At 34.7% G+C, this 57,671-nt stretch carries 50 protein-coding genes, 1 tRNA gene and 5 pseudogenes (1 of these 56 cut by a window edge); 27 read left to right on the top strand and 29 right to left on the bottom strand.

What is annotated here, in order from left to right:
• The 3 genes in view from gpsA to ACGH80_RS06995 are tightly spaced (at most 40 nt apart) and all read right to left on the bottom strand, a layout consistent with a single transcriptional unit that may run on beyond the window.
• Window positions 1-218: the start of an NAD(P)H-dependent glycerol-3-phosphate dehydrogenase gene (gene gpsA / locus ACGH80_RS07005; RefSeq protein ID WP_411578402.1), read on the bottom strand. The gene continues 799 nt to the left of window position 1, outside the view; only the first 218 of its 1,017 coding nucleotides appear in the window; its start codon is at window positions 216-218; its stop codon lies off the left edge, out of view.
• Between the two features lie 40 nt (window positions 219-258).
• Window positions 259-735, bottom strand: coding sequence for a protein-export chaperone SecB (secB, locus tag ACGH80_RS07000; protein ID WP_065561473.1), 477 nt, complete (start codon window positions 733-735; stop codon window positions 259-261).
• Between the two features lie 24 nt (window positions 736-759).
• The gene (locus tag ACGH80_RS06995) at window positions 760-1,200 is read right to left on the bottom strand and encodes a rhodanese-like domain-containing protein (RefSeq protein ID WP_065589391.1); all 441 of its coding nucleotides are present in this window, start codon (window positions 1,198-1,200) and stop codon (window positions 760-762) included.
• Window positions 1,201-1,330: 130 nt separating this feature from the next.
• Between ACGH80_RS06995 and ACGH80_RS06990 the strand changes: the two genes are divergently transcribed.
• From ACGH80_RS06990 to fruA, 13 genes and pseudogenes are all read left to right on the top strand, one after another.
• On the top strand, window positions 1,331-1,534 hold the full coding sequence (locus ACGH80_RS06990; RefSeq protein ID WP_174798695.1) for a hypothetical protein: 204 nt from the start codon (window positions 1,331-1,333) through the stop codon (window positions 1,532-1,534).
• Window positions 1,535-1,710: 176 nt separating this feature from the next.
• Window positions 1,711-1,959, top strand: a pseudogene (locus ACGH80_RS06985) (hypothetical protein); the annotation flags it as partial.
• A gap of 226 nt (window positions 1,960-2,185) precedes the next feature.
• Window positions 2,186-3,595: a glutamate--ammonia ligase gene (gene glnA, locus ACGH80_RS06980; protein WP_174798693.1), complete on the top strand. Its 1,410-nt coding sequence runs from the start codon at window positions 2,186-2,188 to the stop codon at window positions 3,593-3,595.
• Between the two features lie 72 nt (window positions 3,596-3,667).
• Entirely contained in the window at window positions 3,668-4,717 is a 1,050-nt protein-coding gene (glnL, locus tag ACGH80_RS06975) for a nitrogen regulation protein NR(II) (protein ID WP_085164323.1), read from the top strand.
• 10 nt (window positions 4,718-4,727) lie between these two features.
• Window positions 4,728-6,182, top strand: a complete 1,455-nt coding sequence (glnG, locus tag ACGH80_RS06970) for a nitrogen regulation protein NR(I) (RefSeq protein ID WP_411578369.1) — start codon at window positions 4,728-4,730, stop codon at window positions 6,180-6,182.
• A gap of 212 nt (window positions 6,183-6,394) precedes the next feature.
• Entirely contained in the window at window positions 6,395-7,348 is a 954-nt protein-coding gene (locus tag ACGH80_RS06965; RefSeq protein WP_174798691.1) for a siderophore ABC transporter substrate-binding protein, read from the top strand.
• Window positions 7,349-7,359: 11 nt separating this feature from the next.
• The gene (locus tag ACGH80_RS06960) at window positions 7,360-8,316 is read left to right on the top strand and encodes an ABC transporter permease (RefSeq protein ID WP_174798709.1); all 957 of its coding nucleotides are present in this window, start codon (window positions 7,360-7,362) and stop codon (window positions 8,314-8,316) included.
• Window positions 8,306-9,277 (top strand): iron chelate uptake ABC transporter family permease subunit, encoded by a 972-nt coding sequence (locus ACGH80_RS06955; protein ID WP_174798690.1) that lies wholly within the window; start codon window positions 8,306-8,308, stop codon window positions 9,275-9,277. The genes ACGH80_RS06960 and ACGH80_RS06955 overlap by 11 nt, the downstream gene beginning before the upstream one ends.
• Entirely contained in the window at window positions 9,274-10,029 is a 756-nt protein-coding gene (locus tag ACGH80_RS06950; protein ID WP_065589397.1) for an ABC transporter ATP-binding protein, read from the top strand. The genes ACGH80_RS06955 and ACGH80_RS06950 overlap by 4 nt, the downstream gene beginning before the upstream one ends.
• Before the next feature lie 134 nt (window positions 10,030-10,163).
• Window positions 10,164-11,168, top strand: coding sequence for a catabolite repressor/activator (cra, locus tag ACGH80_RS06945; protein WP_174798689.1), 1,005 nt, complete (start codon window positions 10,164-10,166; stop codon window positions 11,166-11,168).
• A 214-nt stretch (window positions 11,169-11,382) separates the two neighbouring features.
• Window positions 11,383-12,588 (top strand): fused PTS fructose transporter subunit IIA/HPr protein, encoded by a 1,206-nt coding sequence (gene fruB, locus ACGH80_RS06940; protein ID WP_085164314.1) that lies wholly within the window; start codon window positions 11,383-11,385, stop codon window positions 12,586-12,588.
• Complete coding sequence (gene fruK / locus ACGH80_RS06935) at window positions 12,588-13,523, top strand: 1-phosphofructokinase (protein WP_411591699.1); 936 nt, start codon at window positions 12,588-12,590, stop codon at window positions 13,521-13,523. Before fruB ends, fruK begins: the two co-directional genes overlap by 1 nt.
• 8 nt (window positions 13,524-13,531) lie before the next feature.
• The gene (fruA, locus tag ACGH80_RS06930; protein WP_174798687.1) at window positions 13,532-15,226 is read left to right on the top strand and encodes a PTS fructose transporter subunit IIBC; all 1,695 of its coding nucleotides are present in this window, start codon (window positions 13,532-13,534) and stop codon (window positions 15,224-15,226) included.
• Window positions 15,227-15,289: 63 nt separating this feature from the next.
• Here fruA and ACGH80_RS06925 read toward each other — a convergent pair whose 3' ends face one another.
• Entirely contained in the window at window positions 15,290-15,865 is a 576-nt protein-coding gene (locus ACGH80_RS06925) for a TIGR00730 family Rossman fold protein (protein ID WP_174798686.1), read from the bottom strand.
• A gap of 148 nt (window positions 15,866-16,013) precedes the next feature.
• Here ACGH80_RS06925 and ACGH80_RS06920 point away from each other — a divergent pair.
• Window positions 16,014-16,089, top strand: a tRNA-Asn gene (locus ACGH80_RS06920).
• Between the two features lie 332 nt (window positions 16,090-16,421).
• Here the strand turns inward: ACGH80_RS06920 and mutT are convergent.
• From mutT to ACGH80_RS06895, 5 genes are all read right to left on the bottom strand, one after another.
• The gene (gene mutT / locus ACGH80_RS06915) at window positions 16,422-16,826 is read right to left on the bottom strand and encodes an 8-oxo-dGTP diphosphatase MutT (RefSeq protein WP_065608733.1); all 405 of its coding nucleotides are present in this window, start codon (window positions 16,824-16,826) and stop codon (window positions 16,422-16,424) included.
• A gap of 117 nt (window positions 16,827-16,943) precedes the next feature.
• Window positions 16,944-19,676, bottom strand: coding sequence for a preprotein translocase subunit SecA (gene secA, locus ACGH80_RS06910; protein WP_174798685.1), 2,733 nt, complete (start codon window positions 19,674-19,676; stop codon window positions 16,944-16,946).
• A 77-nt stretch (window positions 19,677-19,753) separates the two neighbouring features.
• Window positions 19,754-20,098, bottom strand: coding sequence for a hypothetical protein (locus ACGH80_RS06905; protein WP_085164302.1), 345 nt, complete (start codon window positions 20,096-20,098; stop codon window positions 19,754-19,756).
• Between the two features lie 204 nt (window positions 20,099-20,302).
• Complete coding sequence (locus ACGH80_RS06900) at window positions 20,303-21,847, bottom strand: multicopper oxidase family protein (protein ID WP_174798684.1); 1,545 nt, start codon at window positions 21,845-21,847, stop codon at window positions 20,303-20,305.
• 121 nt (window positions 21,848-21,968) lie between these two features.
• Window positions 21,969-22,346 (bottom strand): hypothetical protein, encoded by a 378-nt coding sequence (locus ACGH80_RS06895; RefSeq protein ID WP_174798683.1) that lies wholly within the window; start codon window positions 22,344-22,346, stop codon window positions 21,969-21,971.
• A 219-nt stretch (window positions 22,347-22,565) separates the two neighbouring features.
• Here ACGH80_RS06895 and ACGH80_RS06890 point away from each other — a divergent pair, with 219 nt between their 5' ends.
• Window positions 22,566-23,630 carry an MJ1255/VC2487 family glycosyltransferase gene (locus tag ACGH80_RS06890; RefSeq protein WP_174798682.1) on the top strand — a complete coding sequence of 355 codons (1,065 nt, stop codon included), beginning with the start codon at window positions 22,566-22,568 and terminating at the stop codon, window positions 23,628-23,630.
• 10 nt (window positions 23,631-23,640) lie between these two features.
• Window positions 23,641-24,144 (top strand): type 3 dihydrofolate reductase, encoded by a 504-nt coding sequence (gene folA / locus ACGH80_RS06885; RefSeq protein WP_174798681.1) that lies wholly within the window; start codon window positions 23,641-23,643, stop codon window positions 24,142-24,144.
• A 47-nt stretch (window positions 24,145-24,191) separates the two neighbouring features.
• Here folA and relA read toward each other — a convergent pair whose 3' ends face one another.
• The 11 genes and pseudogenes from relA to trmB all read right to left on the bottom strand — a co-directional run bounded on the left by relA (window position 24,192) and on the right by trmB (window position 37,199).
• Window positions 24,192-26,450, bottom strand: coding sequence for a GTP diphosphokinase (relA, locus tag ACGH80_RS06880; RefSeq protein WP_174798680.1), 2,259 nt, complete (start codon window positions 26,448-26,450; stop codon window positions 24,192-24,194).
• A 3-nt stretch (window positions 26,451-26,453) separates the two neighbouring features.
• Window positions 26,454-27,797, bottom strand: a complete 1,344-nt coding sequence (rlmD, locus tag ACGH80_RS06875) for a 23S rRNA (uracil(1939)-C(5))-methyltransferase RlmD (protein ID WP_174798679.1) — start codon at window positions 27,795-27,797, stop codon at window positions 26,454-26,456.
• Window positions 27,798-27,809: 12 nt separating this feature from the next.
• Window positions 27,810-28,298 (bottom strand): pantetheine-phosphate adenylyltransferase, encoded by a 489-nt coding sequence (gene coaD, locus ACGH80_RS06870; RefSeq protein WP_174798678.1) that lies wholly within the window; start codon window positions 28,296-28,298, stop codon window positions 27,810-27,812.
• A 166-nt stretch (window positions 28,299-28,464) separates the two neighbouring features.
• Window positions 28,465-29,377 (bottom strand): annotated as a pseudogene (galM, locus tag ACGH80_RS06865) (galactose-1-epimerase).
• Window positions 29,378-29,457: 80 nt separating this feature from the next.
• Window positions 29,458-30,612, bottom strand: coding sequence for a galactokinase (galK, locus tag ACGH80_RS06860; RefSeq protein ID WP_174798677.1), 1,155 nt, complete (start codon window positions 30,610-30,612; stop codon window positions 29,458-29,460).
• A pseudogene (galT, locus tag ACGH80_RS06855) lies at window positions 30,613-31,602 on the bottom strand (galactose-1-phosphate uridylyltransferase); the annotation flags it as partial.
• Window positions 31,603-31,705: 103 nt separating this feature from the next.
• On the bottom strand, window positions 31,706-32,719 hold the full coding sequence (gene galE, locus ACGH80_RS06850; protein WP_174798708.1) for a UDP-glucose 4-epimerase GalE: 1,014 nt from the start codon (window positions 32,717-32,719) through the stop codon (window positions 31,706-31,708).
• Between the two features lie 49 nt (window positions 32,720-32,768).
• Window positions 32,769-34,043: pseudogene (locus tag ACGH80_RS06845) on the bottom strand (MFS transporter).
• A 547-nt stretch (window positions 34,044-34,590) separates the two neighbouring features.
• Window positions 34,591-35,754 carry a histidine-type phosphatase gene (locus ACGH80_RS06840; protein ID WP_174798676.1) on the bottom strand — a complete coding sequence of 388 codons (1,164 nt, stop codon included), beginning with the start codon at window positions 35,752-35,754 and terminating at the stop codon, window positions 34,591-34,593.
• Window positions 35,751-36,476: an oxygen-insensitive NADPH nitroreductase gene (nfsA, locus tag ACGH80_RS06835; protein ID WP_065609093.1), complete on the bottom strand. Its 726-nt coding sequence runs from the start codon at window positions 36,474-36,476 to the stop codon at window positions 35,751-35,753. Before nfsA ends, ACGH80_RS06840 begins: the two co-directional genes overlap by 4 nt.
• A gap of 18 nt (window positions 36,477-36,494) precedes the next feature.
• Window positions 36,495-37,199, bottom strand: coding sequence for a tRNA (guanosine(46)-N7)-methyltransferase TrmB (gene trmB / locus ACGH80_RS06830; RefSeq protein ID WP_411630736.1), 705 nt, complete (start codon window positions 37,197-37,199; stop codon window positions 36,495-36,497).
• Between the two features lie 253 nt (window positions 37,200-37,452).
• On the opposite strand from trmB, the gene ACGH80_RS06825 reads away from it, so the two are divergent.
• Both ACGH80_RS06825 and pth read left to right on the top strand, forming a co-directional pair.
• A complete protein-coding gene (locus ACGH80_RS06825; RefSeq protein ID WP_034915766.1) occupies window positions 37,453-38,400 on the top strand; it encodes a ribose-phosphate pyrophosphokinase in 948 nt (315 codons plus the stop codon).
• A 75-nt stretch (window positions 38,401-38,475) separates the two neighbouring features.
• On the top strand, window positions 38,476-39,060 hold the full coding sequence (gene pth, locus ACGH80_RS06820; RefSeq protein ID WP_174798675.1) for an aminoacyl-tRNA hydrolase: 585 nt from the start codon (window positions 38,476-38,478) through the stop codon (window positions 39,058-39,060).
• A 105-nt stretch (window positions 39,061-39,165) separates the two neighbouring features.
• Here the strand turns inward: pth and ACGH80_RS06815 are convergent, their stop codons facing one another.
• Complete coding sequence (locus tag ACGH80_RS06815) at window positions 39,166-39,597, bottom strand: DUF3597 domain-containing protein (protein ID WP_065589418.1); 432 nt, start codon at window positions 39,595-39,597, stop codon at window positions 39,166-39,168.
• Window positions 39,598-40,138: 541 nt separating this feature from the next.
• Between ACGH80_RS06815 and ACGH80_RS06810 the strand changes: the two genes are divergently transcribed.
• The 5 genes from ACGH80_RS06810 to rpmE all read left to right on the top strand — a co-directional run bounded on the left by ACGH80_RS06810 (window position 40,139) and on the right by rpmE (window position 44,041).
• A complete protein-coding gene (locus ACGH80_RS06810) occupies window positions 40,139-40,600 on the top strand; it encodes a DUF721 domain-containing protein (RefSeq protein WP_174798673.1) in 462 nt (153 codons plus the stop codon).
• Between the two features lie 62 nt (window positions 40,601-40,662).
• A complete protein-coding gene (locus ACGH80_RS06805; RefSeq protein WP_411578382.1) occupies window positions 40,663-41,067 on the top strand; it encodes a YhcB family protein in 405 nt (134 codons plus the stop codon).
• Between the two features lie 79 nt (window positions 41,068-41,146).
• Entirely contained in the window at window positions 41,147-42,520 is a 1,374-nt protein-coding gene (locus ACGH80_RS06800) for a Do family serine endopeptidase (RefSeq protein WP_065609090.1), read from the top strand.
• A 112-nt stretch (window positions 42,521-42,632) separates the two neighbouring features.
• On the top strand, window positions 42,633-43,685 hold the full coding sequence (gene degS, locus ACGH80_RS06795) for an outer membrane-stress sensor serine endopeptidase DegS (RefSeq protein WP_174798672.1): 1,053 nt from the start codon (window positions 42,633-42,635) through the stop codon (window positions 43,683-43,685).
• A 140-nt stretch (window positions 43,686-43,825) separates the two neighbouring features.
• A complete protein-coding gene (gene rpmE, locus ACGH80_RS06790; RefSeq protein WP_034914396.1) occupies window positions 43,826-44,041 on the top strand; it encodes a 50S ribosomal protein L31 in 216 nt (71 codons plus the stop codon).
• Between the two features lie 90 nt (window positions 44,042-44,131).
• On the opposite strand, the gene metJ is transcribed toward rpmE, so the two are convergent.
• Entirely contained in the window at window positions 44,132-44,443 is a 312-nt protein-coding gene (gene metJ, locus ACGH80_RS06785) for a met regulon transcriptional regulator MetJ (RefSeq protein WP_034914400.1), read from the bottom strand.
• A gap of 177 nt (window positions 44,444-44,620) precedes the next feature.
• Between metJ and metB the strand changes: the two genes are divergently transcribed.
• The gene (metB, locus tag ACGH80_RS06780) at window positions 44,621-45,787 is read left to right on the top strand and encodes a cystathionine gamma-synthase (protein ID WP_411630734.1); all 1,167 of its coding nucleotides are present in this window, start codon (window positions 44,621-44,623) and stop codon (window positions 45,785-45,787) included.
• A gap of 77 nt (window positions 45,788-45,864) precedes the next feature.
• Here the strand turns inward: metB and citX are convergent, their stop codons facing one another.
• The 7 genes and pseudogenes from citX to ACGH80_RS06745 form a co-directional block, all read right to left on the bottom strand.
• Entirely contained in the window at window positions 45,865-46,416 is a 552-nt protein-coding gene (gene citX / locus ACGH80_RS06775) for a citrate lyase holo-[acyl-carrier protein] synthase (protein ID WP_411591672.1), read from the bottom strand.
• Between the two features lie 76 nt (window positions 46,417-46,492).
• Entirely contained in the window at window positions 46,493-48,022 is a 1,530-nt protein-coding gene (gene citF / locus ACGH80_RS06770; protein WP_065589423.1) for a citrate lyase subunit alpha, read from the bottom strand.
• Between the two features lie 12 nt (window positions 48,023-48,034).
• On the bottom strand, window positions 48,035-48,922 hold the full coding sequence (gene citE / locus ACGH80_RS06765) for a citrate (pro-3S)-lyase subunit beta (RefSeq protein WP_034914409.1): 888 nt from the start codon (window positions 48,920-48,922) through the stop codon (window positions 48,035-48,037).
• Window positions 48,919-49,209 (bottom strand): citrate lyase acyl carrier protein, encoded by a 291-nt coding sequence (gene citD / locus ACGH80_RS06760; RefSeq protein WP_065589424.1) that lies wholly within the window; start codon window positions 49,207-49,209, stop codon window positions 48,919-48,921. Before citD ends, citE begins: the two co-directional genes overlap by 4 nt.
• Window positions 49,210-49,230: 21 nt before the next feature.
• Entirely contained in the window at window positions 49,231-50,265 is a 1,035-nt protein-coding gene (gene citC / locus ACGH80_RS06755) for a [citrate (pro-3S)-lyase] ligase (RefSeq protein ID WP_065589425.1), read from the bottom strand.
• A gap of 10 nt (window positions 50,266-50,275) precedes the next feature.
• Entirely contained in the window at window positions 50,276-51,115 is an 840-nt protein-coding gene (locus ACGH80_RS06750) for a fumarylacetoacetate hydrolase family protein (RefSeq protein ID WP_174798670.1), read from the bottom strand.
• 94 nt (window positions 51,116-51,209) lie between these two features.
• Window positions 51,210-52,496: pseudogene (locus ACGH80_RS06745) on the bottom strand (2-hydroxycarboxylate transporter family protein); the annotation flags it as partial.
• A gap of 277 nt (window positions 52,497-52,773) precedes the next feature.
• Here ACGH80_RS06745 and ACGH80_RS06740 point away from each other — a divergent pair.
• The 3 genes from ACGH80_RS06740 (at window position 52,774) to ACGH80_RS06730 (ending at window position 56,909) form a co-directional block, all read left to right on the top strand.
• Window positions 52,774-54,363, top strand: a complete 1,590-nt coding sequence (locus ACGH80_RS06740) for a sensor histidine kinase (RefSeq protein ID WP_174798669.1) — start codon at window positions 52,774-52,776, stop codon at window positions 54,361-54,363.
• A 15-nt stretch (window positions 54,364-54,378) separates the two neighbouring features.
• Complete coding sequence (locus ACGH80_RS06735) at window positions 54,379-55,080, top strand: response regulator (RefSeq protein WP_034914423.1); 702 nt, start codon at window positions 54,379-54,381, stop codon at window positions 55,078-55,080.
• 911 nt (window positions 55,081-55,991) lie between these two features.
• Window positions 55,992-56,909, top strand: coding sequence for a hypothetical protein (locus ACGH80_RS06730; protein ID WP_411630732.1), 918 nt, complete (start codon window positions 55,992-55,994; stop codon window positions 56,907-56,909).
• The last annotated feature ends 762 nt before the right edge of the window (window positions 56,910-57,671 follow it).

Below are 57,671 nucleotides of genomic sequence, written 5' to 3'. Positions count from 1 at the left end.
ACTGCCGTTTTTAAATCAGTTTCAATTTGTAACAGATTTGGGAAAGGAATATTCGGTAGAAACTGTTTGTTTTGCCTATCATGCTGCAAAATGGTCATTTTATCAGGATTGTGCCCCCATAATAAAGTTGAGTGACCATTTCTTGCCAGCAAAATAGCTAAAGAGGTCCCATAAGATCCAGCGCCAATTACTGTTACTGCAGCATCTTTTTTCATAATAATCTAATAAATTTATTATCAGTTAATTGTAATACAATGACTATTGTAGTGTTTCTTTTGATTCAGCTTCAGCTTGTTGTTGCTGAATATAGTTCATAAATAGTGCTTCAAAATTTACTGGTTCTAAATTCACTTGTGGGAATGTACCTTTATTCACTAAACTTGAAATTACTTCACGAGCATAGGGGAACAAAATATTTGGACAATAAGCACCAACACAATGTTGAATTTGGCCTTCGTCAAATCCGACAAGTGAGAAAATACCCGCTTGAGTAACTTCACAGATATACACAACTTCGTTTTGTTGTTTTACTGTTACAGTGACACGAAGTGCAACTTCATATACATTTTCACTTAAAACTTGCGAAGATGAATTTAATTCAAGATTCAGTTCTGGTTGCCATTGTTTAGTAAAAATTTCTGGAACATTATTAGTTTCAAATGAAACATCTTTAGTATAAATACGTTGAATAGCAAACTGTGTTTCTGGTTGTTGTGTATTGTTTTGTTCTGTCATGATAAAACCTTATTTTTTATAATATTATTTTCTAACTAATGGTAAATTCTCGCCGTTCCATCCAGCAATACCATCTTTTAATACAAAGACATTTGAAAAACCTTGTTTGACAAGTATTTCACCTATACCTGTTGATGATAAACCATTCTCATCAATTAAAATAATGATATTTTCTTTAAACTTTTCAATTGTTTTTGCACTTGCATTTTTAATGTCGATAGGCAAAATGTTATGAGAATCTGTTATATGCCCTTTTTTGAAGCTATCAGCAGAGCGAATATCAATAATAACTGCATCTTGTTTATTTACCATATGGATTGCCTGAGCATTATTGATAACTTTAACTTTAGATAGTTTTCCTTTAATGGTTAGTACAATGATTGCAATAAACAGCACAATCCAACCTAGGGACAGTAAAAAATGATTTTTTACAAAAGGTAGAATTTCGAGTGTTATAAAGTCCATATTTGTATGATTACCTAGTCATTTCAATATAAGGTGAGATTATAACGATATTATGCACTGAAATACAGCACCAATAAGAAAATCTTGCTATTTTATAAAAAATATTTATTTAATTTTAAGGGATAGGTTAATGAGATTGAAACAATTTATCTTTTGGGTTTGTGTTGTATTTTCCATTATTTCTCCGGCGTTTGCTGATGATTCTTCTGAATTTAATAAATTTAATTCTCAAACTATTGAAGACGAACCTTTATTAGCTAATTATTATTTAGAAAATGGTGATTATCATCAAGCTTATGCTGAACATATTTTAATAAACAAATTTCTGAGTTAAAGAGAACAAAACTTCGTAACGTAAAAATCAAACATTCAGAATATTTCCCGCATTATGACTATGATCCCGATTTAATTTGTCGTGATTTTTTGCGTGAATTTGATGCAGATGCGCCCGATTTCTTTAAATATAATGATTGTATACAAAATGATAAAGAACAATGAAAACCTCTTAAAGTTATTTATAAAATTGAGGGTAAATATGCAAAACAAGCACATCAGTATTTAGCTAACACCATGGGAATAGGTGAACTTAAATTAATTTGCTGTTATTGGGGTACGGATGTTTATCCTTCTACATCTTTTGTAAATCCTAAAGATAATATGCTGTATCACGTGGTGTTTAGTTCAGAAGAAACGATTGAGCATGACTGGAATAAAATAACTTTTCATTTGAGCATTGAAGCACTGCGAGAAGATATATAGAGCATAAAAATTGGGTTTAATTTTTTATATGACTATTTTGGTGCATTATTCTGGTGCTTATTGCATTATTTTAGTGCAACTGTAATATTTATGTTACTATAGCTACTTATAAAGCCACCAAAAATAGAGTTAAAAAATTGGCATTATATTTGCATACGTTATAGCAATTTGGTAAGAATACCTTAAAAACTGAATAATTATTATTTGTCCTCAATGGAGAAGATACATGTCTATACTAAAAGTTTTAACACAAATTAAAGAAAATGATGTTAAGTTTGTTGATTTACGTTTTACCGATACAAAAGGTAAGGAGCAACACGTTACAATTCCTGTTAGTCAAATTGATGACAGCTTTTTTGAAGATGGTAAGATGTTTGACGGTTCATCAATTGCAGGTTGGAAAGGTATTAATGAATCAGATATGGTGTTAATGCCAGATACATCAAGTGCTGTTATCGATCCTTTTTTTGAAGATGTGACATTAAATCTCCGTTGTGATGTTTTAGAGCCTGCAACATTACAAGGATATGATCGTGACCCACGTTCAATTGCTAAACGTGCCGAAGAATTTTTAAAATCATCAGGTATTGCTGATACTGTTATTTTCGGCCCTGAACCAGAATTTTTCTTATTTGATGATGTTCGTTTCGGTTCGCCAATGTCAGGTAGCTTTGTACATATTGATGATATTGAAGCGGCCTGGAACTCAGGTACTAAATATGACGAAGGCAATAAAGGCCATCGTCCAGGTGTAAAAGGTGGTTATTTCCCACTTCCTCCGGTTGATTCATCACAAGATATCCGTTCTGAAATGTGCTCAATTATGGAGCAACTTGGCTTAGTGATTGAGGCGCATCATCATGAAGTTGCAACAGCAGGTCAAAATGAAATTGCCTGTCGTTTTAATACGTTAACTAAAAAAGCTGATGAAGTGCAAATTTATAAATATGTTGTACAAAATGTAGCACACGCATATGGTAAAACCGCGACCTTTATGCCAAAACCAATATTTGGTGATAATGGTTCTGGTATGCACTGTCACCAATCATTGGCAAAAGATGGCGTAAATTTATTTGCTGGTGATAAATATGCGGGCCTTTCTGAAATGGCATTATTCTATATTGGCGGTATTATTAAACATGCGAAAGCAATTAATGCATTTACAAACCCTGCAACTAACTCTTATAAACGTCTTGTCCCGGGATATGAAGCACCAGTTATGCTTGCTTACTCGGCCCGTAACCGTTCAGCATCAATCCGTATTCCAGTTGTGACTAGCCCTAAAGCTCGCCGTATTGAAGTTCGCTTCCCAGATCCAGCTGGTAATCCATACTTATCTTTTGCTGCGCAGTTAATGGCTGGTTTAGATGGTATTATCAATAGAATTCACCCTGGTGATGCAATGGATAAAAACTTATATGACTTACCACCAGAAGAGTCTAAATTAATTCCTCAAGTTGCGGGTTCACTTGAAGAAGCACTTAACGCATTAGATGCAGATCGTGAATTTTTAACACGTGGTAATGTATTTACTAACGATGCTATTGATGCATACATTGATTTAAAACGTCAAGATGTTGATCGTGTACGTATGACACCTCACCCAGTTGAGTTTGAAATGTACTATAGTCTATAAGCTATATAGTAATTTAACCTATCAAACCACCGTTAATTTGCGGTGGTTTCTAATCAGGACGGAAAACCAACGATGACATTTGATAATGAATCTGATGCTAATCTTGTTCTCGATTCTATGATTACAAGTATTTTATTACTTGATACTAAGCTTAATATTCTGTATGCCAATATTGCTGCACAGCAATTATTAGCACAAAGTTCAAAAAAATTATTAGAAAGTTATCTTCCTGATTTGCTGGGATACTTTTCTTTGGATATAAATTTAATGCTCAGTACATTAGAGCAAAATCAGGGTTTTACAGATAATGAAGTCAATTTAGTTATTAATAATGAATTACATATTTTAACGTTGACAGCTCAACTATTAGGTAATGGACAGATTTTAATTGAAATGACGCCATTAAATAGCCATAAACGCCTTAGCCAAGAACAATTGCAACAAGCGCAACAGAGTGCAGCTCGTGAATTAGTTCGTGGACTAGCTCATGAAATTAAAAATCCTCTCGGAGGGCTTCGAGGCGCCGCTCAATTATTATCACGTGAACTACCTAAAAATGAATTGCAAGATTACACAAAAATTATTATTGAACAAGCAGATAGATTAAGAAATCTGGTAGATAGGTTATTAGGTCCACAGCAGCGATTACAACAAAAAGAACAAAGTATTCATCAAGCAATAGAACGTATCTATGCTTTGCTGTGTTTGGAAAAACCAATCAATATTAAAATTCTGCGTGATTATGATCCAAGCTTACCTGATTTTATTCATGACTCCGAACAAATAGAGCAGGTAATTTTAAATATTGTTCGCAATGCTTTACAGGCTATCGGATCCAATACTGGCACAATTATTATCAGGACAAGAACTGCTTTTCAGATCACTTTACATGGCCAGCGCTATCGTTTGTGCGCTCGTATTGATATTGAAGATACTGGACCAGGTGTGCCTGTTCATATACAAGATACTTTGTTTTATCCTATGGTGAGCGGGCATGAAGGAGGTACAGGTATTGGACTTTCGATTGCAAATAATATTGTTGATCAACATCATGGTAAAATTGAATTTAATAGTTGGCCTGGGCATACTCAATTTTCTGTCTATTTGCCAATTAGGCAGTGAGGTAAATAAAATGAATGTGTGGATTGTTGATGATGATAGCTCTATTCGATGGGTATTAGAAAAAGCATTAACTAATGCTCATTTTAACTGTGTTAGCTTTGAGAGTGGTAAGCAAGTTATTGATGCATTAGATACATATGTACAAAAACCAGCTGTACTAATTTCTGATATTAAAATGCCAGGACTTGATGGTTTGACATTGCTTCATCATATTAAAGAGCAAATGCCGAATTTGCCAGTTATTATTATGACTGCTCATTCCGATCTAGATGCAGCAGTAAATGCCTATCAAAAAGGTGCTTATGATTATATTCCTAAACCTTTTGATGTGGACGAAGTTATTCAATTGGTTGAACGTGCGATTTCACAAACTCAAAGTAATAAAACCAATAATAATACAACAAGTAAAGCATCGACCGGCATTATTGGTGAAGCACCTTCAATGCAGGAAGTTTTTCGTATTATTGGTAGGCTTTCCAAATCATCAATTAGTGTATTGATTAATGGTGAATCAGGAACGGGGAAAGAATTAGTTGCAAAAGCATTACATATCCATAGCCCTCGCTCACAATCCCCTTTTATTGCGCTAAATATGGCAGCCATCCCTAAAGATCTTATTGAGTCAGAACTTTTTGGACATGAAAAAGGGGCGTTTACTGGAGCGGCTCAAATTAGGCACGGTAGGTTTGAACAAGCGAATGGTGGTACATTATTTCTAGATGAAATTGGTGATATGCCACTTGATGTTCAAACTAGATTATTAAGGGTGCTTGCTGATGGGCAATTTTATCGTATTGGCGGTTATTCACCTGTCAAAGTAGATGTCCGTATTATTGCAGCTACTCATCAAGATTTACAAGCTAGGGTTCGTGAGGGTAAATTTAGAGAAGATCTTTTTCATCGTCTAAATGTAATTCGCATCTTATTACCACCGCTACGCGATCGAATTGAAGATATACCAAAACTATCAGAACATTTTTTACATACAACCGCCAAAGAATTGGGGGTAGAAAGTAAAGTATTCAGTTCGGAAGCTTTAAATGTTTTATGTCGCTTTAATTGGCCAGGTAATGTTCGTCAACTTGAAAATATTTGTCGCTGGGTTACGGTGATGTCTTCAAATAAAGAGGTTTTAGTTCAGGACTTGCCTCCAGAATTGTTGCAATTATCGACAGTTAAAACAGTGGTTACAAATGAAAATACCACATTGCCTACAAGCCACTTTTCTCAACAAGAAGTTGATTGGAAAGTATTGCTGGAACAATGGGCAAAACAAGCTCTAATAGATGGTAAAACAGGAATTTTGACTGAAGCAATAAATGATGTTGAACGAATCTTACTAAGAAGTGCACTTAATTTTACTCGAGGTCACAAACAAGATGCTTCTCATCTGTTAGGCTGGGGGCGAAATACATTAACTAGAAAACTTAAAGATTTATCGCTTGATCCCACTAAACACCCTTAATCACCAATATTAATTATGCTATCGAACAAATCGATAGCTTTTTAATCCATTCATTTGAGTGCTATTTAATCTATCTTTTATCACATATTAAATTTTTAAATAGTTAAAGTGCATTGAATAGAGCAAATTTTTTGGTTACAATCTTAATGTAAATGATAATTATTATAATTATCGTTTTTTGTTTTTTATTTGGTTGATAATTAGGAGTTACAATGTATTCATATATCAAAGTGAAATTTTTAGTTTTGCTTGCTGTTTTGCTTGTTTTGGTTGGATGTGACAATAAAAAAGAACAGCAAACCTCTGCAAATACGCTTACCATTGAACATGCTCAAGGTAAAACCGATGTGCCTGAAAATCCTAAAAAAGTTGTTGTTTTTAATACTGCAACACTTGATATCATGGACGCATTAAATATTCCTGTGACAGCAGTGCCTCAATCAGATGTACATTATCCAACTTTCTTATCTAAATATGGACGCAAAGACTACACTAATGTGGGCACTTTATTTGAACCAAATTATGAAGTTTTAAGTTCAATTCAACCAGATGTTATTGTTGCTGGAGGTCGCGCTACTGATGCTTATAAAAAATTGAATGATATTGCTCCGACGATTTCTTTAGATATTGACCCAAATAATTTTTTAAGTAGTTTAACTCAAAGAACAGAACAATTAGGCTCAATCTTCAATAAACAAAATGAAGCTAAGAAACTTATTGCCGATTTTAATCAAAAAATCGAACAATTGAAAACCAAGACAACTACTGCTGGCACAGCACTAGTGATTATGATTAATGGCGGTAAGATGTCGGCTTATGGCTCAAAATCTCGTTTTGGTTTTGTGTTTGATGTGCTCGGTTTTCAGCCAGCAACTACTTTCCAAGAAGCTGGTCGTCATGGTAATGCTGTTACCTCTGAATTTATTTTGAGTGTTAATCCGCAGTGGATATTTGTGTTAGATAGAGATAATGCAATAGGTAATAAAGAAGCTCAGTCTGCACAACAAGTACTTGACAACGAATTGATCCGAAAAACTGCTGCATGGCAACAAAACCATATTGTTTATTTAGATTCTTCTTCCATGTATATTGCTGGCGGTATTCAAACCTATAGCCGTTTGATGGATCAAATAGGTGTCGCTTTGCAAAGTGAACCAGCGCATTAATGTAAAGCATGATTAAATCATTTTATTTTATTGCAGGTATGTTCATTTTATTGATCATGACTGCAATAAGTTTATTTATTGGTGCAGGGCATGTGACACTATTTGATTTATGGTCAGATAGCAATATGCGTGAGATTTTTTTTGTAAGCCGTATTCCTCGAACTGTTGCCTTATTGTTAGCAGGTAGTGCCATGAGTGTTGCAGGTTTGATTATGCAATTATTAACACAAAATCGATTTGTTGAACCTTCTTTAGTTGGCACTACTCAATCGGCTAGTCTTGGCTTATTAGTTATGATGGTTTTAGCTCCTGGCGCTAGTGTCATGACTAAAATGGTTGTTGCTAGCCTATTTGCTATGATTGGCACAATGATATTTATGGCGATTTCTCGAAAGATTATTTTAAAGTCAGCAATAATGGTACCTCTTATTGGCATTATGTTAGGTGCAGTTATTAGCGCTATTACTACATTTTTTGCCATGTATTTTGATTTATTACAATCACTTGGTGGTTGGGAATCAGGTGATTTTTCAGCTATTTTAAAAGGTCGTTACGAATTATTATGGTTGGTGGGTGGTTTGACATTACTTGCTTGTTGGTGTGCGGATCAGTTTACTGTAGTTGGCTTGGGGCGTGATTTTTCTATTAATGTAGGGCTTAACTATCGTCGTGTTATGTTAACAGGACTTATTGTTATTGCATTAATTGGTGGTATTGTCGTTGTAGTTGTTGGAGTTTTACCATTTTTAGGATTGATTGTACCAAATATTGTTAGTTTATTATTTGGGGACAATGTTCGTAAAACCATTCCATGGATCTGTTTGTTTGGTAGTGGATTAGTTTTAATTTGCGATATTATTGGGCGTGTAATTCGCTATCCTTTTGAGATCCCCGTGAGTGTTATTCTTGGCGTAGTTGGCGCTATTATTTTTTTAATATTGTTGAGTCGAAAACGTCATGTTAGTTAATCAAAAACGCCATATTTTGTGTCAAAAAAGAGTTCTTTTATTGTTAATTATTGCTTTAATATGCATAACATGTTTTATGACCTTCAACCTTAAAGGCAATATTAGCTATATTTTGAAGCATCGAACGTGGGTAATGCTAACTATGATTTTAGTCGCTTTTTCGGCTGCGACATCAACACTGCTTTTTCAAACAGTTACCAACAATCGAATATTAACACCTTCTATTATGGGATTCGAATCACTATTTGTACTTATTCAAACTGTTGTAATCTTTTGTATTGATTCACAAGGTATTCCTTATATTGGTATTATTGGTAAATTTGTATTCGAATCACTTTTATTAATTTTATTCTCTTTATTTTTATATCGAGGCTTGTTTACTAGACTCAAGAAAAATTTACATTTGGTATTATTAATAGGAATTATTTTAGGCACATTATTCCGTAGTTTTTCTAATCTATTGCAACGCTTAATGACCCCGTCTGAATTTGCTGTGCTTCAAAGTCGTATTTTTGCTACATTTACGCGTGCAGAGCCTGTATTGATTATCTTTTCGTTAGTAATAGTAGCTATTGTTGGTCTATTTTTATGGCAAATGCGATTTAAATTTGATGTACTTGCGTTGGGTCGGGATAATGCAATCAATTTGGGTATCGATTATCAAAAAAGTGTCACTATTATATTATTGCTAGTTTCAGTTTTAGTGTCAGTGTCAACGGCATTAGTCGGTCCATTCACTTTTTTAGGGCTTTTAATTACTAATTTAGCTTATAGTATTAGTGGATCAAGCCAACATCGTTTTTTGCTACCTACTGCTTTTTTGTTAGGTGTTATTTTTCTGGTCGGTGGACAAATGTTCTTAGAGCGAGTATTAAATATGGTTGGTGCATTATCCATTGTCATTGAATTCATTGGTGGTTCTTTGTTTATCTTCTTATTATTAAAAAAGGTTCCAAAGTGATAAAAATTGATAATGTTAGTAAAAACTATCAAACAGTATCTGTATTAAAAAATGTCAATGCGACGATTTCACAAGGTGGAATTACTGCTATTATTGGTCCAAATGGGGCGGGAAAATCGACGCTATTATCAATTATAAGTCGTCTTCTATTAGCTGATGAAGGACAAGTTAAAATTCAAAATATGGATGTTGTTAATACGCCAAGTGATAAACTTGCCACTTATTTATCAGTATTGAGACAAGAAAACCGTTTTACCAGTAGATTGTCTGTTTTTGAACTAGTTGGATTTGGGCGTTATCCTTATACCAAAGGGCGTTTAAATGCTGATGATTATAACCATATTTATCGAGCGCTCGATTTTTTAGATCTTACTGAATATAAAGACCGCTTTTTAGATGAATTATCTGGTGGTCAACGGCAACGAGCTTATGTTGCTATGGTGTTATGTCAAGATACTGAATATGTATTACTTGATGAACCACTCAATAATCTTGATATGAAACATGCTGTTGCCATGATGAAACAATTGCGCCGCGCAGCCGATGAGCTGGGTAAAACCATTGTGATTGTTATTCATGATATCAACTTTGCATCCGTATATTCAGATTACATCTTAGCGATGAAAAATGGTGAATTAATATACCAAGGCAATTCACAACAGATTATGAAAGCCAATATTTTAGAAGATATATTTGATACACCGGTCAAAATTGAAAATATTCACAATCAAAATATTGCTATTTACTATTAACAAATACAATGGAAATTAATTAATCTTAATAGTAAAAAGTTACAATTGTTTAATTAAGTAAATAAAAATTATTGTTTACTATTTATTTCTAACCATGTTAAATAATTGGCAATATTTTTGTTGAGATAATTATAATGAAATTACAGGAAATAGCACTTTTAGCTGGTGTATCAAGGACGACGGCCAGTTATGTGATCAATGGAAAAGCCAAAAAGTACCGCGTTAGTGATAAAACAGTCGAAAAAGTTATGTCGGTGGTGAAAAAACATAATTACCAACCCAATGCGGTAGCAGCGGGGCTTAGAGCAGGTAAAACCCGGACTATAGGCATTATTATTCCTGATTTAGAAAACAACAGTTACACTCGCATAGCTAATTATTTAGAACAATTGGTAAGAAAGGAAGGATATCAATTACTAATTGCATGTTCCGAAGATAATCCACAAGTCGAAAGAGAGTGTGTCAAACACCTTCAGCAGCGTCGCGTAGATGCCTTAATTGTTTCTTCTTCGTTTGTTTTTGCTCAAGATTATTTTTTTTATGATGACTGGCAAAACGAAAAGATTCCATTATTTGCACTTGATCGAATATTATCCATCTCTAAATTTAGAAATATTGTAGGTGCAGATAAACAAGATTCTAAATCACTTGCTCAAGCATTTAATAACTTTGTACAAGATTCAGTGGTTTATATAGGAGCCTTACCAAACTTATCTGTTAGTCAACTTCGTTTAGATGGTTTTAAAGATATCAAACTTGACAATTGTAATAAAGTTGATTTTTTATATGCAAATAACTATAGTCGACGAGATGCTGATTTAGCCTTTAGTCAATGGCTAGAAAGTCATGAATTGCCTAATGGCATATTTACTACCTCTTTTTCTTTATTACAGGGGAGCATTGATGCAATTTTAAGAAAATTTGGGCACTTACCCGAGAGTTTAACTATTGCTACCTTTGGAGATAATGAATTGTTAGATTTTTTACCATGTAAAGTTATATCACTTTCACAAGATCATAAAGAAGTTGCCGATGTAACAATAAAACTGTTTTTAAACTATCTGCATAACAATAATTACCAATCGGGCACAACAATAATTCCAAGACGATTGATCTATCGAGGTAGCTTAAGCCGTTAAGGTATTAATAGGCATAAAAAATATGTTAATTTTAAAACAGTTCAAATTAAAAAATAAGATCCAGATCACAAATTACTTATTAATAGACATAATTTATTTGATAATTAATGTTTATTTATTCATTATTGCTGAAACGATTCAATTGATTAAAGGATTTGTATTTTCTAAGTCATTTTAGTCGACCCAACATTATTAACCCAGAGGTATTTATTATATGTTTCATTTAGTTAAAGAAAATATTCATTTAAATGAACAAGCTACCAATAAAACTGAAGCGATAAAAAAAATTGCTACGGCATTAACCAATGCAGGATTTGTTGAAGATGGTTATGTCGATGGAATGCTAGAACGAGAAGCACAAGCAGCCACATATCTGGGTATAGGCCTTGCTATTCCCCATGGAACTACTAAAACTCGCCATTTAGTCAAAAAAACAGGGGTACAAGTATTTTGTTTTCCTAATGGTGTTCAATGGGGGGATGATGGTGAAAAGGCCTATCTTGCAATTGGTATTGCAGCAAGCTCTGATGAGCATTTAGAATTACTCCGTCAACTAACTCACGTACTTGGAGCTGAAGGGGTAGAGGAGCGAATTAAAAAAATTCAGTCAGCCGACGAAGCAATTGCTATTTTAACTGGTAAAACAAGTTCTGAAGATAGCCAATTTTCTATAAATGAATCTGCATTATTATTGGATATTCCTGCTGATAGTTTAGCAACTTTACAAGCATTAAATGCATCACGTCTAAAACAGCAAAATGCTGTAAATTCAAGTTTTATTGCCGATGTGTTGGACAATAAACCTACATATTTAGGTGATGGAGTTTGGTTAAATGATAGCAAACAAGGTAATTTAAAAAATGCTATGGCGATTAGTCGCACCATCAGTAATATTAATGAAGATGGTAAGCCTGTTAAGTTACTCATCACCATATCAGCAGTTGATGATTCTATTTCTGATATTGTAAATAATATTGCAACTTTAGTTTTTAACCAAAAATTACAATTACTATTATCAGCAAATACAGGTGATCTTATCAGCCTTCTTTTATCTGGTTCTGCGACAATAGAATCTAATAAGTCAGAAATCCAATCGACATCTTCAAATGAGTCGACTGTGGCTGAATCGAATAATGAATCATTAAGTCGTGAATTTATTATTCCAAACGAAAATGGCTTACATACACGCCCATCATCAGTACTAGTAAAATTAGTTAAAGAGTTTAATTGTAAGGTTACTGTCGCTAATTTAGATGGTAAAGGTGAACCAGTAAGTGCAACGAGTTTAATGAAAATTGTTGCGCTAGGCGCTAAAAAAGGTAGCCGATTACGATTTACTGCAGTAGGTGAAGATGCTACTCAGGCGCTTGATGCTATTGGTAAAGCAATTGGGGATGGTTTAGGTGAGGGGACTGAATAATGACTTATCGTGTCGCAACAATAACTTTAAACCCAGCTTATGATCTTTTGGGTTTTTGTCCCAAAGTTGAGCTTGGTGATGTTAATTTAGTCCAAACCAATGCATTACTTGCTGCTGGCAAAGGTATCAACGTTGCTAAAGTTTTGTCGGATTTAGATGTTCAATTAACTATTGGCGGTTTTTTAGGTAAAGAAAATCGTGATGGTTTTAACTTATTATTCAAATCATTAAATGTGATTGATCAATTTGAAACAATTGAAGGTCGTACTCGCATTAATGTTAAATTAACTGAGGAAAATAGTGAAGTGACTGACCTTAATTTTTCAGGCTTCACGATTAGCGAGCAAGATTGGCAACGTTTTGTTACAAATTCTCTTGAATGGCTAAAAGATATTGACATGGTGGCTATCAGCGGTAGTTTACCTGCTGGAGTATCACTTGATAAATTTACTAAGTGGATGGAACAAGTTAAAGCGATTTGTCCAAAGATCGTATTTGATAGTAGCCGAGATGCATTAGTTGCAGGATTAAAAGCAAAACCATGGTTAATTAAACCCAATGACAAAGAGCTAGAAATGTGGGTAGGTCGCAAATTACCAACATTAGAAGATGTTAAAGCAGCTGCTATGGAGTTAGTTAACGACGGCATTGAAAATGTAGTGATCTCGTTAGGAAGTAAAGGAGCTTTGTGGGTAACTAAAAATGAAGCATGGCTTGCAAAACCACCAAAATGTCATGTAGTTAGTACTGTTGGTGCCGGTGATTCAATGGTCGCCGGGTTGATGTATGGCTTAATGACTAATCGTTCAATTAAAGATACTTTAGTCTTTGCATCAAGTGTTGCAGCTTTATCAGTTGGGCAAGCTGGTGTTGGTATATCTGATTGCCAAGCTGTAAATAATATGCTAGAAAAAATTGAAATAATTTCTGAATAGGAGTATTCATGAATATATATATTATTGAAGGTAGTAATACAGGCCCAGTAAATGGACGTTTGGCTAAAGCGGAATTAGCTTTAGCCGCAAACGAATTAAATCTAAATCTGGTTGATAATGCAACATCGGCTGATGTTATAGTTGCAGTAGGCTCTGGAACTATCAGTGATAAAGCAGTTGTTGGTAAAAAGGTTTATGCCGTTGATGATTTAAATCAAATTTTTGCTAACCCAAAACAGATTTTAACAGATGCGCAAAGTAAAGCGAGTGTTTATCAACAAACAGCCGAAGCTATGTCTTCACCAAGCAATAATACCAGTGTAAAACGTATTGTTGCGGTAACCGCATGCCCAACAGGTGTTGCTCACACCTTTATGGCAGCAGAAGCGATTGAAGAGGAAGCCAAAAAACGTGGATGGTGGTGTAAGGTTGAAACACGTGGCTCAGTTGGTGTCGGTAATGAATTAACACCAGAAGAAGTGGCTTCAGCCGATGTTGTAATTGCGGCTTGTGATATTGATGTTGATTTGAGTAAATTTGCAGGTAAAAAACTTTATCGCACCAAAACAGGTCCAGCTCTGAAAAAAACAGCACAAGAATTTGATAAAGCATTTGAAGAAGCAACCGTATATCAACCGTCATCAAATACTTCAACCGCTAAATCAAGCAACGAGAAAAAAGGTATTTATCAGCACCTTCTAACAGGTGTATCTTATATGTTACCAATGGTGGTTGCAGGTGGTTTGATTATTGCGCTTTCATTCGCTTTTGGTTCATTTGAAATGGTTGATGGAGTACAAAAATTAATTGGAGAATCGCACTTAGCTGAAATCGGTGGTCTTGCTTTCTCACTTATGGTGCCACTGCTTTCAGGTTATATTGCTTATTCCATTGCTGACAGACCCGGTCTTGCACCAGGACTTGTTGGCGGTTTACTAGCAGTTTCGACGGGCGCTGGCTTTTTAGGTGGAATTATTATTGGTTATTTTGCAGGTTATCTAGCACTATTAATCACTAAATATTTACCATTACCAAAAAGTCTAGAGGCATTGAAACCAATATTAATCGTACCACTATTTGCAACGCTTATTACCGGTCTTGTGATGCAATTTATTGTTGGTACGCCTATTGCGTGGTTAATGAACGTTGTAACAGTATGGTTAAATTCAATGGGTACGGCCAATGCCGTTATATTGGGCGCTATATTAGGTGGCATGATGTGTACTGATATGGGTGGACCAATAAATAAGGTTGCCTATGCATTTGGTACAGGTTTAATTTCAGCGCAAGTTTATGCCCCAATGGCAGCGGTTATGGCTGGGGGCATGGTTCCACCTTTAGCAATGGGAATTGCGACATTGATTGCGCGCAAAAAATTTGCTAAAACTGAACAAGAAAGTGGTAAGGCTTCATTGGTATTAGGCTTATGCTTTATTTCAGAAGGAGCAATTCCATTTGCTGCGCGCGATCCATTACGTGTTATCCCATGTTGTATTGTTGGTGGTGCTATTACTGGTGGTATGGCGTTAGCCTTCGGTTCAACATTAATGACGCCGCATGGTGGTTTATTTGCTTTAGCAATTCCAGGTGTTGTTAAACCAGTAGTTGGCTACTTATTGTCTATTGTTGTTGGTGCCGTTATTGCTGGTGTAGCATATGCATTTATTAAACAACCAGAGTCAGAATCTGTAACTGCTGCGTAATTTTAAACATATAAATAAAAGCGCCATCAAGTGATGGCGTTTTTATATAATATGACATTTAAGCTATTTTTTTACCCAGCGCTGTAAATCTTTAGGGATAAAATGATCCATTTGTTGTAGTATAGTTCGATGATCTTCCGAAACAATTAATGTTTTATAAAAACTATCTCGAACAAAACCTTCATTAACTGCATGTTGCAAAAAATTAAGCATTGGTTGCCAAAATTCTAACACATTAAATAATGCAACGGGCTTTTCATGATAACCTATTTGCATTGCTGTCCAAACTTCAAAAACTTCCTCTAGCGTACCTGTTCCGCCGGGCATTGCAACAAAACCATCAGCAAGCTCAGACAGTCTTGCTTTACGTTGATGCATATTATCCACCACCTCTAAGCGCGTAATACCGTGGTGTGCAGTTTCGGCTTTGACTAAACGTTCAGGAATAATACCAATCACCTCACCGCCGTGCGCAAGTACTGTATTAGCAATAATCCCCATTAAACCTTTATTACCACCACCATAAATTAGCCGTCGATTTTGTTCTGCTAAAGTTTTGCCTAATTGTTCTGCTTGTGTACGATATTCTAATTGGCTTCCTTCGTTTGCTCCGCAAAAAATACAAATATTTTTTTTCATAAATGCTATTTTACCTGTTAATAATATATTTAATTATCTTAGCATATCTACAGATTAATTTGATTACAAGCTGAGCAGTTAATTCTATTTGCTGTTTTAGAGATTGACATTAGCGTTATATATAGTTAATATTCATCCCGTTAAGTGTTCCTCCATAGTTCAGTCGGTAGAACGGCGGACTGTTAATCCGTATGTCACAGGTTCAAGTCCTGTTGGAGGAGCCAATTTCTGAATTTATAAAACCTGCTTATGGCAGGTTTTTTTATATGCAACCCCTTCTGATTATTCGTTTTGTTATTACAGCAAATAGACCTAAATCCGAGTTTATTGAGTATGTATTTAGCCATTGCTAAATGGATTATTAGTTAAAATAAGATCAAAGCTTTGTGATAGTAAATTTTTGCTTTAGCATTGTGTTATTCTCGGCGCGGGGAAACAGCGTACAGCTGTTTTATGAACTAAATATAATAGCTCTAAAATCATACAAGAAACTAATTTAAGTTAAATAAAATAAAATAAAATAAACTTGCGAACAAGCTAAATTGTAATAACTAAGTTATATTTGTTTATCTAAGTTTTTAAGCATTTCGATGATCGGTCGATTGGCGTCAGGGAATTCGTCGGCATTCAGATCTTCTTGGTCAACCCAACGACTTGGTTGGCCTTCTTTAGCAAAAGGGACTCCATCCCACTCTTCAACTAAATACGCATGAATTGTGATATCGCGATCATCATAATTGTGGTTAAAGGTATCTAAAAATTGGGCTTGGTGGATATGGATGTCAACTTCTTCAGCAATTTCGCGTTGTAATGTTTGATATGGCGTTTCTCCGGTCTCGATTTTTCCACCAGGAAACTCCCAAAAACCAGCAAGATGAGAGTCTTCTCCGCGTTGGGTGATAAATATTTGACAATTTTGTGAACGAATAATACCTACAGCAATTTCAATATGTTTATTCATAATTCTATTTGCCTATGAGTAAAATTAGGGAAAGTTGTAACTTTCCCTTTCAACCTATTGTCGATCCTAATCGACGATTTAATTATCAACTTTATTTGATGATACTAAATTTTTTCTTTACTGAACAGCACCATGGCAATGTTTATATTTTTTACCTGAACCACAAGGGCATGGATCATTACGACCAACTTTGGCTTGAGTTCGTACTATTGGTTGCGAAGAAGTGCCTGCTGATAGTTCTTCATTTTCGCCATTTATACTTGCTACCGAATCATGGTTAGCTTGTTGTTTAGCCATTAGTTTTTCCATTTCTGCTAGGCGTTGGCGTTCAGCTTCGTCAACTTCTTCTTGTGAGCGAATTTGTACGCGACTCAAAATACCAATAACATCATATTTTAATGATTCTAGCATGTTAGCAAACATATTAAACGACTCACGTTTATATTCCTGTTTTGGATCTTTTTGTGCATAGCCGCGCAAATGAATACCTTGGCGTAAATAATCCATAGCTGCTAAATGTTCTTTCCAAAGCGTATCAAGTGTTTGTAACATAACACTTTTCTCGAAATGTCTAAATGCTTCAGCTCCAGCCATATTTTCTTTTTCTAAATATTTGTCTTGAGCAATTTGTAAGATTCGTTCACGCAATGTTTCTTCGTGCAGATTTTGCTCTTCATCTAGCCATTTTGCGACCGGTAAATCCAAATCAAAGTCTGTTTTTAGTGCAGTTTCAAGACCTGGTATATTCCACATATCTTCAATTGATTGTGGTGGAATGTATTGGTCAATTAGAGTGTTAAATACATCACCTCGAATTGAATCAATGGTATCTTTTATATCGGTATTATCAAGTAAGCCGTTTCGTTCTCGGTAAATTACTTTACGTTGATCGTTGGCGACATCATCATATTCAAGAAGTTGTTTACGAATATCAAAGTTGCGACTTTCAACTTTCTTTTGAGCATTGGCAATGGCTTTTGTGACCCATGGGTGTTCAATAGCTTCACCTTCTTTCATACCCAATTTACGCATCATATTCCCCATACGATCAGAGGCGAAAATTCTCATCAATGGATCTTCCAGTGATAGATAAAAGCGTGAAGCGCCAGGGTCACCTTGACGTCCTGCACGACCTCGTAGTTGGTTGTCGATACGGCGTGACTCGTGACGTTCAGTACCTAAAATATAAAGTCCACCTAACTCAATCACTTCTTCGTGTTTTGTTTGCCAAGCTTGTTTCGCTTTTTCGATGTCTTCTTGTGTTGGATTTTCAATTTTTGCTATATCATTTTGCCAGTTACCACCGAGCATAATATCAGTACCACGACCAGCCATGTTGGTTGCAATAGTAACTGCACCTTTACTCCCTGCATTAGCAATGATTTCTGCTTCTTGAGCATGGAATTTAGCATTTAGGACATTATGTTTGATACCTGCTTTTTTAAATGCTTGTGAAACTAATTCTGATTTTTCGATTGATGCTGTTCCGACTAAAACAGGTTGACCGCGTTTTACACATTCTTGTACATCAGATACAATCGCATTTATCTTTTCCTTTTCGGTCATATAGACAAGGTCGGATTGATCTTTTCGTTGCATTGGGCGATTAGTTGGAATAACAATCGTATCTAAACCATAAATTTGATTAAACTCAAATGCTTCAGTGTCAGCAGTACCTGTCATGCCCGCTAGTTTTTCATATAAACGGAAATAGTTTTGGAAAGTAATTGAAGCCAGTGTTTGGTTCTCATTTTGGATTTTAACGTGCTCTTTTGCTTCAACAGCTTGATGTAAACCATCAGACCAACGTCGACCATCCATTGTTCTTCCAGTATGTTCGTCAACGATGATAATTTCGTTATCTCTGACAATATAATCAACGTCGCGATGGAATAGGTGGTGAGCGCGTAGGGCTGCATTAACGTGATGCATCAATACGATATTGCTTGGCGCATAAAGTGACTCATCACCTTTCATGATACCTTGTTTTATCAGTAATTCTTCAACTTTAACTAAGCCTCGTTCTGTTAAGTTAACTTGGCGTGATTTTTCATCAATTGAGAAGTCACCATCACCTTGGAACTGGTCAGAGTCTTCTTTTTCTTGACGGGTTAAGTAAGGAATGATTTTATCAACGCTAATATATCTGTCGGAACTATCTTCCGCTTGACCTGAAATAATCAGAGGTGTTCTTGCTTCATCAATTAAAATTGAGTCAACTTCATCGACTAAGGCGTAATGTAATGGACGTTGTACACGAGCATCTTTGGTAAATACCATATTATCGCGTAGGTAGTCGAAACCATATTCATTATTGGTACCATAGGTGATATCTGCGTTGTAAGCCTCACGTTTTATGTGTGCGGGCATATTTGGCAGGTTAATCCCTACAGTTAAGCCCAAAAATTCGAATAAAGGACGATTATTTTCAGCGTCTCGCTGCGCTAAGTAATCATTAACCGTAACAACGTGTACACCTTTACCTGTTAGTGCATTCAAGTAGGCAGGTAATGTCGCTGTTAAAGTTTTACCTTCACCCGTACGCATTTCAGCAATGCAACGTTCATTTAATACCATACCACCGATTAACTGCACATCAAAATGACGCATGCCAAATACACGTTTACTCGCTTCACGTACCACTGCGAAAGCTTCTTCCAAAATATCATCTAATTGGGTTCCAGAGGCAATCCTGTCTTTAAATTCTGTAGTTTTTGCTTTTAGTTCATCATCAGTTAATGCTTCCATGTCTGGTTCAAGTGCATTAATTTTTTCAACTCGTTTACGCATACTTTTTAATACGCGCTCATTGCGGCTACCAAATACTTTTGTCAATAATTTTAATAACATAACTTTTCTCTTGTTTTTTAATACGGATTTTAAGGCTTTTGCCTTGAATAAAAATTAGTTTTATTTGTGTGTAAATTCTAAGAGGTAGTTTTTGGTCCAGCTCGTATGCCGTTGTAAGGGGATAGTCGGATTGCCTTGCTAGGGGAAAGATCATCATAATTAGGCATTATTAAAAGTACTACAGTATGCTGTTTTTGGGAACATGCTAGTGTTTGTGACTTTCTTTGTGCTGTTTCTCTGTGATCTTGTACAATGGATGTAATAGCAATAATTCCACTGTGCGAAACATCAGATTCCGATGGAAGCGCTTCGTTTTGACATAAACCAAACCCAGCAGCAATCACACCTAATAATAAGTGCGACAAAGCGGTTTTAATAATCAATCGTTTGCGGAGTTTTTGCCAATAGTTAATGACGATCATAATCTGTGCATTTTAGCATTTTTTAGCAAAAGAAAAAACCCTTATTACAAGGGGAATAATTTAATAAAAGGAATTTTAATAAGATGATAGGTTTATAAAAACTCGCTTTTTTTCGGTAATGATAAGCGAGTTTTTGTTAATTTAACTTCCCTTAATCCAACCATACTAAAAATTGAATCAAGGAAAGGAATAAAGGAAGAAATATTATTCCACCATTAATTGCCCCATCATGCCAGTTGTTTCATGTTCAATAATGTGACAGTGATACATGCGAAGCCCAGGAAGATTTTGCTGTATTTTGATGGTAAGTTTTTCGTGTGGTCGCAAATTAATGGTATCTTTTAAGGCAATATAATCAGGCTGAGTTTTTTTACCATTTAACTCGTGCGATTGTACAATAAATTGTGCGCCATGGATGTGGAAATTGTGATCCATATGGGAATTATTGAATATTGTCCATTCTTCAATATCGTGAATTTTGCTTTTTAGATCAATTCGCGACATGTCATGACGTTTACCATTAATTAAAAATAACACACCACCACGCGGCTCTTTCATATCCATCACTTCGGTATATTCCAGTAATTTATGGACGACAACAGGCCCCATATTAGGTAGTTGGTTTAATGTGTTTGGTAAGGTGATTGGATCGGATTTAGTCAGTGTTAACTCACCTAATATTATATCTTGTTCTGGTGGTACATTGCCCATTTTATTGCGATCATAACCGATTGATTGTAAATATACAGTACCAGTTTGTTTTGGTATTATGACTAATTCAGCACGTTCAGCCGGAGTTAATAATAAGGGTTTGGTAAGCAGATAGGGTTTAGCTAATAGTCCACCATCAGTGCCAACTAAAAAAACATCGCAGTTAGGGATAGAAAGATTGAGATATCGACCTGAACACGAATTCCATACTCGGATATGTGTGGCTGAATCTATTTTGATTTTTGGGCGGTAACTGCCATTTATCAATACAAATTGGCCTTCGCGTCCATTCATCCAATCAACCATTGAATTATCAGCAATTTGGCCTTTGTCGGTTAATTTTAAGTCAGAAAAGAACCAATTTTGTTCAGGGAACGATGCAAGTGGATCGTGTTTGCTACGAACAATAAATGTACCAGCTAAACCTCGATAAACTTGTTCTGCTACTGTATTGTGTCCGTGAGGATGATACCAATAAGTGCCAGCCGTATCTTTAGGAATGGTAAACTCATAAGTTCGACTGCCTCCTGCTGGAATTTCGTTTTGTGGGTTGCCGTCTTGATCAGATGGAATGAGCAAGCCGTGCCAATGAATTGTCGTTGATTGAGTAAGTTCATTTTTTACAGTGATTTTAACATGGTCTTCTTCAAATACTTCAATTTTCGGACCAGGTATCATTCCATTATAGGTCCAAAATTCCGTGGTTAAATCTGGCGTTAATGCAATTTTGGTTGGTTTTATATGTAATGTTGCTTCAAAAATACCTTTTTGCTTGCTCTCATTTTTTAAGTTGGTCAAAGTTGGTAGATCCATTCCTTGTGGTAGTGCTGAAGTCGATAAAAGTTTTTGCGGCATTTGATTGTGATTCATGTCCATATTCATGTGTTGGTGCATATTATCCCCCTTTTGACATTCATCAGAATGAGTATCACACATTGTGTCATGCATATTATTGTGCCCCATTTGGGCTATAGCTTTAGTTGCGACCAATCCACCGATAGCTGTGGTAATATTTATCAAAAAATTTCGGCGTTTCATGATGTTCCTCAAAAATAGTTAAGTTTAACAATAACCTGCTGGTTATACTGATAAAACAAATATCAATATAATTCAGTTATTACGTGTTGTGTTACTTACTGCTTTTATTTACATAAATCAATTAAACAGCTTGCGGCGGTCTTAACTCTGGAATAAATTCGTTATATTGTAGAATAGGCTTAATGGGCAGATATCGTTCACTGCTAGACGAAATATAAAGTTTTGTAGGAAAATGAGAATTTAAAATATTACAGGTTAAACACTGATGAAACAAAGCACAAGATGATATGATTGTGTTTTTTCGCAAAACCAAAACTGGCTCGTTAGAAATAGATTCGTGTTTAGGTGTTAATTCAGATGTGGAATGAGCAGAATGACAAGTTAAAGTTGGTGATAATAGTAAGTTAGATAAATGCCATGAAGAATAACTAAACCAAAATAGTATTGATGCTAATACAATTATCAGGCAAATTGGTTTATTTTTGGGTGTTATAGGCATCTTGATATCTCGCTATTTTTTGTAAAATAAATAATAGCCCTACTTAAAGTTTAAATATCACCTTGATATAACTAGTTTAATTTAATTGTATTGATTTGTCGACTTGTCTATTAATATATTAAAAATACTAAAATTTTAAGTTAATGTGTAAAAAAATAAGATAATTATGACGTGTTCTGGTATGATATTTATCAATAATAATTGGCAAATAATATTGATATGAAGATTCTTTTTGGTGTTCAAGGAACAGGAAATGGCCATGTCAGTCGTTGTAGAACTTTAGCTAAAGCATTAAAAAAAGCTGGAGCTGATGTTGATTATATTTTTAGTGGACGTGACCCTAAAGACTATTTTGATATGCAAGTTTTTGGTGATTATAAGACTTATCGAGGTGTCACCTTTGCAACACTAAATGGTAAAATTAATTTTCGTAAAACCATACAACGAATTCGCGCTTTCAGGCTGATTAAAGACGTGCGGGAACTCGATTTATCAAAGTATGATTGTATTATTAGTGATTTTGAGCCAGTCACTGCTTGGGCCGCACATCATCAGCAACGTGACTGTTTAGGTATAAGTAATCAGGCCGTATGCCAATATCTTAAACCTAAAGAATATGGGTTAGTTGCCAATGTAATTATGAAATATTATGCGCCAGTTACTAAGCCTATTGGTTTGCATTGGTTTCATTTTGGGCATAAGTTATTGCCACCGATGATTGATTCATTTAATGACACACCAACAGAAGATGGCAGCATTGTGGTTTATTTGCCGTTTGAAGGTATAGATGAAATCATTGGTATGTTAAAACAATTTCAAGATCATCAATTTATCTGTTTTCACCCAGATATAAAGCAAGAATCGCAACGAGGTAATATTAATTTTCAACCTCTTAGTCGTGATAGTTTTACGCAAGCTTTAGTCAATTGCTCTGGCATTATTTCAAATACGGGCTTTGCATTGATTTCTGAAGCATTAACGCTTGGTAAAAAGATTCTTACTAAGCCTGTGGCAGGTCAATTTGAACAAATTTATAATGCTCAATGTTTACGATCTCTTGATATGGCAACGGTTATGGAAAGTTTAAACTGTATCAAACTTAAGTATTGGTTAGATTTACCTTCACCAAAACCAATAATATACCCTGATGTTGCTACAGAATTGTCTAATTGGATCGTTGCTGGACAAAAAGAGTCGTTACTTTCTTTAAGCGAACGACTTTGGAGTCAAACTATCTTTCCTGAGCATGTCAATCAGCGAATAAAATCTTTAGGGTATGTGTAAAGGAACGGATATGATATTAAGTATTATTGTAGCCATGGCCGATAATCGTGTAATTGGCTTAAATAATCAAATGCCTTGGCATTTACCTGCAGATTTGGCATGGTTTAAAAAAAATACACTTAATAAACCCGTTATTATGGGAAGGAAGACATTTGAGTCTATTGGTCGTCCACTACCAAATCGTCATAATATTATTATTTCAAAGCAAGCACCAAGTGAATGTAATTCAACTCAAAATGTAAGCTGGGTTCAATCAATTGATGCCGCCATAGTGTTAGCCCAAGAACAGAATGTTGATGAGGCATTTATTATTGGTGGTGGTAATATTTATAAGCAGACTTTACCGTTAGCAAATCGACTTTATTTAACGCACATAGATGCGGAACTACAGGGGGATACCCATTTCCCTGATTATTCACCTGAGCAATGGCAAGTTATTTATCAAGAAGGACACCAACCTGACGATAAAAATAGCTATTCATATCAGTTTGAAATTTTAGAGAGAAAGCAATAAATATTAAACTTAATTGCCACTAAAAAAGTGGCAATTTAACATGTTAATTAACCTTGAAAACGTTTAGCTTTAATAACATCGGGTAGTTGTTTTATTTTATTGAGCACTCGATTTAACGAATCTTGATCAAAAATTTCCATATCTACGTCGATAGTGGCTAATTGTTGCTTCATATCTGAACGGCTCATTAAACCAAGAACATTAACCTTTTCATTAGCTAAAATCGTGGTGATATCTCGCAATAAACCACTTCGATCGTTGGCAACAATCTTTATCACCATGGTATAACTTGATTGGGTATTGTTGTTCCAAACAGCGTGAGTAATACGTTCAGGCGCATGATTTTTAAGGTCTTGCAATTGCTCACAATCAGCTCGGTGAATTGAAATACCTCGCCCATGAGTTACAAACCCCACAATTAGATCGCCAGGAATAGGGCGGCAACAGTTTGCAATGGTATACATTAAGTTACCCACACCCTCAATAATAATTTCACTGCCTTTTTTGTTGTTGAATTTATTAGTATTTTTAGATTGTATATTCGTTTTTTGGGCAATCTGTTTTAATGCTGCTTCATCTTCCTCTTCAGCAGTTGGTTTATTAAATTGTGCATTGATAAAATTAACTAATTGATTAATCCTTACATCACCACTACCAATACCTGCTAATACCTCGTCAAATGAATGAGCGTTATATTTATTAATTAAGATTTTTTCGACACTTTTTATACTAATGTTTAAAGGTTCAAGTTCACTTTGTAAAATTTGCTCACCTGCGGCGATATTTTTATCGCGATCTTGCTTTTTAAACCAGGCTTGAATTTTAGCTCTGGCACGACTACTATTAACGAATCCTGTATTCGGATTTAGCCAATCTCGACTAGGATTTGGCTGTTTTTGGGTAATGACTTCAACTTGATCGCCCATTTTTAAATTATAGGTAAATGGTACAATTCGCCCGCCTACTTTGGCTCCAATACAGCGGTGACCCACATCGCTATGTATATGATAAGCAAAATCAAGTGGAGTTGACCTAGCAGGCAAGTCAACAACATCACCTTTAGGCGTAAAAACATAAACTCGGTCATCAAAAATTTGGCTACGAACGGCTTCTTGTATTTCACCACTTTCCGACATTTCTTGTTGCCATGTTAATAATTTACGCAACCAAGAAATTCGTTGATCATAAGCTGTCATTTTGTCGGTACTGCCTTCTTTATATTTCCAATGTGCAGCAATACCTAGTTCAGCCTCATTGTGCATTTTTTCAGTACGAATTTGAATTTCGATTGCTTTATCTTGTGGACCATAAACAACAGTATGGATCGATTGATAACCATTTGGTTTAGGATTTGCTACATAATCGTCAAATTCTTTTGCGATATGTTTATAATGGCTGTGGACAATACCTAATGCATTATAACAATCTTCAATACGATCGCAGATAATGCGCACAGCACGAATATCATATAAATCTTCGAATTGAAGGTGTTTACGCTCCATTTTTCGCCATATACTATAAATATGTTTAGGACGACCGTATACCTCAGCTCGAATATGATCTTGATTCATCAAATCTTGTAAATGGCTTACAAATTGTTTGATGTACAGTTCACGATCTAATCGTTTTTCTTGCAATTTTTTTGCTATTAATCGATATTCATCTGGATGTAAATAGCGGAAGCAGAAATCTTCTAGCTCCCATTTTAATTGACCTATGCCTAAACGGTTGGCTAAAGGCGCATAGATGTTAAAACATTCTTTAGCTGCAAGGACCTGTTCTTCTTGAGGTGCATTGATTAAATTACGTAAGTAGGTAATGCGTTCTGCCAATTTAATCACTACACTTCTGAAGTCATTTACCATCGCTAGTAGCATTCGGCGAATACTATCAATTTGTTCGGAAGTAGCACTGCCGTTACGAATTGCTCGTAATTGGCGAATTTCTTTCATCCTAACAATACTAGAAATAATATGAGAAATTTCACGATCAAAATCTTCTGGAATATCTTCTCGGCGAATAATTTTGCTATCAACAAAAGGAAGCAATAAAGCCGCACATAAACTATTAATATCCATATTAAGTGTCGATAGAATTTCGACCATTTCTATCGCATTTTGGAAACAGAAAATTTGCTCTGATGCACCTGCGCTGTTTTCAAAACAAAAGTCCCAAACTTCTCTAAACTTCTTATAAGATGCAGGATTAGTTAATAACAATTCTTGTTTTACCCATTGTTCTACATCAAATTGAGCAAGGGAATAGTGTTCTTCACTATGTTGGTGTGCGCCTCTAATAGATACCATAACTTATGTTCCTGATTTTATTAGCAACAACATTGATTCAATGTGTTTGGTTTGCGGAAACATATCTAAAATAGCAATTTGAGCAATTTGATATCCTGCATCGATAAGTTGTTTACTATCTCGAGCTAGTGTAGCAGGATTACACGATATATAAACAATTTTTGATGGTGCTAATTTTGCAATTTCTATTGTTGCATTAAACGCTCCTGCTCTTGCTGGATCTAATAATACTTTATTATAATTATATTGTGATTGACTCCATATCGAAAATTGTTGAGTATCATCTAAATTGCTGGTTAAAAAATTAGTTTCCGCACAAATCTCAGTATTATTTAATATAGCGTTGAATTTTGCTTTTTCAACCAAGGTATCAACACCTTCAACTCCCGTTACAGTTTTACTTAATTTTGCTATAGGTAACGAAAAATTGCCCATTCCGCAAAACAGATCTAAAACCCGATCTGTTGGTTGTAAAGTTAGCCAGTTAAGCGCCTGTTCGATCATCTTTTGATTAATTTTACAATTTACCTGAATAAAATCTAGAGGGCTGAATGTTAATTTTAAATGATTAATTAAATAAAAATGCTCAGTATTACCGGCAATATGTATTAAATCATCGCCGTGAAAATAAAGTGAAATATTGTTATTTTCGGCAAATTCTTTTAATAGGTTAACATCATGATTGCTTAGAGGCATAGTGTGCCTTAAAACAAGAATAATACCACTATCGACCGAAATTAGTTCAACGTGACCCAGTACTTTTTTCTGTTTTATGTTATTGAGCATGCTTTGTAATGGCGCTAGCAATGAATCTAATTCGTCAACTAATATCGGACAATGTTTGATATTGATTATTTGATTGGATTCTGCTTGGCGAAATCCAATTGCTAATTGGCCTTTAACGATATTAATTGAAAGTCTTGCACGTCGACGATAATGGTAAGATTGATCGGCAATAATTTGCGGTGAATTTTTAACGATATTTGTTAAAGGTTGTCCTGTCTCTTTTTGTAATAGATTTATCAACGCATCATATTTTGCTTGTTGTTGCATCTGTGGTGCAATATGTTGTAGCTCACAACCTCCACATTGTTGATAATATTCACATAAAGGTTTAACGCGGTATTTGCTTTGATTATGATATCTAATGACTTTAGCTTTAGCGTAATTTTTCTTATTTTCAGTTAACTCAATATCAACGGTTTCATCAGGCAAGGCTGATTTTACAAAAATTGTTTTACCTTTATGATTGGTCACGCCTTGCCCAAAAGCATCTAAAGATGAAATAGTTACTGTCAATTTTTGTGGTGTGAACTTTTTTCTTTGTGGAGTGTAAAAATTAACCATAGACGTTTTTATTTATGTTAAGCGTTTTAATAAAGCTGTTTTGACATGTAGTGGTACTAAATTTGTTATATCACCGCCATGGTAGGCAACATCTTTTACTATTGTCGATGAAATAAATCCCATTGCAATTGATGGCATTAAAAAGATAGTGTCTAAATCAGATTTTAATGCACGATTCATTTCGGCAAGTTGCCTTTCGTATTCAAAATCGTGTGTTGTACGAACGCCTCGAACGATAACTGTGGCATTATGGGTTTGTGCAAAATTAGCCATTAAATTGTCAAAGCCAATAACTTCGACATTGAGTAAATGTTCAACTGCTGTTGATGCTAAATTCACGCGTTCTTCTAGATTAAAGAGTGTTTTTTTATTAGGATTTTCGGCAATAGCAACAATTAATCGAGGAAACAGTAACGAAGCTCGTGTAACAAGATCAATATGACCATTAGTAATGGGATCAAAAGTACCCGGGAAAATAGCAGTTAAACTTTTGCTTTTCATATTTAATATTATCCATTAGGTATGATGACTGTATCATACCTAATTTTACTTAGGATTGTTAGTTTAACCATGCAAAATTCTTTTGCTCAATTTGTTAGATTTCTAGTAATGTAAATATGAAAAAGCTAGATATTATTAATATACAGCAATAATTAAGTCAAACAACTTATTGATTTATAAAAAATTGGTAAGCAGTGTAATGTTCATATATTTGTTCTGGTTGTAAAAAGCAGCTTGGTTGTGGCCAGTCAGGATGATTAGGGCTGTCTGGTAAAAATTGGCTTTCTAATGCTATGCCAGCAAAATTTCCATATTCACCATTATGCCGGTTTGGTGTATGTTGTAAAAAGTTACCTGTATAAATCTGTAATGACGGTTTGGTTGTAGTAACATTCATTGTTACTTTTTTATCAGATGAAATGAGTTGAGCGGCTATCGCTTTGGTTTTATCTAATAAATAAGCATGATCATAACCACCAGTTATTTGCCTTTCTGCGCTTTCAAGCAGTTTTTCCGATAAAAGTTTTGGTTGACGTAAATCCATATCGTGCATGGCAACACTAGCTAAGCTCTTATTAGGGATACCATTGGCATTAACTGGCTAACTAATAGTTAGCATTTACTTTTAATCTGTGATTAAGTATATTCTTGCTTATTTCACCATCTAGATTAAAGTAAGCATGATTAGTCAAATTCACTGGCGAAGTTTTTGTTGTAGTTGCATTAAACAAGATAATTACTTGATTGTCATCGGTGAGTTTATACGTTACTGTTACATTCAGCTCACAAGGAAACCCCTGATCACCATCAGGTGAAATCAAAAGGAAGGTCACTTGCTGATCGGAGCAAGATTGAATTAACCATAATTGTTTATCGAAGCCTAATTTTCCGCCGTGTAATTGATTTACACCTTGATTCGCAGTGAGATAATATTGTTTATTGTCAATATTAATAGTAGCATTGGCAATACGGTTAGCATATCGGCCTATTGTAGCACCTAAATAGGCATCCTGCTGTTGGTATTGTTCAAGTGAGCGACAGCCGAGTAGCACTTCACGAGTCTGTCCATTAACGGGCAATTCACAGGAAAGTCATGTAGCTCCCCAGTTTGAAAGTTTTATTCGCATTCCTTGTTTATTGGACAGTTCAATAATTTGCGTTATAGGCATATCGCGTGTGCTCCTTCACTTGGTTTACAGACATAAAAATCTTCTTTAATACCAAATTTTTTAGCATAACTATCGCTAACAACGGTTTTAACAGCATCAACTTTATCTTTTGGTACTATTGCCACAACACAACCACCAAAGCCACCGCCTGTCATGCGAACACCGCCTTGTTCACCAATTACACCGTGAATTATTTCAACTAGATAATCAATAGCGGGGACTGTAATTTCAAAATCATCACGCATTGAATTGTGACTCTGTGCCATGAGTTTTGATAATAATTTATAATCACCATCTGTAAGAGCTTGTGCTGCCTTTAGTGTGCGCTCATTTTCAGTGATTACATGATGAGTTCGTTTAAAGACAATTGGATCGAGCGTGTTTTCAATATGTTGTAATTCAGTTAAGGACGCGTCTCTTAAGGCTTTTACCCCAAGGGCTTGTGCTGCTTCACACTGTTTACGTCGAGTATTATATTCACTATCAACTAATCCTCGTTTGATATTTGAATTGATGATAACTACAGCAAAATCTTTAGGAATTGAGACTGGTTTAACTTCTAATGAACGACAGTCAATTAATAATGCATGTTGGCTTTTTCCAAGGGCAGATATTAGTTGATCCATAATGCCACAATTGCAACCAACAAATTGGTTTTCGGCCTCTTGACCAATTAAGGCTAACTTGGTGCCATCTAAAGCTAAGTTGTAAAGAACTTGGAACATTTTAGCTACCGCAACCTCTAGAGATGCTGATGAACTTAGTCCTGCTCTTTGAGGAACGTTTCCACTAATAGCAAAATCGACGCCATGGATATTATTTGCATATTTTTTTAAGTGCTTTACCACCCCACGTATGTAGTTAGCCCACATATAATCCAGATGTTTTTCAATAGGAGAATCTAAAGAAAATTCATCTTGTTGATTATCATAATCAACCGCAATAACTCGAACAAGATTATCTGAACGTTTGTGACAACTTATTATCGTTTGATAATCGATAGCACAAGGTAAAACAAAACCATCATTATAATCGGTATGCTCGCCAATCAAATTTACACGACTAGGGGCTTGTATAAGTATATCGGGTTTATAATCAAATTTAGATTCAAATGCTTGTGTAGTTACTTTGATTAATGCGTTCATCTATTTATCCTTTTTGTCTTTATAATGCACATCACTAACGTTACGTAATCTTTCAGCTGCTTGCTCTGGGGTTAAATCACGTTGTACTTCGGCTAACATTTCGTAACCTACCATAAATTTTTTTACTGTAGCGGAACGTAATAAAGGGGGATAAAAATGTGCATGTACTTGCCAATAATCATTTTTATCTTGCATAAATGGCGCACCGTGCCAGCCCATAGAGTATGGGAAAGAACAATGAAATAAATTATCATAGCGACTCGTTAATTTTTTGAGCGCAATAGCTAAATCACTTTGTTGTTCGTCATTTAATTGGGTTAATTGTGGGATGTGAATTTTTGGTAATAATAATGTTTCAAATGGCCATATTGCCCAAAAAGGAACAGCGGCAAGCCAATACTTAGTTTCTACAACGATTCGTTCACGATTAATAAGTTCCTTTTTAGCATAATCAACCAATAAATTGCGATGATATTTTTCAAAGTAATTATGCATATTTAGATCTTCGCGCGCAATTTCATTCGGTAAAAAGCTATTTGCCCAAACTTGTCCATGCGGATGAGGGTTAGAGCACCCCATTGCTGATCCTTTGTTTTCAAATACTTGTATCCAAGGATAGTTTTCGCCCAACTCCTGCTGTTGTTCTATCCAAGTTTTAATTACTCCTTCAATTGCAGGTAAATCAAGTTCAGGTAATGTTTTACTGTGATCGGGTGAAAAACAGATAACTCGACTAGTACCTTTTGCGCTTTGCATTTAGAATAATGGATCGGCGTTTTTTGGTGATTCTGGAGTATTTTCCATTAATGCTGCAAAATCATTAGTAAAAACAAATGGTCCCTTATATTGGGGTTGATATCTCCTGTTACCCGTTTATTTCCTGGACACAAAAAGCAAGTTGGATCATAACTTGGTTTTTGCTCTTCGTTTAATACTTCTTGTTGTCCTTGCCATGGGCGTTTTGCCCTATGTGGTGAAACAAGTACCCATTGATTGGTCAATGGGTTGTAACGACGATGAGGATGGTCAACTGGGTTAAAAATATCCATTTTTGCCTCTTCTGTTAATTTTGTATGTTTTATAAAATGTATTATTAATCAGGATAGCCTTGAGGGTTATTTGATTGCCAATTCCATGAATCTTTTACCATGTCATCAAGCGTGAGTTTGGTTTTCCAACCTAATATTTGCTCAGCTTTATTAGCATCAGCCCAGAATGCTGGTAAATCACCTGCTCGTCTTGGGGCAAAGTGCCAATTAAGAGGTTTTCCTGATGCTTTTTCAAAAGCTTTAATGACTTGTAATACGCTATAACCAACACCTGATCCTAAATTGTAAATATGCACACCAGCTTTGTTTTGATCGGTTTTGAGTGCAGCGATATGCCCATCGGCCAAATCAACAACATGTATAAAATCACGAACGCAAGTCCCATCTATTGTTGGATAATCATTACCAAAAACAGCTAATGACTCTCTTTTGCCTACAGCAACTTGGGTAATATAAGGCATAAGATTATTAGGAACACCAAGTGGGTCTTCGCCCATTAATCCACTTGGATGGGCTCCAACAGGATTAAAATAACGTAGTAAAGTTAGTGACCAATCGGGCTCAGCAAAGGCTAAGTCCATAATACATTGCTCAACCATTAATTTACTTTTTCCATACGGACTAGTAGGTAAACCTTGTGGTAATGTTTCAACATAAGGAACAGGGGCTAATTCGCCATAGACAGTGGCCGACGAACTAAATACTAACTGTTTAACGCCAGCAGCTCGCATTGCTTTCATAAGTACGATACTGCCGTAGACATTGTTTTCATAATATTCTAGCGGTTTGTGGACTGATTCACCGACTGCTTTTAAACCAGCAAAATGGATCACCGCTTTAATGTCATGTTCTGAAAAAATCTTAGTTAATAGTTTTTCATCGCATACATCGCCTTGATAAAAAATGACGGATTGCCCAGTAATTTTTTGTATTCTATCTAGTACTGATGCTTTACTGTTAAACAAATTATCAATAATAATTGGTGTGTAGCCAGATTTAATTAGTTGAACACATGTGTGACTTCCTATATATCCACAACCACCAGTTACTAATATTATTCATAATAAAACCTTCATCTAGTTTAATAATAGTTATAGTGAGTGTCTGCTAATTTTCAGACTCTTCACTGTTGTTATGTTTCCAAAGATCCCATGGTCCACGCCCTGATAATGTAAAGGATGAAATAAGCGTAAAACTAAATGCGATCAAGCCAAGGATTAAATATGCTCCTTCGAAACCTATTTTAACATACATTAACCCCGCAAAAGTGGACATAAACATGATAGATAATTGTTTTGCAAAACAAAATGCAATTAAGTAAACAGTTGCTGATAAGTGAATAGGGAAGTGTTTAGTAATATATTTAAATGCACCGACAAGTAATAAAGGTGCTTCGAACATATGTAGCGTTTTTAATATCACCACTTCAACAGCTGTGCTGGCAAATGCTGAGCCAGTAATACGAATGGACATGATAGCACTAGCAATGAGTAATGTATTTTTACTGCCTAATTTCATTACAATCAGAGGAGCAAAAAACATCACAGTGGCATTTAAAAATTCACCAAGCGTAGTTACATAGCCGAAAGCTTCACGACCCACTTGTTCGTTAGTAAAAAATGAGGTGAAAAAGTTTGCAAATTGTTGATCAAATACATCATAAGTACAAGCAACCCCCAACAATGTAAAGCATGAAAAACCATGTTTTACGCATACTAAGTAAATCAAGGGCAAGTTTTAGATTGAATGGCTTTGGTTTATTTAATCCCATTTGCTCAACAACTTCAGTCGTTGTGGTTTTTGCAGGATCGGCGATTTTAACTAAAATTAAAAGAATCAATGCAAATCCAGAACATAACCAAAAAACGGCATTGACATCTTTAGAAATCATAATTCCAACAAACGAAGCACATATAGCCCAACCAAAACAGCCAAACATGCGACAGCGACCAAATTCAAAACCACTACGTCGACTTATTTTTTCGACAAGTGCTTCAATAGCTGGTGCCCCCCACTAAATACCATACCAAGATAAAATCCACCAACAATTGCGCCCAAGGTGACATTTAATTTAAGTAATGGCCCTAAAACGAAGATAAAAAATGGACCAAATAGTACAAGAAGAAGTGTGATAACCCAAAGAAGATGTTTTTTTAATCCTAGTTTATCAGAAATTAACCCGAACAAGGGTTGAAAAAAAAGCGCAAATAGTGAAATAAATGAAAAAACGTCCCCAGTATTTGCCTCATCAAGCCCATTCATTTTTAGCCAAACAGGAAAAAAAGGGCAGTATGCTCCCATAATAAAAAAGTACAGAAAGAAGTAGAGACTGAATACCCAATAATTCTTATTACTTAGTGATGACTTTATTTTTTGATTCATAATGAACTTCCTTTGTTAGGCTTTAAATGACCACACAATCATTTAAAAAAACTTCTGTATGTATATGAACAGGTAAGTTATTTGTTGAGGCGATAATAGCACTAAAATAATTTTGAAAAAGTGATCTAGATAACATTTTATGAAATCGATTACATTTAATGTTAAATTAATTTTTGTTAAAAAGTTTCAGGTAAATATGTGTTTGAGTATAATTTTTGTATTTTATGATGACAATAGTGCAAATTAAAGATCGGTAATCTACTAGATAGGAGGTTTAAAATAATTAATTGGAATAAAAATAAAATAAAACAAATAAAATGCAATTAATTATTGAAAACGATTACATATTATCTATCTACACTCTATTTAGCCTATTGTAATTGACTATGATTTAAGTAAGCTAAACAATTAACATTTATACTGAAACATATATCTACCTGAAACTTTTTGACAAGGAATTTTTTATTAATTAGTATTAGCTTAACTTTTTATTATTAATTTGTTTAATCTTAATTAAATTGGAAAAATTAGATAACCTAATGGTTAATTACCTAGTTTTAATTGATTTTATTCGTTCCTCAAAATCTGACCAATAATAATAACCATCATTATTAACAGAAGCATTTTCCAAATGAAGTTGATAATGTTGTGGTAAATTATTGTCATCAAGTGCTAGCCCGTTATGGAGTTGTTCAAAACTTTGATAAATATATTCGGCTTTAAAAAAGTATTCGCCTGTAGATAGGTGACGAAAACGCTGTAAAGCTACTTTTCCACCAATTGGGGTTATTTCAAATTGATTTGGTAGTTGGTAGTCTTTAAAGTCTAATGCCCCCAGTAATGAAGCGATAGTACTATCGTGTCCAACAAGTAAATTGACTTTACTATCTTGTAGCATAAGATCGTTTATCATGTTGATAATAAGTGCAGCTGAGTGTTTGGCAAGCGTCTTAGAATGGCAAACTAAATTTATATATTGATTACGAATTGCGCTAATTTGTTGCCACTGCTCTTGGCTAGTCAGTCTACCCCATGCAATTTGTTCTTTTGGAAAGGCTGAATAGTATTGCAATAAGAATGCATCAACGGCTGAAATACCTATCGCAAGTGGTCCGAGGAGTGCTGGTTCTTCATGTTTTTTAAAATAAAGTTCGGATGGAATATCGGCTAAATCGCATTTATATTCAGCATATAATTTTGAATGCTTATAATCTAAAATATCGGAAAGGATTTCATAAGCTGGTGCTAGGCTTTTAAAAATATTAGCTGCTTTGTCAGCTTCTTCAATATCACGCAATACCGCATTTTTAAACTCAGTTGAATCGTCTTGCAAGCTAGGATCGAAAATCGGATCCATTTTTTCAATGGCATATTTATGATGAATAGGAATATCATACCCAGCAAAGGCACCAGCTGTCATAAATTGAGCGGTCGCGACAGTTCTTTGCAGACTATTAGAATACACGAATAATTCAGTATTATGTTTTGATAATTTTATATTGTGTTTTTCAAGCCAAGTCGATAAATAGCGGCCAAAATAAACTTCTAATATTCCACCACGAGTGGTCAAATAACCATATGGATGATCCCATTTAGGCCATTTAAAGGGAGTCACTTTTTCTAAAAACTGCAAAGTATTTTGTAATGGTGTACGAATACCATGACGGCTAAGTATAACGATTTTATCTAATTGGTAATGGTTATTTTTCATTTTGTGATCCATCCTTGTTTATGTAAATAATCTAAAATAAAATCACGTTGTTCATTATTTATTGTATTTGCAATTTTATCACTCCAACCACCGGTTTTTTGATTAGTACTACGGTTTTGATAGTAATCACCTATTTGGGTATCATATTTTGCTAAAGTTGCATGATCAAGTGGTTGATATTGGTTTTCAAAAAAGAGAAGCTCTTTAGGTAACCTCGGTTTTATTTCTGGATTATGATCGGGGTAACCAAGGCAAAGCCCAAAAAGAGGAAGAACATATTTTGGTAACTCAAGTAATTGGGTTACTTTATCAAGATCATTTCGCAGTCCACCAATATACACAGCACCAAGTCCTAAGGATTCAGCCGCTATTACTGCATTTTGAGCCATAATTGCTGTATCAACACAGCCCAATAATAACTGCTCTGCTTTGCCAAGATTGAGTGTTGGATCAATTTGAAAATGACGATTAAAATCGGCGCAAAATACCCAAAATTCAGGAGCTTGGTTAACATATTTTTGATCACCAGCATAATGAGCTAGTTTTTCGCGTTTTTGAGGATCTGTAATACGAATAATTGTCGAACATTGAATAAAGTTAGAACTAGAAGCCGACTGTGCTGATCGAACTATAGACGCTATTTGTTCTTGAGTTAAACTAGTTGTTTTATAAGCACGAATAGAGCGGTGTCGACAAAGTAGATCGATGGTTTGATTTTGCATAGTGGCTCCTTAGCATAATTATTTGTTTACAAATTGAAGATCCCAAACGCCATGGCCTAAATTTTGACCTCGTTTTTCAAATTTAGTAATTGGTCTATCATCAGGTCTCGGAATATAGTCACCGCTTGGTGATAAATTTTCAAAACCTTCAGCTTGGGTTAAAACCTCTAACATATGTTCTGCATAATGTTGCCAATCGGTAGCTAGGTGCAAAATTCCACCTAATTTTAATTTTTGTCGAATTAACTGTACAAATTGGGGTTGAATAATGCGGCGCTTATTATGTCTTGCTTTATGCCAAGGATCAGGGAAAAAAATTTGTACTTTGTCTAATGTATGATCAGGGATCATATTTTCTAATACTTCAACAGCATCGTGACACATCACTTTTAAGTTTGATAATTGATTTTCTCCAATTGCCATCAAACAAGCACCAACGCCAGGTTTGTGGACTTCGATTCCTAAAAAATTCTTATCTGGTGTATTTTTAGCCATTTCAATTAACGAAGCACCCATACCAAATCCAATTTCAAGAACAACCTGTTTGTTAGAGTCAAAAACCATTGGTGAATTTGCATCATATTCAATACCAAATACCGGCCATAAATTTATTAATGCCTGTTCTTGGCCTTTTGTTAAACGACCTTGCCGTAAAACAAAACTACGAATGGTTCTTTTAGATTTGATATTTTCGTTATCTGAGTTTAATTGTTCGTTCATCACGTTATCTACTTTTGTTGTGGAATTTATTAAAGCCAAAGAATGGTTTGTTAGTTAGTTTACTCGATTTTGAGTTCACAGCAAAAGCATCTTATGGCCAAATTGTTTTATTTAATGATTTATAAAAATATATCAAATATTTTCAATATATTTTTATATTGTAGTTGAGCATAATCGATAAATGATTATATAATTATAGCCCCAGTTTAACCGATTACGAATAAAGTAATCATGAATACATGCTTGAGGATTTCTCGTGCCTGATATGAAGCTTTTTGCTGGTAATGCCACACCAGAACTAGCAAAACGTATAGCTAATCGTCTTTATACTTCTCTTGGTGACATTGTGGTAAGCCGTTTTAGTGATGGTGAAGTTAATGTCCAAATCAATGAAAATGTCCGTGGTGAAGATGTTTTTATTATTCAATCAACTTGTGCCCCTACCAATGACAATTTAATGGAATTATTAGTTATGATCGATGCAATGCGCCGAGCATCTGCTGGTCGTATTACTGCTGTTATTCCTTATTTTGGTTATGCAAGGCAAGATCGTCGAGTTCGTTCGGCTCGTGTCCCTATTACTGCTAAAGTTGTTGCTGATTTTCTATCAACTGTTGGTGTCGATAGGGTTTTAACCGTTGATCTTCATGCCGAACAAATTCAAGGCTTCTTTGATGTGCCGGTTGATAATGTATTTGGTAGCCCTGTTATTTTAGAAGATATGCTACAACGTGAGTTTGATCGCCCAATTGTTGTTTCCCCTGATATTGGCGGAGTGGTGCGTGCTCGTGCGATAGCTAAACTACTTAATGATACTGATATGGCAATTATTGATAAACGTCGTCAACGTGCCAATGAAGCAGAAGTGATGAATATTATTGGCGATGTTGCTGATAGAGATTGTATCTTAGTTGATGATATGATTGATACTGCTGGAACACTTTGTAAAGCAGCTGATGCTTTAAAAGCTCGAGGTGCCAAAAGAGTATTTGCTTATGCTACCCACCCGATATTTTCAGGTAAAGCAGTAAGTAATATTAAAAACTGTGCCATTGATGAAATTGTTGTTTGTGACACAATTCCATTAACGGCTGAAGTAAAAGCATTGAAAAATGTTCGCCAATTAACATTATCAGGTATGCTTGCTGAAGCAATTCGTCGAATTAGTAACGAAGAATCAATTTCAGCAATGTTCCATCAATAACCTATTTTATCATTGGTATAATGCCCCTTTTTTGGGGCATTTTTATCGATAAAATCTAGTGACAATAAAAATATTATGACAACGATAAAACTGATTGTAGGACTCGCCAATCCCGGAAATGAATATGCAGCAACAAGGCACAATGCAGGTGCGTGGTTTGTTGAGCAATTGGCTGAACGTTATAATCAATCATTAAAAAATGAACAAAAATTTTTTGGTTACACATCACGAATCAACATTTCAGGTCATGATGTACGTTTATTAGTTCCAACTACTTTCATGAATTTAAGTGGTAAAGCTGTTCAAGCTATGACGACATTTTACCAAATAAAGCCAGAAGAGATCTTAGTTGCACATGACGAACTCGACTTAAATCCCGGAATAGCTAAACTTAAGTTTGGTGGTAGTCATGGTGGGCATAATGGGCTAAAAGATATTGCTAGTAAATTGGGAAATAATTTAAATTTTTATCGGTTAAGAATTGGTATTGGACATCCTGGTGATAAAAATAAAGTTGTTGGTTATGTTTTAAATAAGCCATCTAAACCTGAACAGGAATTAATTGATAAAGCTATTGACGAATCTTTGCGTTGTACAGATATCTTATTGTCTGATGGAATAGACGTTGCAATGAACAAGTTACATGCTTTTAAAGCTTAGTTAAATTGTTGAATGTTTCAATAACGTAAAAATCAATAAATATCCACTTTAATAAAAAAATCCACCTAAAATATTAGGTGGATTTAATTGTCTTAATATACTCTTTTAAGAAAAAAGATGGGTTACATTACCACCTTTTTCAGCAATTTTTTTCATTACTTCTTTAATTAACCATGTATTCATTGCTGCGGTATCATCAGTATTGCCTGGATAATTCAGTTCTTTCGCTAAATTTTTCCGTGCATCTAAACTACTATCTATACCTAATAATTTCAATAGATCAACGATAGATGTTTTCCAATTAAGCGTTTCAGGGTGCTTTTTAGCTAAATTCTCAAGAATAGAGGAAACATCAACATTAGTTGCAGATGCGCTTTGCTCTACTTTATCTTGGACTTTCTCTGATCCACTCGATACTGTATTTTTAACAGATGCTGTGATATTTTCAACTTTATCCTTCACAGCATCAACTGCATTATCTACTGTTGCTTGAGCACTTGGAAATACTTTGGAAAAAATGTTATTTAAAATGTTCATATTACATCTCCTTGAAATTTAAACTGCTTTAAAAAAACTGCTTAACGATATAGATGTAGAAAAGATCACATTCAATATAGCGCTTAAAAGAATGTAATGTCAAAATTATTATACATTAATAGCATTTTCTGTATTACGATAAAGTGTTTACTAAGATATAAAACAATTATTTTAAATATTTTTCTAATATTAACTGAATTGAGGTAGTAAGTGCCTTCCAGTTGACTTATACAATTGGTCAACCAATTATAATCTTTTTATTGATACTATTGGATTAAGGCTAGGCCATGCTATTTGTGCTATTTTTTTATGGACTTTTATTAGAGAAAATAAGTGGAATAATCAAAGCTAACCTTTATAATTAGCTTTTATTTTGTTCTTCTAATTTTGAGTTATTTGTGAACTTTTTATAAAGTGTTAATTAAGTGAAAATATTCTTTTTTTAAGGGACTTTTTCATTCAAATAAGATAAATTACTTAAACATTGGTGGAAAATATTTTTGCATTTTAGTATTACTATTTTTTAATAAAAGGCATAATTATGCGTTATAACGAACCACAAATGTTGACGTCAATTTTGACACAAGCCTCTTCTCTGTCTAAGATTCAAGATAGAACTAATGCATTATGCTCTTTAGCTAAAATTGTTTATGATTTATTGCCTTCACCATTAAATCAACAATGCCGAGTTGCTAACTATCGCCAAGGTGTGTTGATTTTAGAGGTTAGCTCAGCTTGTTGGTTAACTAGATTGAAATATGAACAAAGCAATTTAATTTCTGAAATACGAAAAATTATTTTACCATCCTTATCTTCTATTCAATATCAGATTAATCCAGATATTTCAGTGAGGTGGTCACAGAGCAATTATCAAAGTGATAAGTCATCTTTAACTTCAAGTGTGATGACACAAAAAAGCGCAATGTTTCTATCTGCATTAGCAGAAAATGCACCAGACAAGTTAAAAAAACAATTGATAAAACTTGCTAACCATGCAAAATAAGCGCTGATAATTAGTCTTCAATTTTATAAAATTATATATCTTAAAGATATAAGGAGTGAATAATGGATAAAGGTATGCTTACTTATCTTATAATTGGATTTGTGATTGGTTTTATTATTTGTTTCATTTTTATTAGTGTTATTAGTCCTAAGGCACGTAAATATGCCAAAGTTAAACAAGAGTTAGATCAAACAAAAGATGAATTAATAGCCCAAAAACAAATGATTGCTAAACATTTTTCACATAGCGCAGAAATATTGGATAATATGGCTAAAGATTTTCGTCGCCTTTATCAACATATGGCTGAAAACTCCAGTCAATTTATGGATAGTGGTAATATTCAAGCTTTAGATTTTGATTCAAATACAGATTCTAACGAAACAAAAGAAATTACGCTTGATAAGCAGCCTAGAGATTATTCTGATGATTCTTCAGGTTTATTTAAAACGGATGAAAATAAATCTTAACCAATGATTTTATTCTCCGTTACTTAATATTCAAGCAATTTTATAGAGTGTAAATTTTTGTAAAAGCGAGAGTTCTGAGATGATTAATTCATTAAAACAACAAAAAAAATTATTAAGTATTTTAGCTTTAAGTTTAGGAATAAGTTTATCTGTACTTCCGAATACTTATGCAGCTTTTCCTCCTGCCTCAACCGATAATAATACGCAACTGCCAAGTTTGGCGCCTATGCTTGAAACTGTATTACCATCAGTTGTTAGTATTAAAGTTGAAGGAACAGCTCAAATGCAAAATAATATGCCAGAAGAATTTAGACGTTTTTTTGGTTATCCAGATAGCCAATCAAGGGCGTTTACAGGTTTAGGTTCTGGTGTGATTATTGATGCAGAAAAAGGCTATGTTGTTACGAATAATCATGTTATTGATGGTGCTGATAAAATTACGGTTGCTCTAAACGATGGGCATGAATTTAAAGCAAAACTAATCGGTAAGGATCCACAAAGTGATATAGCATTACTTAAAATCGATGATGCCAAAAAATTAACAGCTATTAAATTAGCAGATTCTGATAATTTACGTGTTGGTGATTATGCTGTTGCTATTGGTAATCCATTTGGCATTGGTCAAACTGTTACTTCAGGGATTATTTCAGCTTTAGCTCGTAGTGGACTTAATATGAATGGTTTTGAAAACTTCATTCAAACAGATGCTTCAATTAACCAAGGTAACTCTGGTGGGGCTCTTGTGAATTTAAATGGTGAGCTTGTTGGTATAAATACCGCAATTATTGCTCCAAGTGGTGGTAATGTAGGGATAGGATTTGCAATTCCTAGTAACATGGTAAAAAGTTTAACTTCTCAGCTTATAGAATTTGGTGAAGTAAAGCGTGGCGTGCTTGGTATCAAAGGTAATGAATTGACATCGGATATAGCAAAAGCGTTTGATGTTGATGTTCAAAAAGGAGCCTTTGTTAGTGAAGTTATTGAGAATTCAGCCGCACAAGCAGCAGGAATTAAATCTGGCGATATTATTGTCTCGATGGATGGTAAACCAGTTGATAGTTTTGCTGAACTACGTGCAAAAATTGCGACAACTGGAGCAGGGCGAACTGTTAAGCTAGGTTTAATTCGAGATGGCAAAACAATATCTGTCGATGTAAAACTAAAAAATAGCGACGAGACAACAACGGATGCGAAATCGCTACATTCTGCTCTTGATGGTGCAACGCTTAGCAATGGTGAAATTAAAGGCCAAAAAGGTGTTTTAATAGAAAGTATTGCTAAAAATTCGCCTGCGTCTCGACTCAGTTTGCAAGAGGGAGATCTTATTACTGGAGTTAATAAAGAACGAGTAACTAATATTGCAGATCTTAGAAAAATTATTGATAGTCACCCATCAGTAATTGCATTAAATATAATTCGTGGTGATAGTCGTTTATATTTAATTTTACGATAATTAGTCATTTTTTATATCGTCGATGCTTTAGCATCGACGAAAACTTTAATTTTAACCTTTATATAGATGTGTTAAAATCTTCATTATTCTTCCCATTACAATTCTGAAACTAATGCTCAAAAAAATTCTATGGCCAATATTAATTGGAACGGTTTTAGCTATTGTGTTATTGATTATTTTTCCTTCTTTACAAAAAGGAAACCAATCAAATTTTCCAACTTCAATTTTTCATGATGATCCATTAAGTTTTTCTAGTGCTGTTAAAACTGCAGCCCCTGCAGTAGTTAATATTTATAGCCGCTCAATTAATTCTTTTTCTCAGGAATCACAAGATAGTCCAATAACTCCGCTCGGTTCTGGAGTAATTATGAATGGGAATGGGTATATTGTTACTAATTATCATGTAGTTGAAGATGCAGAACAAATTATCGTCGCATTGCAAGATGGACGAATATTTGAAGCTTTATCTGTAGGCTCAGATAAACTTGTTGATCTAGCGGTATTAAAAATAGAGGCTTCAAATATCCCCACTATATTGATAAATCCTCAACGCGAACCTAAAATTGGTGATGTCGTATTAGCCATAGGGAACCCTTACAATATAGGGCAAACTATTACACAAGGTATTATCAGTGCTACAGGTCGTGATGGATTGAGCCCATACAGAAGGCAAAATTTTATTCAAACTGATGCATCAATAAATCATGGCAATTCAGGTGGAGCGCTGGTAAATAGCAAAGGTGAATTAATGGGAATTAATACTCTTACCTTTGCAAAAAATCTAGGCAATGATATTCCTGAAGGAATTGGATTTGCTATCCCAACTGCATTAGCAGTTAAAATCATGAATAAATTAATTCGCGATGGAAAAGTTATTAGAGGATATATAGGAATTGATGGATTAGAATTTGCACCAACTCAAAATCCAAGTGATATGCCAGTGGTGTTAGGTATTTTAGTCACCAGAGCGGAAGGTCCTTCATTACAAGCGGGAATACAAGCTAATGATATTCTGATTATGGTAGATAATAAACCTGTTAAATCAATTGTTGAAACAATGGATCAAATAGCTGAGTTGAAACCTGGTACAATTGTCCCCATTATAGTTCAGCGAAATGGGGAAAAGATTGAACTGCAATTAACAATAGGTCAATTACCTGTTTAATTGTTCTTTTATTTCTTGATTAACTCGACTATTGGCCGTATAATCTGCTGTCTTATCATGTTTTTTAACACTCGTATGGTGTATAGATTTTGCTTTTATGGCCATTTATATAGCGATACGAAAAACTTTAGAGGTTTATTATGAAAGAAGGTATTCATCCAGAATATACTGCAATTACAGCAACTTGTTCTTGTGGTAACGTTATTAAAACTCATTCTACTGTTGGTCATGATATTCATCTTGACGTATGTGGCGAATGTCACCCATTCTATACTGGTAAACAACGTGATGTTGCAACTGGTGGACGTGTAGATAAGTTCAAACAACGTTTTGCTATGGTTGGTGGTAAAAAATAATTTTTCGGAAAACCATGTCCCAAAATTAATAATAATAGAAAAGGCGCATAAGCGCCTTTTGTTTTTCAAAATTAGTTTTTTAGTTAATAATCAATCAAAATCGGGATTAATACCTAAATCTTGCATCATCTTTTTAGCTTGCTTAGGAATACCGTCTTCACGATCTTTTTGTAAATCATCGTCACAAGGTAAAGGTTGACCGGTATAAGCATGAAGAAAGGCTTCACACAATAATTCACTATTTGTTGCATGACGTAAATTATTGACTTGTCGGCGAGTGCGTTCATCAGTCAATATTTTTAAAACTTTCAACGGAATTGATACTGTAATTTTTTTTACTTGTTCGCTTTTTTTACCATGTTCAGCATAAGGGCTTATATATTCGCCATTCCATTCCATCATCTTGTCACCAAATTACATCACAAATAATGTGGGCAATTCTAACGTTTTTTTTATTTTTCTGCAATCTACACACCAAGATAGTTAGACGTCTAGACATGTTGACGTCCTTATTGAATGTGTTATTCTTATACAATCTGTTGTTGAAGTAAGTAAAGTATTATTTAGAGGAATATTATTATGGCTAGTCAAACCAACAAGTTAAGCCAAGGAACAATAGCTGTTCGTGGTGGGATTAATACTGATGAGCAATATGGTAGTGTCGTACCAGTTATTACACCATCTACTTGTTATCGTTATGAAGAATTTGCAAAACCAAGAAAGTTTGATTATGCACGAAAAGCTAATCCTAGTCGGCGATTAGTGGAAGAAACCGTTGCGAAATTAGAAGGTGGTGCAGATGCTATTTTAACAAACTGTGGTATGTCAGCAATTCATCTTATCAGTGTTGCTTTATTAGCGCCAAATGACTTAGTTGTTGCTCCTCATGATTGTTATGGCGGCAGCTATCGACTTTTTAATAGTCTAAGCCAAAAAGGCTATTTTAAAGTGAAATTTGTTGATCAGTCCGATGCAATAGCTTTACAAGAAGCACTTAATTTACATCCTAAATTAGTATTGATTGAAACACCAAATAACCCATTACTTCGTGTTGTTGATATCAAGAAAATAGCCCAACAAGCACATGATGTTGGAGCTTTGGTTTTAGTCGATAATACATTTATGACGCCAATTTTACAAAAACCGTTGGAGCTTGGTGCTGATATAGTCAGCCATTCTTGTACCAAATTTTTAAATGGGCATTCGGATTTATTAGCGGGAATTTTAGTCTTCAAAGACCAACAGCTTGCTACAGATGTTTTATGGTGGGCCAACAATATTGGTACGCTTACTTCATCATTTGATAGTTATCTTTTATTGCGTGGGTTACGAACTCTTGCTGCACGTGTTAATTTGCAACAAGAAAATGCCCAAAAAGTTGTTGAGTTTCTTATTAATCACCCAAAAATAGCAAAAGTATTTCATCCCTCTTTACCATCTAATCTTGGGCATGATATTGCTAAAGAACAACAAAAAGGGTTTGGCTCGTTACTAAGTTTTGAACTGGTTGGAAATGCCGATGTAATGCCTAAGTTTTTAAAAGCGCTTAAAATTATTACATTAGCTCAATCACTTGGTGGCGTTGAGAGTCTTGTCTGCCACCCAGCAACAATGACACATTCAGGTATTAGTGCAGAAGCACGAAAAACAGCGGGTATTTCAGATCAGCTATTACGTATTTCAGTTGGTTTAGAAGATATTACTGATTTACTAGCTGATTTACAGCAGGCACTTGAAACAATCTAATTGAATTTTTAGATTAAAAAAAGATTGATGATATAATGCTGTAATGTTATTTCATCAACCTATTATTTGCACTTTTATTAAAGTGATGTTTTATTCTTTCTGAAATTTTCTATTTTCTTTTTTATCGCGGTAAAAATTTCATCAATTGAATGCCGTTTAGCTCTACCACAAATTTTTGCCTCTTCATTGCAGACCAAACATTGTCTTGGTTGATTTTCGAATTGAGAACGTGACAGGCTATTTTGTGTAACAATGTCAATAACATCAATATCCCACAAACGCCCTAAGGGATGATTATTTTCGACTTCAATACAATATTTTTTAAGGGTTTTAGCTGAACATTTAATTGCTATGATTGCTTCTGAACCAGTAATGTAATGGAAATGATCTTCATTGATTATTGTTATATTGTTTTGTAAAAAACAGAGATGTAAAGCTTTAATTGCTTCGTCAAAAAGATAACGGGCTCCGCTACTGTTTTTTATAGGACCAGGAATAACTATGCTTAATGATATGATTGGATATTTATAGCATGTCATTGCATGCTTTTGGTTTTCAACTCGCTTTTCCTTGGCTAGTAGCATTTGCTCAAGGATAATAGGAGTGCCATCATCAAATTTAATTTGCATTTTTTTCATCAAATAGAAAAGTAATAGCATGACACTTTTACATGTCAGGCTATTACTATATTAATAAAGATTAAAATTAATCTTTAACTTGGCGTACGACATCAATAACAGAGCCATCACGGAAATGTACGATACCAACGATTTTATCATTAAATTCGATTGGTTTTGGTTCACCAGTTAAAGACACAGCACGTTGATAAAGCTCTTCAATGCTCATAATTGGTAGGTTAGCTGCTTTTAAACGTTCAGCAATTTCTGGACGATTAGGGTTAACAGCAATACCATGGTCAGTGACTAGCACATCAACGCTCTCACCAGGAGTAACTAATGTTGTTACCTTTTTAATTACTGTTGGAATACGGCTACGAATGAGTGGCGCAACAACAATTGTTAAGTTTGCACCAGCAGCCGTATCACAGTGACCGCCAGAAGCACCGCGCATTACACCGTCAGAACCAGTTAATACATTAACATTGTAATCAAGGTCGATTTCTAACGCACTTAAAATAACAATATCAAGCTCATCAACACTTGCACCTTTTGAGGCAGGATTTGCATAAACATTAGTTGAAACTTCGATATGATCTTTATTTTTACCTAAAGATTGCCCCGCAGTGCCGTCAAAACTTTGAGTATCTAATAAACGTTTAACTAATCCTTTTTCGTGAAGATCAACAATACTTGCTGTAATACCACCTAAAGCAAATGATGCAGTGATATTTTTCGCACGCATGCGATTTTCAAGGAAACGAGTTGCTGCAGTTGACGATGCACCAGAACCAGTTTGGATTGAAAAACCATCTTTAAAATAACCAGAGTGTTCAATAACATCAGCTGCATAACGAGCGATCATCAGTTCGCGTGGATTGCTAGTTATACGCGCTGCGCCCACACTAATTTTAGTTGGATCACCCACTTCATCAACTTTAACAATATAATCAACTTGATCTTGGCGAATACTTGCTGGATGGTTAGGATATCCAACAATATCCTCAGTTAATAGTACAACTTTTTTAGCAAATTGCGCATCAACCATAGCATAACCTAGAGCACCACATTGTGATTTTCCTGATACACCATTAGCGTTACCTTGTTCATCAGCGGTTGATACAGCTAAAAATGCGATATCAATGTTAATTTCACCACTTTGGATTAGTTTTACACGTCCACCATGAGAATGGATATGGACTGGGTTTTCCATTAAACCGTGAGAAATCGCATCGGCTAATTTACCGCGTAAACCAGAGGTATAAATTTTAGTAATTACACCAGATTCGATATGAGGAATTAACGCTGAGTTACAGCTTAATAAAGAACTTGAAGCTAGCGTCAAATTTTTAATGCCTAAATTACTGATAGTCTCAACAACTTTGTTGATAACCTTATCGCCTTCACGAAATGCATGGTGAAAAGAGATAGTCATTCCATCACGCAATTCACATTTTTTAATTGCTTGCTCAATAGAATCACACAATTTACGCGTGTATTTAGACTCATCTTTTAAATATGGAGTTGTTGCGTTAGCATCAACAAAAGGCTTAATATTCTTGAGATCAGGGTGCTGTTTAAGCAAATCATCAATTTTTTTGTTTATAGAAGTAGTCATTTTTCAATCCTATCAAATTTCTTTACGTACACCAGAATACTTAGCCAACTCGATAACTTTTCTAGCTCGAGCAATAATCGGTGCATCAATCATTTTGCCATTTAGAGAAATAACGCCAAGGCCTTTTCTTTCTCCTTCTTCTGCTGCTTCAACTACTTTTTGAGCATGTTCAACTTCAGCTGCTGTTGGAGCATAAGCATTGTGGAGCAGGTCAATTTGTCTAGGATTAATGAGCGATTTACCGTTGTAACCTAATTTTTTGATTAAGCTGACTTCTTTCAAGAAACCTTCATCATCATTAACATTAGAGTAAACAACGTCAAAAGCATCAATTTTAGCCACACGTGCTGCATGCAATACTGCACAGCGAGCATAGAATAATTCTGTACCATCGCCACGTTCAGTTTGCATATCAACAAGATAGTCAAATGCAGCTAGCGCAATACCGATTAAACGTGGAGAAGATTTAGCGATAGAAACGGCATTAACAACACCTTGAGCAGATTCGATTGCAGCCATTAATTTAGTGCTACCAACTTCACGCCCACACTCTTTTTCGATTCTTTCAACATGGGCTTCTAACTCATGAATATCTTCAGCACAGTTAGTCATAGGTAAACGTACTACATCAACACCCGCTCGTACAACTGCTTCAAGGTCTTTTAAACCAAATGGAGTATCAAGTGCGTTGATTCGTACTACTGTTTCAATCCCATGCTCTTTATAAACAGGAAGAAGTAAAGTTTGTGCAACTAATAAACGTGCTGAATCTTTTTCCTTAATTGAAACGGCATCTTCAAGATCGAACATGATTGAATCAGGCTTATAAACAAACGAAGTTGATAACATAGCGGCGTTTGCACCTGGAAGAAATAGCATACTTCGACGTAATTTTTTCATAGTAATTTACTCCAATCTAAGTTTTCTTCTTCTGCGCCACGTAAAACTGCACATTGAACTCTAGCTTTAATAGCGCAATCAAGTGCACCTTTATCATCAATAATGATTAAACCGTCGGTTACATTAAGCTCATTTAAAGTTTGATTAACAACCGCACGGATTTGATCGCCAAATTGTTTATTAACATCACTATTAATAACAATTTCAATTCCCGTGTTTGGCATGACTTTGACTAACAAATCGCTAGATTCAAGAGTCCCCGCCATGGCTTCTTTTTGTATTTTCATTTTTTTACCTTTTAAAACGTATTAAATTTTAAATTTATCCAAATTAGCTGAAAGGTAATCCCATGTAGTAGATGGAACTAGTTTTTTTACCTCTTCATACTGCCCTGATGCCAATAATTTTCTTACTAATGAAGCTGATACAATAGTATCACCTTCGGTTATTCGTTGAACTTCAACAAAGGTAATTGCGGAGTGATTACTAACTGCTTTATCTTCAAGCCAATAAGACATCGCTTCATTATAAGCCTTCGTTACTTCGTCATAGGGTTCAGTTCCAACAAATCGATAGTTAATATTAAGCGCTGGAGCAATATAATTTCGGAATATAAGCAGATCGATACCCATATAGGCCTGATCGATTTTTGTCTTATCTTTTAGAAAATAAGTTGGAAATGTTGCTCTTGAAATAATATAAGGAGAACTTGCATGTACCGTCACATTTTGTATCTGTTTAGTACCATCTTTAACTAACTTCAAACGTGTATCAAATGAAAATAGCGATGCATTTTCATTGACAACAAAAACATGCAACCAATCACATTGACTTGCAGCATATTGAATAAGATATTGATGGCCTTTAGTGAAAGGATTAGCATTCATAACAATGCTACCAATTTTGCTCCCTTCTTTTTGTTGCGTGCTTAGTTGTTTACAATATTGCCTTATTCCAACTGGATTGTTTTCCATTAGGACAACAAGATCTGTTATTTCAACAATAGGATAAAACCCACATCCCTTAAAAAAATCTATATTTTCGGGTTTTGTATATAGAAAAAGATGAAAATAGCCGTTTTCATTGGCATATTTTATTGCATGATCCATCAAGGTTAGATTTAGTTGATTGCCACGATAATTAGGATCAATAGCAACACATTTAATAATATTGCGATCAATACCTGCACAAGCAATAATTTGTTCATTGATTTTAGCTACCATAAAAACAGTAACTTGTGAATCCAGATCAAGATCAGAGCGAGATAGCAACTGTTTAACTTCTTTATAATCTTGTTCTGCTTTAGAAATATCAACAACGGCATAATCAACTAAATCGTACATAAATTTACCTCTATTCAGCTACTACATAATTAGTTAGTCGACCAATTCCTGTAATTTCGACTTCAATTGTATCGCCATCTTTCATAAATACTGGAGGATTACGTTTTTTACCAACTCCACCTGGTGATCCAGTAAGAATAACATCACCTGGAGATAAACGTGTAAAAGTACTAATATAAGAAATTAATTCAGGCACAGTATGCACAAGATTTTTAACTGAATCATGTTGCATTTGCTCGCCATTTAAATAAGTAGTTAAAGATAATACTTTTGGATCAGGAATTTCATCGCTTGTTGTAATACATGGACCGAAAGCACCAGTGCTAGGCCAGTTTTTACCTGCGGTAAACCAAGTATATTGCCAGTCGCGAATAGAACCATCCATATAACAGCTATAGCCAGCTACATATGATAACGCATCTTCTTGCTTAATGCGAAAACCAGCTTTACCTATAATAATAGCTAATTCTCCTTCATAATCCAACTCATTAGTAATAGCTGGTTTAATAATGTTGGTTTTATGACCTGTTTGAGAATCAGGGAAACGAACAAAAAGCGTTGGTGCTGAACAGGTTTCATTAAATTCTGCTCGTTTTTCGGCATAGTTCATACCAACACACAAGATTTTATTTGGATTTGGAATAACGGGTAAATAAGTAATATCTTGTTCATCAATGTCACTTGGGGCATTAAGGTAGGTTTTGGCAATAGATAGTCCTTCTTTATCGGCAAGTAGTGATTTTAAATCAGCATATTTATCACCTAATTTTTGCTTTAAATCAACAATACCGTTGTGAGTAAGAAGACCAAAACTTGCTCTACCAGAGACAAGATAACTGACAAGCTTCATGAAAACTCCTTAAAAGCTATTTTGTTAATTGTAAATATTAAATAAAAATGAACAACCTTAGTATAAACCAAGGTTGTTATTTAATATGTAAAATCTATACTAAGAAATTGCCGAGAATAAGTAATGATACTGATACATTAATTGCACCACCAATACGAGTTGCAATTTGTGCAAACGGCATAAGTTCCATACGTTCTGCAGCAGTTAAGATTGCCACGTCACCAGTTCCGCCTTGACCACTTTGACAACAAGAAATAACAGCAGCATCAACAGGATACATACCAAGTTTTTTAGCAACAAAGAAACCAGTAGTAACCAAACTAACAACTGTACAAACAATAACAATTAGGTTTGTGATTGTGAATGCATCTACAATTTTTTCCCAAGGAGTGATAGCAACACCCACCGCAAATAAAATTGGGTAAGTAACAGACGTTTGGAAAAATTTATAAACAACTTGTGACCCACTTAATACTTTAGGTGAAACACCAGATACTAATTTAACAAAAACTGCTGCAAATAGCATTCCTACTGGTGCTGGAATACCAGTCACTTTGTGACCAATCATACCAACCATATAAAGAATAGCTGCTAATAATACACCTGAAGCGAATGTAGTTACATCAATAATCGATTCAGTTTTAGCTGCTTTTTTATCAGCAACTTCATCATCTGCTGGTAATAGTCGACCGTTACCAGTTAAGTGCGGATAAGCTTTACCAATACGATTTAAAATACCACCACAAATAATACCAGTTAAACCACCTAACATTACGATTGGTAAAACACGACCAAGCGCATCACCTTGTTCCATACCTAAGATTGAAGCGTACCCGATTGAAAGTGGAATTGCACCTTCACCAACACCACCAGCCATAATAGGTAATACTAAGAAGAAGAATGTTTCAAATGGTGTTAAACCAAGTAAATAACCAACACCGACACCAACAAGCATACCAACGATTTCACCACATACCATTGGACCGAAGATTTTTAAGAATCCTTGGATAAGTGTTTTCTTATCCATATTCATAATACTACCCACGATGATACAACAGATATATAAATAAAGAATATGTGTATCTTTATAGAATTTTTTTGTTGCAACAACGACTGGTTCAGGAAGAATACCATAATAAACTAATGCAGAAGGAATAAAGGTTGCACAAATTGCGGCAGCTCCCATTTTTCCAACGATCGGCAAACGTTTACCAATTTCGCCACATAGAAAACCAAAAAAAGCACAAGTAACTACCATTACAACGATTTCGCTAGGTAATTTACCTGTTACTAACACTTCAGCAAAAATAAGAATACCTGCGATAATAAATAATGGAAGTGGGATAACACCAATTTTGTAGTTATCCATCAGACGCCACCAATTATATGGCCAACCTGTTAGATTTTCTGTAACAGTCTTACCCGTTGATTCTTTTCCATTAATGTTTTTCTCAGATGAGTTAAAATTCACCATTAATTTTTTTCTCCAAAATAAGTTGATTTATTCAAAATTATTGGCGGGTATATTTACAAAAAATTAATGAAATTTTTGTGATATAAATCATAAATTAACTGTGGTTTTTATGGTTTTAAAGGATATATGTTTTTTTATGCTGTGATACACTTATTTGAACTTAATTTGAAAAGCAAATACAAAAATGCGAAGAAAAATCCACTTATCATTTACCACAAAACTTTTTTTATCGCTTTTGTTTTTTTCGTTGATTGTTCTTGCGCTATTACAAAGCTATATTTGGAACACAACTGAAACAAATTTGTATCGAAGTTTGGGCGAAAAAGCGCAAATTCAAGCAAAAGAGTTATCTGTTTTACCAAGTTTAATTGAATATGTCAAAGATAAAGACACAAATAAAATAGCTAATTTAATCACAGATATATTTAAACAAAGTGATGCAAGCTATATTGTTATTGGCGATGCTAATGCTAACCGTTTATTTCATACAGCTAATAGCCCTTTACATTCCCCCATGGTAGGAGGGGATAATCAAGAGGTTCTTAACGGTAATAGTAGCATCACTATTAGTGAGGGTTCTCTTGGTCTAGCATTAAGGGGGAAAGCTCCAATTATTGAAAACGGTAAGATTATTGGTATAGTCTCGGTCGGTTACATGATTGATGGTATTTATGCATTGCATATAAAACAGTTTATACCGTTTATCATTTTTTGTTCCTTGTTATTCTTAGCATTATTTATCTTTTCATACTGTTTTTCAAAAGCAATTAAAAAACAGATGTTCAATTTAGAGCCTAAAGCAATCGCACTACTGGTAAAAAGCCAAAAGTCGATCATGGAATCGATTTTTGAAGGTGTTATCGCCATTGATCTTAATTATAAAATTATCAATATTAATCAATCTGCTCGCACAATGTTAGATATTAAGATAAATGATGACGAGTTACATAAACATGATTTAAGCGAATTTATCACCTCAAGTGACTTTATCTACAAAAAAGAAAATCAAACTGAAGACATACACGATCATATATGCTATTTCAATAACATGATTGTTATTGCCAGCCGAGTTCGAGTGGTTATTGATGATAAAATTCAAGGCTGGGTAATTACTTTTCGTAATTTTGATGATATTAATGTATTAAGTATGCAATTAACGCAAGTAACACAATATGTCGATAATTTACGCGCATTAAGGCATGAACATCTTAACTGGTTAGCAACGCTATCAGGTTTAATATATATGAAACGGTATGATGAAGCGCAATCATTTATTGCATTGCATTCTGCCGATAACCAAAGTAATTTAGACTTTATTACCAAACATTTTAATGTGCCGGCTATATGTGGTTTATTAATTGGCAAATATTCAAAAGCACACGAAATTGGCTTAAATCTAGTATTTGATCCAGCATGCCAATTAAATGCATTACCTTCACTTATCACCGAAATAGAATTTATGTCAATTTTAGGAAATTTGCTTGATAATGCTTTTAATGCTAGCTTAAAAAATGATCGTGGTGATAAAACCATTTATCTCTATCTAAGCGACGCAACAAATGAAGTTGTATTAGAGGTAACTGATCAAGGCTGTGGCATTGATGAAAATATTCGCGATTCAATTTTCGAACCTGGCGTCACATCGCAAGAAGGTAAAGAACACGGTATTGGTTTACACCTTGTTTCGACCTATATAAAAAAGGCCAATGGTTATATTACATTTGAAGATAATACCCCTTATGGAACAATTTTTTCTGTATTTATACCTAAATAATAAAAAGGCAATTATATGAATCAATTTCAAGAAGATAATATCAAAGTGCTTATTGTTGAAGATGAGCCAATTTTAGCAGAACTAAATGCAGAGTTTATTCAAAAAGATACAAAGGTTAAAGTAATTGGAATAGCTTCAACACTAGAAGAAGCTAAAATAATGGTAGAAAAACTAAAACCGACCTTAATATTACTCGATAATTATTTACCTGACGGCAAAGGAATAGAATTATTTGAATACATCATAAATAATCATCTAGATTGCTATGTTATTTTTATTACAGCCGCAAGTGATATGGATACTTGTAGTAAAGCGATTCGTTATGGCGCTTTTGACTACTTAATAAAGCCCGTATCTTACCAAAGGCTAAAACACTCGCTTGAGCGTTTTGAACTATTTTTATACCGACAAAGCCTACAAAAACATGTCAATCAACGAAAAATAGACGAACTTTTCAATTTGCAAACTAAAGATTTTGTTGATATGAACCGCCACTCCAAAGGGATTGAAGAAATCACACTACAAAAAGTCAAAGACTTATTTATGCAAACCGATAAAGCACTCACTGTTGACGAAATAGTCGAAAAAGCCAATATTAGCAAAACAACTGCTAGGCGATATTTAGAATATTGTGTACAAATCAAATTATTAACAGTCGAACTTAATCATGGAAAAATTGGACGACCAGAAAGGCTATATAAACGTTTAGGGAAATAGTATTTTATCTGTTTCAGATAAAATACTAGCTTTGAAAACATACTTATTTGAGTTTTTTTTCAGTTATTGGTACTAGTAACAAAGGAAAAAACAGCTTCTATAACAACCAAATACCTATATCTACCTTATTTTGGCGTTAGAATACGCAGCAACTGAGTAAGGTAGTACGCCAAACAAGGATGTTTGGATCGAATGTTACCACCGATACTACTCATTTCCCCAAAAGGGAAAAATATTTAAAACCACTACTTCAAACAATACCACTGTCCTCTATAACTGTCTGATTTAATTAAAAAAAAACGAAATAAAAAACTTCAATAAAATCAATACTCTACCTGAACGTTTTTAGAGCAAAAAATCTAACAATACCACAAGATTAATATACTCGCTTTACCATGGGGTTTAAATGTGCCAATAGCTAAGCGAGGTTATTCCACTAAATAGGGTGAGCTGGAATGTAGGTGTAGATATTAATAATTTCACCAAATCTCAAAATAACGGAAACATAACACCTTATTTTAATTATAAAATTTACCCATCTATAAAACCGAATCGTTTTCATCTTTACATTTCTTTATAAAAAAGTCCGCCAAAAAACTAGCCAACTATTTTATAAATGGTTATACTTTTATCGCTGTAGGAAAACAAGCTTATTAAATAAGCAAATAATTATAAAAATTCAAATAAAACAAAATATTACTTGACACGAGGAATGTAATGCATTATCATTTTAGGCACAAGGCACAAGGCACAAGCACTGGCAAACCTATGTCTTAAATTTATCAAATAATCCTATTCGACGAGTTTTTACACTAAGCTCATTTATACTTTCCAAATTATCTCTCAAATTATTATCGAAATTATTGCTCAAATCACCTAAAACAGCTTTGCTGGTATTAGCACTGTTATTATTGTCATCGTCATGGAATTTACAGGCGAATGGCAAAAAATCTCGAACAGGTAATCGTAGTGATGCAATAGTAATACCGTCGCCAGTTATCAATTATGTAAGGCCGAATCTAGAATTGGGTAACGGCAAATATGCAGGCCCAGCTGACATATGGAGTCCTGATAAGGGCTTCTTAGTTCAATCAATCAATTCTGAATCATACAATTTAAATTTCCCGACCACTGGTATGGATGGTTTATATTTTGATTTACTTATAACAGGAATAGAACCAGAAGAGTTGACATGGGAACCAGTCACGCATGAGGGAATTACTGCAACAGTGACAAATGTTGTAGCTAATGATATTTGGATTCCTAAAGAAGATAAGAGACAAGTTGTCGCTCGTGTTAAGCTAACAGGTCCAGAGGCAAGAAATCAATGGTACAATCCTCATCCTAACCTAATAGCTAAGCCACAGTTACCGCAGACGTTTGAGTTAGTGGGTAGAGATATAAAAACTAATGATGAGGTAGTAAAATATGGGTTTGTGTTGAGGCAGTGGTTCGTCAATCGGGGGGACAAATGGAGCTATTATAGTGACCAGTTAGCATGGTGTAATGGTTTGGGTTATCGCATGTCGAGGGTAAGGGATTTAACCAATGGGAAGTGTGGTACATGGGGGGGGGTGAGTTTTTTCCCATGTATAAATGGCGTAGATGGCGCCACGCCGTCGTCAGTACATAGTGGATACCAACGTCGTATAGGCGCTGGATTTTTCACGGAGTGGGGCGAAATGCTCAGCTACCCTGATGCGGGCTTCAGAGGCTACGGCTGCTGGGCATATGGCGCACCGGGTAGCAGCTACCATGTCGACTCGCACGGCGGCTGGGTCGTCGACTACGATAACAACATCGATTATGTTGTTTGCACCACACCTTAGTTTTTAGCGTTTAATTCTTAATCCTTAGGGCGCGGAAGGGGGTTACGGTGCCTGAGAGGATAATATAAAAAAGAATAAAGCCCCCGCGTAAGTTGGGGCGCTGAGCAGGTAAAGCCTGCGAGCCTTGCGCTTTAATGGCAGAAAATCAAAATAGCACCCCGACCGATACGACTTAAAAGCTTGCGCTTTTGTTATTAACTGGCTGTTATTAACAAGTTATTATTAAATAACTATTATCAAATAACAAAAGCGCTTTTATTAAAAAGCCAAATTCAATGTAATAAAAAACTATCCTATAAAAGATTGATTTTATTTAAAAATGCAAATAAAAACTTCAATAAAATCAATAGCCTACCTGAACGATTTTAAAGTAAAAAACACACTTATAGCACCACAATGCTAATATGCCTGCCTTATCACAGCATCAAAATATACCGATAACGAAATAAAGCTAGCACGTCAAACTGGGCTGTTGGGCGTGTTTGTGTTTTAGATGTTATCAGCAATATTAATCATTCCGTAAAAGTCAAAAAGTCCTAAAGATAATACCCTATTTTAATTATAAAATTCACCTATCTCTAAAGCCAATCGTTTTCATCTTTACATTTCTTTACAAAAAAGTCCGCCAAAAAACTAGCCAACTATTTTTTAAACGGCTATACTCTTATTGCTATAGGAAAATAAGCGAATAATTATAAAAATTCAAATAAAACAAAATATTACTTGACACGAGGAACGTAATGCAGTATCATTTTTGGCTGT

It is taken from the genome of Gilliamella sp. BG1 (genome assembly GCF_046635625.1).
GTDB classification, from domain to species: domain Bacteria; phylum Pseudomonadota; class Gammaproteobacteria; order Enterobacterales; family Orbaceae; genus Gilliamella; species Gilliamella bombi.
Note: the sequence above shows the minus strand (reverse complement) of the source record. Positions and strands in the feature narration are given on the sequence as shown.

Excerpts from the sequence above, each read along its gene's own strand:
- ACGH80_RS06735 (WP_034914423.1), top strand. The coding sequence starts at position 54,379 with ATGAATCAATTTCAAGAAGATAATATCAAAGTGCTTATTGTTGAAGAT.
- fruB (WP_085164314.1), top strand. The coding sequence starts at position 11,383 with ATGTTTCATTTAGTTAAAGAAAATATTCATTTAAATGAACAAGCTACC.
- folA (WP_174798681.1), top strand. The coding sequence starts at position 23,641 with ATGATATTAAGTATTATTGTAGCCATGGCCGATAATCGTGTAATTGGC.
- citF (WP_065589423.1), bottom strand. The coding sequence starts at position 48,022 with ATGACTACTTCTATAAACAAAAAAATTGATGATTTGCTTAAACAGCAC.
- metJ (WP_034914400.1), bottom strand. The coding sequence starts at position 44,443 with ATGATGGAATGGAATGGCGAATATATAAGCCCTTATGCTGAACATGGT.
- fruA (WP_174798687.1), top strand. The coding sequence starts at position 13,532 with ATGAATATATATATTATTGAAGGTAGTAATACAGGCCCAGTAAATGGA.
- mutT (WP_065608733.1), bottom strand. The coding sequence starts at position 16,826 with ATGAATAAACATATTGAAATTGCTGTAGGTATTATTCGTTCACAAAAT.
- ACGH80_RS06925 (WP_174798686.1), bottom strand. The coding sequence starts at position 15,865 with ATGAAAAAAAATATTTGTATTTTTTGCGGAGCAAACGAAGGAAGCCAA.
- citE (WP_034914409.1), bottom strand. The coding sequence starts at position 48,922 with ATGAAAAAATTACGTCGAAGTATGCTATTTCTTCCAGGTGCAAACGCC.
- secA (WP_174798685.1), bottom strand. The coding sequence starts at position 19,676 with ATGTTATTAAAATTATTGACAAAAGTATTTGGTAGCCGCAATGAGCGC.
- metB (WP_411630734.1), top strand. The coding sequence starts at position 44,621 with ATGGCTAGTCAAACCAACAAGTTAAGCCAAGGAACAATAGCTGTTCGT.
- ACGH80_RS06840 (WP_174798676.1), bottom strand. The coding sequence starts at position 35,754 with ATGAAAAATAACCATTACCAATTAGATAAAATCGTTATACTTAGCCGT.
- glnA (WP_174798693.1), top strand. The coding sequence starts at position 2,186 with ATGTCTATACTAAAAGTTTTAACACAAATTAAAGAAAATGATGTTAAG.
- degS (WP_174798672.1), top strand. The coding sequence starts at position 42,633 with ATGCTCAAAAAAATTCTATGGCCAATATTAATTGGAACGGTTTTAGCT.
- coaD (WP_174798678.1), bottom strand. The coding sequence starts at position 28,298 with ATGAAAAGCAAAAGTTTAACTGCTATTTTCCCGGGTACTTTTGATCCC.
- secB (WP_065561473.1), bottom strand. The coding sequence starts at position 735 with ATGACAGAACAAAACAATACACAACAACCAGAAACACAGTTTGCTATT.
- ACGH80_RS06995 (WP_065589391.1), bottom strand. The coding sequence starts at position 1,200 with ATGGACTTTATAACACTCGAAATTCTACCTTTTGTAAAAAATCATTTT.
- nfsA (WP_065609093.1), bottom strand. The coding sequence starts at position 36,476 with ATGCAAAATCAAACCATCGATCTACTTTGTCGACACCGCTCTATTCGT.
- rlmD (WP_174798679.1), bottom strand. The coding sequence starts at position 27,797 with ATGGTTAATTTTTACACTCCACAAAGAAAAAAGTTCACACCACAAAAA.
- ACGH80_RS06900 (WP_174798684.1), bottom strand. The coding sequence starts at position 21,847 with ATGAAACGCCGAAATTTTTTGATAAATATTACCACAGCTATCGGTGGA.
- citD (WP_065589424.1), bottom strand. The coding sequence starts at position 49,209 with ATGAAAATACAAAAAGAAGCCATGGCGGGGACTCTTGAATCTAGCGAT.
- ACGH80_RS06815 (WP_065589418.1), bottom strand. The coding sequence starts at position 39,597 with ATGAACATTTTAAATAACATTTTTTCCAAAGTATTTCCAAGTGCTCAA.
- ACGH80_RS06955 (WP_174798690.1), top strand. The coding sequence starts at position 8,306 with ATGTTAGTTAATCAAAAACGCCATATTTTGTGTCAAAAAAGAGTTCTT.
- ACGH80_RS06750 (WP_174798670.1), bottom strand. The coding sequence starts at position 51,115 with ATGAAGCTTGTCAGTTATCTTGTCTCTGGTAGAGCAAGTTTTGGTCTT.
- ACGH80_RS06905 (WP_085164302.1), bottom strand. The coding sequence starts at position 20,098 with ATGATCGTCATTAACTATTGGCAAAAACTCCGCAAACGATTGATTATT.
- rpmE (WP_034914396.1), top strand. The coding sequence starts at position 43,826 with ATGAAAGAAGGTATTCATCCAGAATATACTGCAATTACAGCAACTTGT.
- relA (WP_174798680.1), bottom strand. The coding sequence starts at position 26,450 with ATGGTATCTATTAGAGGCGCACACCAACATAGTGAAGAACACTATTCC.
- glnL (WP_085164323.1), top strand. The coding sequence starts at position 3,668 with ATGACATTTGATAATGAATCTGATGCTAATCTTGTTCTCGATTCTATG.
- ACGH80_RS06740 (WP_174798669.1), top strand. The coding sequence starts at position 52,774 with ATGCGAAGAAAAATCCACTTATCATTTACCACAAAACTTTTTTTATCG.
- fruK (WP_411591699.1), top strand. The coding sequence starts at position 12,588 with ATGACTTATCGTGTCGCAACAATAACTTTAAACCCAGCTTATGATCTT.
- ACGH80_RS06990 (WP_174798695.1), top strand. The coding sequence starts at position 1,331 with ATGAGATTGAAACAATTTATCTTTTGGGTTTGTGTTGTATTTTCCATT.
- citC (WP_065589425.1), bottom strand. The coding sequence starts at position 50,265 with ATGTACGATTTAGTTGATTATGCCGTTGTTGATATTTCTAAAGCAGAA.
- cra (WP_174798689.1), top strand. The coding sequence starts at position 10,164 with ATGAAATTACAGGAAATAGCACTTTTAGCTGGTGTATCAAGGACGACG.
- ACGH80_RS06965 (WP_174798691.1), top strand. The coding sequence starts at position 6,395 with ATGTATTCATATATCAAAGTGAAATTTTTAGTTTTGCTTGCTGTTTTG.
- ACGH80_RS06890 (WP_174798682.1), top strand. The coding sequence starts at position 22,566 with ATGAAGATTCTTTTTGGTGTTCAAGGAACAGGAAATGGCCATGTCAGT.
- citX (WP_411591672.1), bottom strand. The coding sequence starts at position 46,416 with ATGCAAATTAAATTTGATGATGGCACTCCTATTATCCTTGAGCAAATG.
- glnG (WP_411578369.1), top strand. The coding sequence starts at position 4,728 with ATGAATGTGTGGATTGTTGATGATGATAGCTCTATTCGATGGGTATTA.
- ACGH80_RS06810 (WP_174798673.1), top strand. The coding sequence starts at position 40,139 with ATGCGTTATAACGAACCACAAATGTTGACGTCAATTTTGACACAAGCC.
- ACGH80_RS06805 (WP_411578382.1), top strand. The coding sequence starts at position 40,663 with ATGGATAAAGGTATGCTTACTTATCTTATAATTGGATTTGTGATTGGT.
- galK (WP_174798677.1), bottom strand. The coding sequence starts at position 30,612 with ATGAACGCATTAATCAAAGTAACTACACAAGCATTTGAATCTAAATTT.
- ACGH80_RS06800 (WP_065609090.1), top strand. The coding sequence starts at position 41,147 with ATGATTAATTCATTAAAACAACAAAAAAAATTATTAAGTATTTTAGCT.
- ACGH80_RS06895 (WP_174798683.1), bottom strand. The coding sequence starts at position 22,346 with ATGCCTATAACACCCAAAAATAAACCAATTTGCCTGATAATTGTATTA.
- pth (WP_174798675.1), top strand. The coding sequence starts at position 38,476 with ATGACAACGATAAAACTGATTGTAGGACTCGCCAATCCCGGAAATGAA.